Source organism: Streptococcus sp. SO4, assembly GCF_030440055.1.
GTDB lineage: Bacteria > Bacillota > Bacilli > Lactobacillales > Streptococcaceae > Streptococcus > Streptococcus nidrosiense.
In genome coordinates, this window is record NZ_JAQFJI010000001.1 from 115,344 (window position 1) to 173,014 (window position 57,671).

The 57,671-nt window shown below is 40.0% G+C and carries 50 protein-coding genes (2 of these 50 cut by a window edge); 42 read left to right on the plus strand and 8 right to left on the minus strand.

All coding sequences use genetic code 11. From position 1 onward, the window contains the following. The 17 genes from aroA to PCY08_RS00660 form a co-directional block, all read left to right on the plus strand. A protein-coding gene (gene aroA / locus PCY08_RS00580) for a 3-phosphoshikimate 1-carboxyvinyltransferase (protein ID WP_301559090.1) crosses the window boundary here: on the plus strand, positions 1 to 1,225 show its 3' portion. The gene continues 59 nt to the left of window position 1, outside the view; only the last 1,225 of its 1,284 coding nucleotides appear in the window; its start codon lies beyond the left edge, outside the window; its stop codon occupies positions 1,223 to 1,225. Next, the gene (locus PCY08_RS00585) at positions 1,218 to 1,694 is read left to right on the plus strand and encodes a shikimate kinase (RefSeq protein ID WP_301559091.1); all 477 of its coding nucleotides are present in this window, start codon (positions 1,218 to 1,220) and stop codon (positions 1,692 to 1,694) included. The genes aroA and PCY08_RS00585 overlap by 8 nt, the downstream gene beginning before the upstream one ends. After that, positions 1,691 to 2,539 carry a prephenate dehydratase gene (pheA, locus tag PCY08_RS00590; RefSeq protein ID WP_301559092.1) on the plus strand — a complete coding sequence of 283 codons (849 nt, stop codon included), beginning with the start codon at positions 1,691 to 1,693 and terminating at the stop codon, positions 2,537 to 2,539. The genes PCY08_RS00585 and pheA overlap by 4 nt, the downstream gene beginning before the upstream one ends. After that, positions 2,536 to 3,855, plus strand: a complete 1,320-nt coding sequence (locus PCY08_RS00595) for an LCP family protein (protein WP_301559093.1) — start codon at positions 2,536 to 2,538, stop codon at positions 3,853 to 3,855. The genes pheA and PCY08_RS00595 overlap by 4 nt, the downstream gene beginning before the upstream one ends. A 140-nt stretch (positions 3,856 to 3,995) precedes the next feature. Then, positions 3,996 to 4,832 carry a phosphorylcholine transferase LicD gene (locus tag PCY08_RS00600; protein ID WP_301559094.1) on the plus strand — a complete coding sequence of 279 codons (837 nt, stop codon included), beginning with the start codon at positions 3,996 to 3,998 and terminating at the stop codon, positions 4,830 to 4,832. Beyond that, positions 4,822 to 5,925: a glycosyltransferase gene (locus PCY08_RS00605; protein ID WP_301559095.1), complete on the plus strand. Its 1,104-nt coding sequence runs from the start codon at positions 4,822 to 4,824 to the stop codon at positions 5,923 to 5,925. The genes PCY08_RS00600 and PCY08_RS00605 overlap by 11 nt, the downstream gene beginning before the upstream one ends. 1 nt (position 5,926) lies before the next feature. After that, on the plus strand, positions 5,927 to 6,913 hold the full coding sequence (locus tag PCY08_RS00610) for a glycosyltransferase family 2 protein (protein WP_301559096.1): 987 nt from the start codon (positions 5,927 to 5,929) through the stop codon (positions 6,911 to 6,913). A gap of 15 nt (positions 6,914 to 6,928) precedes the next feature. After that, positions 6,929 to 8,395, plus strand: a complete 1,467-nt coding sequence (locus PCY08_RS00615) for an O-antigen polysaccharide polymerase Wzy family protein (RefSeq protein ID WP_049504778.1) — start codon at positions 6,929 to 6,931, stop codon at positions 8,393 to 8,395. Continuing rightward, positions 8,388 to 9,425, plus strand: a complete 1,038-nt coding sequence (locus PCY08_RS00620; protein ID WP_301559097.1) for a prephenate dehydratase — start codon at positions 8,388 to 8,390, stop codon at positions 9,423 to 9,425. The genes PCY08_RS00615 and PCY08_RS00620 overlap by 8 nt, the downstream gene beginning before the upstream one ends. A 226-nt stretch (positions 9,426 to 9,651) precedes the next feature. Then, positions 9,652 to 11,139 carry a lipopolysaccharide biosynthesis protein gene (locus PCY08_RS00625; RefSeq protein ID WP_301559098.1) on the plus strand — a complete coding sequence of 496 codons (1,488 nt, stop codon included), beginning with the start codon at positions 9,652 to 9,654 and terminating at the stop codon, positions 11,137 to 11,139. Positions 11,140 to 11,148: 9 nt separating this feature from the next. After that, positions 11,149 to 11,952: a phosphorylcholine transferase LicD gene (locus PCY08_RS00630; RefSeq protein ID WP_301559099.1), complete on the plus strand. Its 804-nt coding sequence runs from the start codon at positions 11,149 to 11,151 to the stop codon at positions 11,950 to 11,952. Beyond that, positions 11,953 to 12,759 (plus strand): phosphorylcholine transferase LicD, encoded by an 807-nt coding sequence (locus tag PCY08_RS00635; RefSeq protein ID WP_301559100.1) that lies wholly within the window; start codon positions 11,953 to 11,955, stop codon positions 12,757 to 12,759. 49 nt (positions 12,760 to 12,808) lie between these two features. Then, positions 12,809 to 13,018 carry a hypothetical protein gene (locus PCY08_RS00640; RefSeq protein ID WP_301559101.1) on the plus strand — a complete coding sequence of 70 codons (210 nt, stop codon included), beginning with the start codon at positions 12,809 to 12,811 and terminating at the stop codon, positions 13,016 to 13,018. 284 nt (positions 13,019 to 13,302) lie between these two features. Beyond that, a protein-coding gene (prfB, locus tag PCY08_RS00645; RefSeq protein WP_152904395.1) for a peptide chain release factor 2 occupies positions 13,303 to 14,398 on the plus strand; the annotation gives its coding sequence in 2 pieces (ribosomal slippage) (positions 13,303 to 13,374 and positions 13,376 to 14,398; 1,095 coding nt in all). Between the two features lie 15 nt (positions 14,399 to 14,413). Then, entirely contained in the window at positions 14,414 to 15,106 is a 693-nt protein-coding gene (gene ftsE / locus PCY08_RS00650; RefSeq protein ID WP_000022259.1) for a cell division ATP-binding protein FtsE, read from the plus strand. Further along, complete coding sequence (ftsX, locus tag PCY08_RS00655) at positions 15,099 to 16,025, plus strand: permease-like cell division protein FtsX (RefSeq protein WP_301559102.1); 927 nt, start codon at positions 15,099 to 15,101, stop codon at positions 16,023 to 16,025. The genes ftsE and ftsX overlap by 8 nt, the downstream gene beginning before the upstream one ends. 390 nt (positions 16,026 to 16,415) lie before the next feature. Continuing rightward, the gene (locus PCY08_RS00660; protein ID WP_301559103.1) at positions 16,416 to 17,570 is read left to right on the plus strand and encodes an MFS transporter; all 1,155 of its coding nucleotides are present in this window, start codon (positions 16,416 to 16,418) and stop codon (positions 17,568 to 17,570) included. A gap of 285 nt (positions 17,571 to 17,855) precedes the next feature. On the opposite strand, the gene PCY08_RS00665 is transcribed toward PCY08_RS00660, so the two are convergent. After that, the gene (locus PCY08_RS00665; RefSeq protein ID WP_049503131.1) at positions 17,856 to 18,476 is read right to left on the minus strand and encodes a TVP38/TMEM64 family protein; all 621 of its coding nucleotides are present in this window, start codon (positions 18,474 to 18,476) and stop codon (positions 17,856 to 17,858) included. 136 nt (positions 18,477 to 18,612) lie between these two features. Here PCY08_RS00665 and PCY08_RS00670 point away from each other — a divergent pair, with 136 nt between their 5' ends. The 21 genes from PCY08_RS00670 to dtd all read left to right on the plus strand — a co-directional run bounded on the left by PCY08_RS00670 (position 18,613) and on the right by dtd (position 47,313). Next, positions 18,613 to 21,267 (plus strand): DEAD/DEAH box helicase family protein, encoded by a 2,655-nt coding sequence (locus PCY08_RS00670; protein ID WP_301559104.1) that lies wholly within the window; start codon positions 18,613 to 18,615, stop codon positions 21,265 to 21,267. Between the two features lie 77 nt (positions 21,268 to 21,344). Next, positions 21,345 to 24,335 carry a type I restriction endonuclease subunit R gene (locus PCY08_RS00675; protein ID WP_301559105.1) on the plus strand — a complete coding sequence of 997 codons (2,991 nt, stop codon included), beginning with the start codon at positions 21,345 to 21,347 and terminating at the stop codon, positions 24,333 to 24,335. 408 nt (positions 24,336 to 24,743) lie between these two features. Beyond that, positions 24,744 to 24,959 (plus strand): hypothetical protein, encoded by a 216-nt coding sequence (locus PCY08_RS00680; RefSeq protein ID WP_301559106.1) that lies wholly within the window; start codon positions 24,744 to 24,746, stop codon positions 24,957 to 24,959. Positions 24,960 to 24,981: 22 nt separating this feature from the next. Beyond that, entirely contained in the window at positions 24,982 to 25,743 is a 762-nt protein-coding gene (locus tag PCY08_RS00685) for a DUF6261 family protein (protein WP_301559107.1), read from the plus strand. Between the two features lie 156 nt (positions 25,744 to 25,899). Further along, positions 25,900 to 28,632: an ATP-dependent RecD-like DNA helicase gene (locus PCY08_RS00690; RefSeq protein WP_301559108.1), complete on the plus strand. Its 2,733-nt coding sequence runs from the start codon at positions 25,900 to 25,902 to the stop codon at positions 28,630 to 28,632. 24 nt (positions 28,633 to 28,656) lie between these two features. After that, a complete protein-coding gene (locus PCY08_RS00695) occupies positions 28,657 to 29,865 on the plus strand; it encodes a restriction endonuclease subunit S (protein WP_301559109.1) in 1,209 nt (402 codons plus the stop codon). A 10-nt stretch (positions 29,866 to 29,875) separates the two neighbouring features. Next, positions 29,876 to 30,454 (plus strand): hypothetical protein, encoded by a 579-nt coding sequence (locus PCY08_RS00700; RefSeq protein WP_301559110.1) that lies wholly within the window; start codon positions 29,876 to 29,878, stop codon positions 30,452 to 30,454. Positions 30,455 to 30,501: 47 nt separating this feature from the next. Further along, positions 30,502 to 32,103 carry a type I restriction-modification system subunit M gene (locus PCY08_RS00705; RefSeq protein WP_301559111.1) on the plus strand — a complete coding sequence of 534 codons (1,602 nt, stop codon included), beginning with the start codon at positions 30,502 to 30,504 and terminating at the stop codon, positions 32,101 to 32,103. 81 nt (positions 32,104 to 32,184) lie between these two features. Next, positions 32,185 to 32,589, plus strand: coding sequence for a YbgA family protein (locus PCY08_RS00710; RefSeq protein ID WP_301559112.1), 405 nt, complete (start codon positions 32,185 to 32,187; stop codon positions 32,587 to 32,589). Beyond that, positions 32,573 to 32,935, plus strand: coding sequence for a TIGR02328 family protein (locus tag PCY08_RS00715; protein WP_301559113.1), 363 nt, complete (start codon positions 32,573 to 32,575; stop codon positions 32,933 to 32,935). The genes PCY08_RS00710 and PCY08_RS00715 overlap by 17 nt, the downstream gene beginning before the upstream one ends. Before the next feature lie 243 nt (positions 32,936 to 33,178). Next, positions 33,179 to 35,428 (plus strand): 5-methyltetrahydropteroyltriglutamate--homocysteine S-methyltransferase, encoded by a 2,250-nt coding sequence (metE, locus tag PCY08_RS00720; protein WP_301559114.1) that lies wholly within the window; start codon positions 33,179 to 33,181, stop codon positions 35,426 to 35,428. Between the two features lie 62 nt (positions 35,429 to 35,490). Beyond that, complete coding sequence (metF, locus tag PCY08_RS00725; protein ID WP_075227487.1) at positions 35,491 to 36,357, plus strand: methylenetetrahydrofolate reductase [NAD(P)H]; 867 nt, start codon at positions 35,491 to 35,493, stop codon at positions 36,355 to 36,357. A 357-nt stretch (positions 36,358 to 36,714) separates the two neighbouring features. Next, positions 36,715 to 38,937 carry a polyribonucleotide nucleotidyltransferase gene (gene pnp, locus PCY08_RS00730; RefSeq protein ID WP_301559115.1) on the plus strand — a complete coding sequence of 741 codons (2,223 nt, stop codon included), beginning with the start codon at positions 36,715 to 36,717 and terminating at the stop codon, positions 38,935 to 38,937. Between the two features lie 15 nt (positions 38,938 to 38,952). After that, positions 38,953 to 39,570: a serine O-acetyltransferase gene (gene cysE / locus PCY08_RS00735; RefSeq protein ID WP_045763485.1), complete on the plus strand. Its 618-nt coding sequence runs from the start codon at positions 38,953 to 38,955 to the stop codon at positions 39,568 to 39,570. Positions 39,571 to 39,649: 79 nt separating this feature from the next. Further along, positions 39,650 to 40,411, plus strand: a complete 762-nt coding sequence (locus PCY08_RS00740) for a nucleoside phosphorylase (protein ID WP_045763484.1) — start codon at positions 39,650 to 39,652, stop codon at positions 40,409 to 40,411. A gap of 228 nt (positions 40,412 to 40,639) precedes the next feature. Further along, the gene (gene cysS / locus PCY08_RS00745; protein WP_045763623.1) at positions 40,640 to 41,983 is read left to right on the plus strand and encodes a cysteine--tRNA ligase; all 1,344 of its coding nucleotides are present in this window, start codon (positions 40,640 to 40,642) and stop codon (positions 41,981 to 41,983) included. Next, complete coding sequence (locus tag PCY08_RS00750; protein WP_045763483.1) at positions 41,976 to 42,362, plus strand: Mini-ribonuclease 3; 387 nt, start codon at positions 41,976 to 41,978, stop codon at positions 42,360 to 42,362. Before cysS ends, PCY08_RS00750 begins: the two co-directional genes overlap by 8 nt. A 2-nt stretch (positions 42,363 to 42,364) precedes the next feature. Then, entirely contained in the window at positions 42,365 to 43,234 is an 870-nt protein-coding gene (locus PCY08_RS00755; protein WP_301559116.1) for a PucR family transcriptional regulator, read from the plus strand. A 113-nt stretch (positions 43,235 to 43,347) separates the two neighbouring features. Beyond that, positions 43,348 to 44,478 (plus strand): ABC transporter ATP-binding protein, encoded by a 1,131-nt coding sequence (locus PCY08_RS00760; RefSeq protein ID WP_049504000.1) that lies wholly within the window; start codon positions 43,348 to 43,350, stop codon positions 44,476 to 44,478. 144 nt (positions 44,479 to 44,622) lie between these two features. After that, positions 44,623 to 46,839 (plus strand): bifunctional (p)ppGpp synthetase/guanosine-3',5'-bis(diphosphate) 3'-pyrophosphohydrolase, encoded by a 2,217-nt coding sequence (locus tag PCY08_RS00765; RefSeq protein WP_001123766.1) that lies wholly within the window; start codon positions 44,623 to 44,625, stop codon positions 46,837 to 46,839. A gap of 30 nt (positions 46,840 to 46,869) precedes the next feature. Next, the gene (dtd, locus tag PCY08_RS00770) at positions 46,870 to 47,313 is read left to right on the plus strand and encodes a D-aminoacyl-tRNA deacylase (RefSeq protein WP_049503997.1); all 444 of its coding nucleotides are present in this window, start codon (positions 46,870 to 46,872) and stop codon (positions 47,311 to 47,313) included. Positions 47,314 to 47,356: 43 nt separating this feature from the next. Here the strand turns inward: dtd and PCY08_RS00775 are convergent, their stop codons facing one another. The 5 genes from PCY08_RS00775 to PCY08_RS00795 all read right to left on the minus strand — a co-directional run bounded on the left by PCY08_RS00775 (position 47,357) and on the right by PCY08_RS00795 (position 51,238). Then, positions 47,357 to 48,007: a metal-dependent transcriptional regulator gene (locus PCY08_RS00775; protein WP_301559117.1), complete on the minus strand. Its 651-nt coding sequence runs from the start codon at positions 48,005 to 48,007 to the stop codon at positions 47,357 to 47,359. An 89-nt stretch (positions 48,008 to 48,096) separates the two neighbouring features. Beyond that, positions 48,097 to 48,591 (minus strand): thiol peroxidase, encoded by a 495-nt coding sequence (gene tpx / locus PCY08_RS00780; RefSeq protein ID WP_301559118.1) that lies wholly within the window; start codon positions 48,589 to 48,591, stop codon positions 48,097 to 48,099. 118 nt (positions 48,592 to 48,709) lie between these two features. After that, positions 48,710 to 49,639 (minus strand): metal ABC transporter substrate-binding protein, encoded by a 930-nt coding sequence (locus PCY08_RS00785; protein WP_301559119.1) that lies wholly within the window; start codon positions 49,637 to 49,639, stop codon positions 48,710 to 48,712. A 31-nt stretch (positions 49,640 to 49,670) separates the two neighbouring features. Continuing rightward, positions 49,671 to 50,519 (minus strand): metal ABC transporter permease, encoded by an 849-nt coding sequence (locus PCY08_RS00790; RefSeq protein ID WP_075227476.1) that lies wholly within the window; start codon positions 50,517 to 50,519, stop codon positions 49,671 to 49,673. Further along, the gene (locus PCY08_RS00795) at positions 50,516 to 51,238 is read right to left on the minus strand and encodes a metal ABC transporter ATP-binding protein (RefSeq protein WP_000619164.1); all 723 of its coding nucleotides are present in this window, start codon (positions 51,236 to 51,238) and stop codon (positions 50,516 to 50,518) included. Before PCY08_RS00795 ends, PCY08_RS00790 begins: the two co-directional genes overlap by 4 nt. A 179-nt stretch (positions 51,239 to 51,417) precedes the next feature. On the opposite strand from PCY08_RS00795, the gene PCY08_RS00800 reads away from it, so the two are divergent. Next, positions 51,418 to 53,310 carry a M13 family metallopeptidase gene (locus tag PCY08_RS00800; RefSeq protein ID WP_301559120.1) on the plus strand — a complete coding sequence of 631 codons (1,893 nt, stop codon included), beginning with the start codon at positions 51,418 to 51,420 and terminating at the stop codon, positions 53,308 to 53,310. Between the two features lie 40 nt (positions 53,311 to 53,350). Here PCY08_RS00800 and PCY08_RS00805 read toward each other — a convergent pair whose 3' ends face one another. Both PCY08_RS00805 and PCY08_RS00810 read right to left on the minus strand, forming a co-directional pair. Further along, positions 53,351 to 53,980, minus strand: coding sequence for an MBL fold metallo-hydrolase (locus tag PCY08_RS00805; protein WP_301559121.1), 630 nt, complete (start codon positions 53,978 to 53,980; stop codon positions 53,351 to 53,353). A 105-nt stretch (positions 53,981 to 54,085) separates the two neighbouring features. Next, positions 54,086 to 55,162 carry a DUF2974 domain-containing protein gene (locus PCY08_RS00810; protein WP_301559122.1) on the minus strand — a complete coding sequence of 359 codons (1,077 nt, stop codon included), beginning with the start codon at positions 55,160 to 55,162 and terminating at the stop codon, positions 54,086 to 54,088. 95 nt (positions 55,163 to 55,257) lie between these two features. Between PCY08_RS00810 and PCY08_RS00815 the strand changes: the two genes are divergently transcribed. The 3 genes from PCY08_RS00815 to PCY08_RS00825 form a co-directional block, all read left to right on the plus strand. Further along, complete coding sequence (locus PCY08_RS00815; RefSeq protein ID WP_000548968.1) at positions 55,258 to 55,935, plus strand: response regulator transcription factor; 678 nt, start codon at positions 55,258 to 55,260, stop codon at positions 55,933 to 55,935. Beyond that, positions 55,928 to 56,902 carry an ATP-binding protein gene (locus tag PCY08_RS00820; RefSeq protein WP_301559123.1) on the plus strand — a complete coding sequence of 325 codons (975 nt, stop codon included), beginning with the start codon at positions 55,928 to 55,930 and terminating at the stop codon, positions 56,900 to 56,902. The genes PCY08_RS00815 and PCY08_RS00820 overlap by 8 nt, the downstream gene beginning before the upstream one ends. A gap of 325 nt (positions 56,903 to 57,227) precedes the next feature. Next, positions 57,228 to 57,671, plus strand: partial view of an ABC transporter ATP-binding protein gene (locus PCY08_RS00825; RefSeq protein WP_000173364.1) — the 5' portion only. It continues 315 nt past the right edge of the window; 444 of the gene's 759 nt are visible here — the first part of the coding sequence; its start codon is at positions 57,228 to 57,230; the stop codon falls past the right edge of the window.

Consider the following 57,671-nt stretch of genomic DNA (forward strand, 5'->3'; position numbering starts at 1 on the left):
GTCCATCAGTCATCGCTCTATCATTTTTGGGAGCTTAGCTGAGGGTGAGACTAAGGTTTATGATATCTTACGTGGTGAAGATGTTCTATCAACTATGCAAGTTTTTCGTGACCTCGGTGTTGAGATAGAGGATAAAGACGGTGTCGTTACCATTCAAGGTGTTGGGATGGATGGATTGAAAGCCCCTAAGAACGCTCTCGATATGGGGAATTCTGGGACCTCTATTCGTTTGATTTCAGGTGTACTTGCTGGTGCAGACTTTGAAGTAGAGATGTTTGGAGATGACAGTCTTTCTAAACGTCCTATGGACCGTGTGACCCTTCCTTTGAAAAAAATGGGAGTTAGCATTTCTGGTCAGACAGAGCGAGACTTGCCACCATTGCACTTAAAAGGTACAAAAAATTTAACACCTATTCATTATGAATTGCCAATCGCCTCCGCTCAGGTCAAGTCTGCCTTGATTTTTGCGGCTTTGCAGGCTCAGGGTCAGTCAGTCATCATTGAGAAGGAGTGCACTCGTAACCACACAGAAGATATGCTGCGTCAATTTGGTGGAGACTTAAGTGTCGATGGTAAGAAAATCACTGTCCAGGGACCACAGAAACTAAATGGACAAACGGTTGTCGTACCTGGAGATATTTCGAGTGCAGCCTTTTGGTTGGTGGCAGGTTTGATTGTTCCTAATTCTCGTGTGGTACTTAAGAATGTAGGTATTAATGAAACTCGTACAGGGATTATTGATGTTATCCGTGCTATGGGTGGCAAATTAGAGATTACTGATATTGATCCAGTGGCTAAGTCTGCAATCTTGACTGTTGAAACTTCAGATTTGAAGGGAACAGAAATTGGTGGAGCCTTGATTCCACGTTTGATTGATGAACTACCTATTATCGCTCTCCTTGCAACCCAAGCTCAGGGGAAAACGGTTATCAAAGATGCTGAAGAACTTAAAGTCAAAGAGACAGACCGTATTCAGGTTGTTGCAGATGCTTTAAATAGCATGGGGGCAGCTATTACTCCTACAACAGACGGAATGATAATCAAAGGGAAATCTGCCCTCCATGGAGCCAAAGTCAACACCTTTGGAGACCATCGAATCGGCATGATGACAGCCATTGCAGCGCTTTTAGTGGCAGATGGAGAGGTTGAATTGGATCGTGCAGAAGCCATTAATACTAGCTACCCAAGCTTCTTTGATGATTTGGAGACTTTGATTCATGGCTAAGGTTTTACTAGGTTTTATGGGTGCAGGAAAATCAACTATTGCTAGAGGATTAGATCCTGACTTTGTAGACATGGATGCCTTGCTTGAAGACCGACTGGGGATGCCAATTGCTCGTTTCTTTGAAGAAAAAGGAGAAGCAGCCTTCCGTCAGATAGAAGAAGAAGTTTTGGCTGACCTACTAAAAACGGACCAAGTCGTGTCTACTGGTGGTGGAGTGGTCATTTCTCAGAAAAATCGTGACTTACTCAAGCAAAATCCAGAGAATATCTACCTAAAAGCAGATTTTGAGACCCTTTACCAGCGAATTTCAGCTGATAAGGACAATCAACGCCCGCTATTTCTAAAAAATAGTAAGGAAGATTTGGCAGGGATTTTTAATGAAAGACAGGCTTGGTATGAGGAAGTGGCTAGTAAAGTTATCGATGTGTCTAAGCTAAGCCCAGAGGAAATTATAGAGGAATTGATATGAAAATTGCCTATCTAGGTCCCAAAGGATCTTTTTCGCACCATGTGGTGCAAACGGCTTTTCCTCATGAGGAACTGGAGCCATTTTCAAATATTACAGACGTTATCAAGGCCTATGAACAGGGATTGGTAGACTATTCAGTAGTGCCGGTTGAAAATTCCATTGAAGGTAGTGTCCATGAGACTCTGGACTATCTTTTCCATCAGGCTCGCATTCAAGCTGTGGCAGAGATTGTTCAGCCAATCCACCAACAATTGATGGCAGTACCAGGACAGTCTAAAATAGTGAAAATCTTTTCTCACCCACAAGCATTGGCACAAGGGAAGAAATTTATTGACGAGCATTATCCAGATGCGCAACTAGAAGTCACTGCCAGTACAGCCTACGCTGCGCGCTATGTTTCTGAGCATCCTGATCAACCATTTGCAGCCATTGCCCCAAGAAGTTCTGCTGAGGAATATGGATTAGAACTCATCGCTCAAGATATTCAAGAAATGGAAGCCAATTTTACTCGTTTTTGGGTTTTGGGGCCTAACTTACCACAAATCCCCTTGAGTCCAGGTTCTGAAAAGATGAGTCTAGCTTTGACCTTGCCAGATAATCTTCCAGGTGCATTATACAAAGCACTTTCTACCTTTGCATGGCGTGGAATTGACTTGACTAAAATTGAGAGCCGTCCCCTAAAAACAGCCTTGGGCGAATACTTTTTTATCATTGATGTCGCTTATACTGATAAAGAACTGATCCATTTTGCTCAAAAAGAACTAGAAACGATTGGAATCCAGTATAAAGTACTAGGTGCTTATCCTATCTATACCATACAGGATAAAGGGAAGGAGAAGGAATGACTAGAGAGAATCCTTTGACACATCATGAAAAACTGAGATATGACTATCTTTTGAAAAACATTCATTATTTGAATGAGAAAGAAAAGAGAGAATTTGCCTTTTTACAAGCCAAGTTAGAAGGTCAAAAAGATTCAGCAGAAGTTTTCAATCCAGAAGTCAAAGAACAACTTCTTTCAGACTCTGGTATCGACCTGCCAACCTATGCTAATCGTAGTCGTTCTAGTCGCCGTAGTAGTGGAGAACAACTGGAAACGAAGATTCCAAAAGCTAAGAAGCAAAAGAAAAAAAGAGGTTTTCGTTTTAAACGCTTATTTGCTTGGTTAGGGATGATATTGCTTTGTGTAGCAGTAGGAATGATCGTCATGTTCTTAAAAGGCTTCCAATCGGCGAACCCTAATAGTTCAAATGGGCCCAAAGATGCCAAAGCTGCTCAGGTTGAAGTCTTCAATGGACAAGATACGCGTGATGGGGTTAATATTCTGATTTTGGGTACGGATGGCCGTATTGGACAGAATAGTGCAGAAACACGGACAGATTCCATTATGGTTTTGAATGTAAGTGGCAAAAATAAAAAATTGAAGCTCGTTAGCTTTATGCGTGATAATTTGGTCTATATTGATGGGTATAGCCAAGTCATCAATGGTCAAAAACAGACCGACCATAAATTAAACTTGGCCTATGAATTAGGGGAACAAGAAGGTAAACAAGGAGCTGAAATGGTCCGCAAGGTGCTCAAGGATAATTTTGATCTAGACATCAAATATTATGCACTTGTCGATTTCCAAGCCTTTGCGACAGCCATTGATACGCTTTTCCCTGACGGGGTGACTATTGATGCCCAGTTTTCAACTCTAAATGGGGTTCCAGTTACAGAAGCGACTGTAGGCGATGACTTGCATGCAACGGAAACTGAGTCACCGACTCAAACCATTCGAGTTGGAAAACAACAGATGAATGGTTCGACTCTTCTGAACTATGCACGTTTCCGTGATGATGATGAAGGGGATTATGGCCGTACTCGTAGACAACAGCAGGTCATGACAGCTGTCTTGCAGCAGATTAAGGATCCTACAAAACTTTTCACCGGCTCAGAAGCACTCGGGAAAGTTTTCGCCATGACCTCTACAAACCTTCCATATACCTTCTTATTGACCAACGGTTTATCAGTCCTTGAAGGAGCGCAGAATGGTATTGAAAGATTGACAGTCCCAGAACTTGGAGACTGGGTAGACGACTTTGACGTATACGGCGGTCAATCCCTTCGAGTGGACCAAAAAGCTTACCAAAATAAATTGGCCCAAATGGGATTTAGATAAAATGTAAAATGAATCAGAGCTTGAGGTACCTATGAAAATGGGGATCTTGGGCTTTGATTTTTCACATGGTAAGATGGATTTATAAACTATTTTTATGGTATAATAGAATGATGTATTCTATAGAAGAGGGAGAGAATAAGATGAGTGATTTAAAGGCAATTCAAGCTCGTAGCCTAGAGATGGCTGAATATTTTGTCGCCTTTTGTAAAGAACACGATTTACTCTGTTATTTGTGTGGTGGAGGAGCTATTGGAGCTCTACGAAATAAAGGTTTTATCCCTTGGGATGATGATTTAGACTTCTTTATGCCTCGCAAGGATTATGAAAAACTAGCAGAGCTATGGTCTCGTTATGCGGACGAGCGTTACTTCCTGTCAAAAAGTGATAGAGACTTTGTTGACCGCAACCTCTTTATCACTATTCGAGACAAGGAGACGACTTGTATCAAGCCTTATCAACAGGATTTGGATCTACCACACGGCTTGGCCTTGGATGTTCTTCCCTTGGATTACTACCCTAAAAACCCAGCTGAACGTAAGAAACAGGTACGTTGGGCTTTGATTTATTCTCTCTTTTGTGCACAAACCATTCCAGAAAAGCACGGAGCTCTCATGAAGTGGGGTAGTACCATTTTACTAGGATTGACTCCTAAAGCCCTTCGCTATCGTATCTGGAAAAAGGCTGAGAAAGAAATGACCAAGTATGGACCAGCCGAAAGTGATGGCATTACAGAATTATGTTCAGGGCCAGGATACATGAAGAAAAAGTATCCAATTCAGGCTTTTGAAGACAACATCTTCCTACCTTTCGAAGGAACAGAAATGCCTATTCCAGTTGGCTATGATGCCTATCTCAGCACAGCTTTTGGTGACTACATGACACCACCACCAGCTGACAAGCAAGTGCCTCACCACGATGCCCTTATAGCGGATATGGATAAGAGTTATAGAGAATATATGGGGGAGTATGGTGGATAAGAAGAAAATTCTATTTTTTATGTGGTCTTTCTCCCTAGGAGGCGGTGCCGAAAAAATCCTTTCTACGATTGTTTCAAACTTGGATCCGGAAAAGTATGATATTGATATCCTTGAAATGGAACATTTTGATAAAGGATACGAACCTGTGCCTGAAAATGTGAGAATTTTAAAAGCTTTTCAAGATTATCGTCAACCAAGATGGTTAAGAGCGCTTTTATGGAGATTGAGAATTTATTTCCCAAGATTAACAAGACGCTTACTTATAAAAGATCACTATGATGTAGAGGTTTCCTTTACTATTATGAATCCTCCTCTTTTATTTTCTAAACGACAAGAAGTGAAGAAGATTTCTTGGATTCATGGAAGTATTGAAGAATTTTTAACTGATAGTTCGAAGCGTGATTCTCATAGACGACAATTGGATGCTGCTGATAGGATAGTAGGAATTTCAAAGAAAACCAGCAATTCTATCAAAGAAGTTTATCCAGATTACTCACAGAAATTAGTAACAGTCTATAATGGTTACGATTTTGAAAGTATTTTGGAAAAATCAAAAGAAAAGATTGCTATTGAGATAGCTCCTCAGAGTATCTGCACTATTGGCCGCATTGAAGAAAATAAGGGCTCTAACCGAGTAGTAGAAGTTATACGACTGTTGCACCAGCAAGGCAAGAAATACCATCACTACTTTATAGGGGCTGGGGACATGGAAGAGGAGTTGAAAAAACGAGTCAAAGAGTATCAACTTGAGGATTACGTTCATTTTCTTGGGTATCAAAAAAATCCATATCAGTATCTTTCTAAGATGCAAGTTCTTTTATCCATGTCCAAACAGGAAGGTTTTCCTGGAGTCTATGTTGAAGCCTTGAGTCTGGGTGTCCCCTTTGTGTCTACCGAGGTTGGTGGAGCAGAAGAATTATCTCAGGAAGGACGATTTGGTAAAATCATTGAAAGCAATCAAGAAGCAGCTCAAGCAATTGATAACTACATGACAGCTGCATCAAGCTTTAATGTCAATGAAGCCAGTCAATTTATTCAGCAATTTACGATTGCTAAACAAATTGAACAAGTAGAAAAACTAATAGAGGAGTAGCATGGAAACTGCATTAATTAGTGTCATCGTTCCAGTCTATAATGTGGCGCAATATCTTGAAAAATCAATAGCATCCATTCAGCAACAAACCTATCAAAAACTCGAAATCATTCTAGTTGATGATGGGGCGACAGATGAAAGTGGTCGTTTGTGTGAACAAATTGCTGAACAAGATGAACGAGTTTTGGTTTATCACAAGGAAAACGAAGGCTTGTCTCAAGCTCGAAATGATGGATTGAAGCAAGCTCACGGAAACTATGTTATTTTTATAGATTCGGATGATTATATACATCCTGAAATGATTGCTAGCTTATACCAACAATTAGTCAAAGAAGATGCGGATGTTTCCAGCTGTGGTGTTATGAATGTCTATGCCAATAGTGAGAGTCCGCAAACTGAAAACCAGGATGATTATTTTATATGTGATACCGAAACATTCCTTAGAGAATATTTAATCGGTGAGAAAATACCTGGTACTATTTGTAACAAACTCATCAAAAAGGAAATTGCAGCACAGTTAACTTTTCCAAAAGGTTTGATTTATGAAGATGCCTATTATCATTTTGATCTCATTAAAGTAGCTAAAAAGTATGTTGTGAATACCAAACCGTACTATTATTATTTCCACCGAGGAGATAGCATTACTACCAAACCATATGCGGAAAAAGACTTAGCTTACATTGATATTTATCAAAAATTTTATACTGAAGTCGTTAAGGAATATCCAAACTTAGTAGAAGTAGCTTTCTTTAGACTGGCATATGCACATTTCTTTATCTTGGATAAAATGCTTCTAGATGAGAATTTCAAAGAGTTTAAAGACTATCCAAGGATTTATGGCTACTTAAAAAAACATGCCTTTGCTATTTTTAAAAATACCATTTTTAGGAAAGGAAGACGTATTAGTGCTTTAGCCTTATTTGTAAATGTAAGATTGTATAGAATATTATTGTTTAAAAATATTGAGCAATCGAAAAAAATTAATTAGAAAAGGAGGGCTGAGATGGTTGATGGCAAACGAATGTTGCTAACGGTTACGATTCTAAGCTATATCGTAACCATAATAAGCGGAATCACTTATTTGTTTACCAGTAACAACGTAGGACTTCTGACAACTTTGCTTTTGCTCTTAATTAGCAGTCTGCTACTTTGCTGGAATAATATCAAATACTATTTGATTCACTTTATATTCTTTATCACAATTTTTATATTTTTGGTATCCAGACCCACCATTGATTATTTTAGAGATGGAGCGCTAGACACCTACCAACCAATTGCTTATCGATTTGCTTTCCTAGTTGTCATTGTTTCTATTTTAGGACTGACAATAGGTGGTTTTATAGCCAATTATTATCTTGTTCGAAAAAGCAAAGCTCCTGTAAAAGTAGAAAAAACGGTGAATGTCAATTATATAAAAAAATTACGTTTTGTGTCATTGAGTGTATTTCTACTCACCTATCCATTTTATTTCCTTAGACTATTTGAGCGCTTGCTATACCGTTTGCAAACTTCTTATTACAATTATTATGCAAATTTTGAAAGTCAATTACCCTACTTTACCTATATCTTATCGACTTTCACGGTTTATGCCATGTGTGTTTACTTAGCAACCAAACCTAAAAAGTCACATGCGACAATGGTTTTAGTTGCCTATATCGCGGCTAACTTGATTCACTTAGTAATTGGTACCAGAAATCCCTTTATTCTGAGTTTGATTTTCGCCTTTGTTTACTACTTTATGCGTGAACAAACGGAGAAAGGGAAATGGATTGGTTTCAAAGAAAAATTGGCTATTTATCTTGGAACACCTGTTCTCATGCTTGCGATGGGAGCACTAAACTATGTTCGTGATAACGCTCAAGTATCCCATAGTGGAGTTTTTGATTTATTACTCGATTTCATTTATAAACAAGGAACTAGTTTTGGAGTTTTAGCGAGAGGATTCTTGTACAATAGTAGTCTTCCGTATAGAGACTTCCGAAATTTCACTTTTGGTCCGGTTGTTGACTATTTTGCGAGAGGTAGTATCGGAATCATATTTGGCGCCAAACCATTTGAACATACGACAAATAGTATCGAACTAGCGATCGATAGTAATAGTTATGCCCACAATTTATCTTATCTTGTTCTAAATAAAGAATATTTAAGAGGCCATGGTATTGGAAGTAGTTATATCATGGAATTGTATACTGATTATGGTATGTTGGGACTATTTCTACTAAGTATCTTACTTGGTATGCTCTTTATAGCCATGCTGCAAGTAGCTTATCGCTCAAGAACAATCTTATTTGCATTATCTTTGCTAATCTTGAATAATTTATTCTTTATGCCTAGAAGTAGCTTCTCAGAAAGTTTCTTTAATCTTTTTACAATGCAATTCTGGGGAATTGTTCTTATTATCATTTTCGTGGCAAAAATGCTTACAAAAGAAAATCATCACTTAATCAAAAAAGGGGAAATACATGTTTGAACATTATTCTGTAGCTGATTTGTTCGCAAATCTTTATAAAAAACGTAAAGTAAATTTGCTAGCTTTACTAGCCTTATTTGCTCTCATAGCTGTACCATTTACTTTAAAAGCTGTTAAAAATAAAAATACAGTCAAAGATTCTACTAGTTATTCTACTTATATCACCTATAAGATAACTGCTCCAGAAACATCATCAAAAACAATTTTGAATCATCAAGTTGGTGGTTATAGTGACTTCTATGCAAAATTGATTGATGGTAATCTAAACGGTGCCTTTCTTTTCAATGATGTTGATTCTGATAAGATGAAGGAAATCGCAAAAGATTTAGATACCACAGAAACAGCATTGAAGAATTCTGCAAGTGACTATTGGACAAAAAAATTAACGATTAACCCATTGATTGATGATGCAGGTGTAACTGTTAAAATTTTAACTCCAAGTAAGGAAGTAAATGATTTCCTTGAAAGCAAATTTGATTCATTGATTGACAAGTTCAAGTCTACCTATACAGACGTTAAGATTGAAAAACTTGAAACAGTTAACTCTAAAGAATTGACTCCGAATGGAGAAGTTGCTCTTGGCTTTAACTTGAAAAATTTGATTTTGCGCTTAGTGATTATTGGTATTCTCTGTGTCATCCTAGTGATCATGGCGAATGTTCTAGTTTATCTCTTCAACCCAACTATTAATCGTGCAGGCGATTTCTCTGCTTATCAAGTAGACTTCGTTTCAACTATTACAACTCTTGAAAATCTTTCTGAACTATTGAGTTACAAGTGTCAAGGTCAACCACTAGCAATTGTAAGTTCAGATAATCGTATTTTGAATAAATTACAAGCAGAATACAAATTGAATCTTGAGGGTGTTCAGTTTGTTAACTTGCAAAATATCAAAGATCTTTTAGCATTTGAGAATGTACTTTTCGTAGAAGAATATGGTGTTACTCGCTATAAGAAATTTGAAGAAAGTATGCAAGAAGTGAGAAATCTAAACCGTTCAGTTTTAGGTGTGATTACTTTTGCACTATAATTCATATAAATAAGGGATAATTATCCAAGACAAAGGAGGACTCGAATGGTCCTCCTTTGTCTTTGGGAAAAATTCAGATTTGACAGAATACTGTAGAAAAGATTTCCTAGAGAATTTGGATAAGGTTTCGTCAGGGAGGACAAACATGGCTTGAGGAACAGATTTCCCAGTCAAATAGGTTTTTTTAACTAACTTTATGATATAATAAATCAACGAGGTAAATTGAATGAAAAGTATAAAATTAAATGCCCTGGCTTATATGGGGATTCGTGTTTTAAATATTATTTTCCCAATTTTGACGGGTACCTATGTTGCGCGTGTTTTAGATCGAACAGACTATGGTTATTTCAACTCTGTTGATACCATTCTGTCTTTTTTCTTGCCCTTTGCAACCTATGGAGTCTATAATTACGGGCTTCGAGCTATTAGTAATGTAAAAGATAATAAGAAGGAATTAAATAAAGTCTTTTCAAGTCTTTTTTATTTGTGTGTAGCTTGTACGATTATTACAAGTGCCGTCTATCTTTTATCGTATCCTTTGTTCTTTAATAGTAATCCTGTTATTAAGAAAATCTTCTTGGTAATGGGGGTTCAACTCATAGCTCAGATTTTCTCAATCGAATGGGTGAATGAAGCGCTTGAGAATTATAGCTTTTTATTTTATAAAACAGCATTTATTCGCATTCTCATGCTGGTATCCATCTTTTTATTTGTGAAAAATGAGCATGATATTGTTATCTATACACTGATTATGAGTCTTTCAACTCTCATCAATTATCTCATTAGTTATTTTTGGATTAAAAGAGATATTCAGTTTGTTAAGGTTACATTAGAAGAATTTAAACCTCTTTTTCTTCCTTTGACAGCCATGCTGATCTTTGCCAATGCCAATATGCTATTTACCTTCCTGGATCGTCTCTTTTTGGTAAAAACTGGAGTTGATGTGAATGTCAGTTACTATACGATGGCACAACGGATTGTAACAGTTATCGCTGGTGTTGTTACGGGTGCGATTGGAGTCAGTGTTCCTCGCTTGAGCTACTATCTAGGTATTGGAAAAAAAGAAGAGTATGTAAATTTGGTAAATCGAGGAAGTCGCATTTTCAACTTCTTCATCATTCCACTTAGTTTTGGATTGATGATTTTAGGGCCAAATGCAATCCTTTTATACGGTAGTGAGAAGTATATTGGTGGTGGCATCTTGACATCTCTCTTTGCATTTCGCACGATTATTCTTGCCTTAGATACTATTCTAGGCTCTCAAATTCTCTTTACAAATGGATTTGAAAAAAGAATTACAGTTTATACCTTATTTGCTGGTGGACTGAACCTAGTTCTTGATAGTCTCCTCTACTTTAATAATATTATTACACCGGAGTATTATTTGATTACGACGATGTTATCGGAAAGTTTTCTCCTGATGCTCTACGTTATCTTTATTCATAAGACCAAGCTCATTAATCTAGGACATATCTTCAAATATACGGTGCGTTATTCTCTTTTCGCATTGACATTTGTTCCGATCTACTTTTTAGTTAATCTTGTTTATCCGGTCAAAATGGTTATCAACCTACCTTTCTTAATCAATATGTTGATTATCATGGTCTTATCAGCTCTTAGCTATATTGGTTTACTCGTTTGGACCAAAGATAGTATCTTTTATGAATTTTTAGGTCATGTCATCTCGCTCAAAAAACGTATTAAAAAATCTTAGGAGGAATAGATGAGAAGATTAAGTATCGAAGAGGCTAAACAAATTGAACTTGATATTTTAGCTTTTATTGACTCGTTTTGTAAAAAGCATGATATTGATTATTTTATCAATTATGGCACCTTGATTGGAGCTATTCGTCACAAGGGTTTTATCCCCTGGGATGATGATATAGACCTCTCTATGACACGTGAAAACTACGAACGTTTTATCCAGTTATTTCATCAAGAACAATCCAAATATAAGATTTTAGCCTTAGAAATTGATGATCACTACTATAATAATTTTATTAAGGTTGTAGATTCGACAACGAGAATAGTGGATACAAGAAATACAAAAACTTATGATTCTGGAATTTTCATTGATATTTTTCCAATGGATTCTTTCAACGATACTAAGGTTATCGATGTTTGCTATAAGTTGGAAAGCTTTAAGTTATTGTCCTTCAGTAAGCATAAGAATATTGTTTATGGAGATAGTAAGTTAAAAGACTTAATTCGTTCCTTCTTCTGGTTTATCTTTCGTCCGATTTCTCCCCGTTATTTTGCGAGTCGAATTGAACAGCAAATTCAAAAGTATAGGGTAAAAGATGGTAAATATATTGCTTTTATTCCTTCCAAGTTTAAGGAAAAAGAAGTCTTTGCCAAAGAAGTTTTTGAAGAGTTAATTGAAGTTCCTTTTGAACATCTGATGCTTTCAGCACCGAAACAATATGATGCTATTTTGAAGCAGTATTATGGTGATTATATGACTCTGCCACCAAAAGAAAAACAGTTTTATAGTCACGAATTTGAAGCCTATAAATTGGAGGATTAAATGCAGTACTTAGAAAAAAATGAGATTAAAGAAATTCAACTAGGTATTTTGGACTATGTTGATGAAATTTGTAAGAAAAATGATATTCCTTATTTCCTCAGCTATGGAACCATGCTGGGAGCTGTTCGTCATAAGGGAATGATTCCCTGGGATGATGATATCGATATTTCACTGTATAGAAAAGACTATGAGCGTCTATTAAAAGCAATTGAGGAGGACAAACATCCTGTTTATCGTGTTCTTTCTTACGATACCTCTTCATGGTATTTCCATAATTTTGCAGCTATTTTAGATACATCAACTGTAATTGAAGATAACGTAAAATATAAGCGCCATGACACTAGTTTGTTCATTGATGTCTTTCCAATCGATCAATTTTCAGATTTAAGTATTGTTGATAAGAGCTATAAATATGTTGCTTTGCGTCAGCTTGCCTATATCAAAAAAGAACGTGCGGTTCACGGAGATAGCAAATTAAAAGATTTCCTTCGCTTGTGTACCTGGTATCCTCTCAGACTAGTTAATCCGAGATATTTCTATAAGAAAATAGATGAGTTAGTTAAAAATAGTGTGACAGACAATCCTGCTTATGAAGGAGCCATTGGAGTTGGAAAAGAAAAAATGAAAGAAGTCTTTCCAGCAGGAACATTAAAAGAACTGATTTTAACAGAGTTTGAAGGTCGCATGGTGCCTATTCCAAAGAACTACGATGCCTTTTTAACCCAGATGTATGGAGATTATATGACTCCGCCATCAAAAGAAATGCAGGAGTGGTATAGCCATAGTATAAAGGCTTATCGAAAGTAAGTGTGAATGTATTGAAATAAATTGCGATTAGTGGAGCTATGGTTCCTTATTGAGAAATGGAACAACACCTGATGGTTACAAGGTCAATCAAGATGGCATTTGGAGCTTGAATCCTGATAAAGTAGAAGTTCAGGGAAGTCAAGAAAAGCCTAAGAAGGATTCTGATAAGCCAGTAGAGAAGGAAGAAAAATCGGCAGAAGTCAATGAAAAAGATGAAGCTGCTGAAACAAAACCGATTTTGAAGGCAGATAAAGAATGATCTTAGTTGCTTTGCTAGAAAGCTGATTAGGTGCTACGTTCAGCTCTGTCAGATACTTCTCTTTTAAAATAGTATTTATATACATCTCAGAGAATCAATCAATGTTTTTTGGATAAGAAACTTGATCAGCTCTGAGATGTTTTTCGATTTCTCACACACTAAATGATTGAGAATAGCCTTCTCGTCTTCAAATAGAAATATTTTGATAAGAAATTTTAAAAAACACCGATTAGATAAATAAGAAAAATTATGGTATAATAAAACGATACAAAAAAGGAGTATATATGGACATTTCAGAAATTCGTCAAAAAATTGACGCCAATCGTGAAAAATTAGCTTCTTTTAGGGGGTCTCTTTGACCTCGAAGGGTTAGAAGAAGAAATTGCCATTTTGGAAAACAAAATGACAGAACCTGATTTTTGGAACGATAATATTGCGGCCCAAAAAACGTCGCAAGAATTAAATGAACTAAAAAATACCTACAATACTTTCCACAAGATGGAGGAGTTGCAGGATGAAGCTGAAATCTTACTAGACTTTTTAGCAGAGGATGAGTCTGTTAAAGATGAGTTGGTGGAGAAGTTAGCTGAGCTAGATCAGATGATGACTAGCTATGAAATGACTCTGCTCTTGTCAGAGCCCTATGATCATAATAATGCTATTTTAGAGATTCACCCAGGTTCTGGTGGAACAGAAGCCCAAGACTGGGGCGATATGCTTCTTCGTATGTACACTCGTTATGGTAACGCTAAAGGCTTTAAGGTTGAAATCTTGGATTATCAAGCAGGTGATGAAGCAGGTATTAAGTCAGTGACCTTGTCTTTTGAAGGGCCAAATGCTTATGGACTTCTCAAGTCAGAGATGGGAGTTCACCGTCTGGTACGTATCTCGCCATTTGACTCAGCTAAGCGTCGTCACACCTCGTTTACTTCTGTAGAAGTTATGCCAGAGTTGGATGATACTATTGAAGTTGACATCCGAGAAGATGATATCAAGATGGATACTTTCCGCTCAGGTGGAGCAGGTGGACAAAACGTCAACAAGGTTTCAACAGGTGTCCGTTTGACCCACATTCCGACTGGGATTGTCGTTGCATCAACTGTTGACCGTACTCAGTACGGAAACCGTGACCGTGCGATGAAGATGCTCCAGGCAAAACTCTATCAAATGGAGCAGGAAAAGAAAGCTGCTGAGGTAGATGCCCTTAAGGGGGATAAGAAAGAAATCACATGGGGAAGCCAGATTCGCTCCTATGTATTCACCCCTTATACCATGGTGAAAGATCACCGTACTAGTTTTGAAGTTGCGCAGGTAGATAAGGTTATGGATGGAGACTTAGATGGTTTCATCGATGCCTATCTAAAATGGCGTATTAGTTAAAAGAAAGGAAGTCACATGTCGATCATTGAAATGAGAGATGTTGTCAAAAAGTATGACAACGGGACAACAGCCCTACGTGGCGTCTCTGTGAACATTGAACCAGGAGAGTTTGCCTATATCGTAGGTCCTTCAGGTGCAGGTAAGTCAACTTTTATCCGTGCCTTGTACCGTGAAGTTAAAGTTGAAAAAGGAAGTTTGCAGGTTGCAGGTTTTAATCTTGTTAAGATTAAAAAGAGAGATATCCCGCTTTTGCGTAGAAACGTAGGCGTCGTCTTTCAGGATTACAAACTCTTGCCAAAGAAAACTGTTTATGAGAACATTGCTTACGCAATGGAGGTTGTCGGTGAAAGCCGTCGCAATATCAAAAAACGTGTTATGGAAGTTTTGGATCTTGTCGGCTTGAAGCATAAGGTTCGTTCATTCCCTAATGAATTATCAGGTGGTGAGCAACAACGTATCGCCATTGCTCGCGCTATCGTAAACAATCCTAAGGTATTGATTGCCGACGAACCGACAGGTAACTTGGACCCGGATAACTCATGGGAAATCATGAACCTCTTGGAGCGCATCAATCTCCAAGGTACGACTGTTTTGATGGCGACCCACAACAGCCAAATCGTAAATACCTTGCGCCACCGTGTCATTGCCATCGAGAATGGTCGTGTGGTTCGTGACGAAGCGAAAGGAGAGTACGGATACGATGATTAGTAGATTTTTCCGCCATCTATTCGAAGCTTTAAAGAGTTTAAAGCGTAATGGGTGGATGACCATTGCTGCTGTCAGTTCAGTAATGATTACCTTGACCTTGGTTGCAATTTTTGCCTCAGTTATCTTTAATACTGCAAAATTGGCAACGGATATCGAAAACAACGTCCGCGTCATGGTTTATGTCCGTAAAGACGTTGAAGACAATAGTGAAACCATCGTCAAAGAAGGTCAAACAGTTACTAACAATGACTACCACAAGGTTTATGATGCCCTCAAGGCTATGTCAGCTGTTAAAAGTGTAACTTTCTCAAGTAAAGAAGAGCAGTACCAAAAGCTGACTGAAACCATGGGTGACGAGTGGAAGGTTTTTGAAGGAGATGCCAATCCTCTTCATGATGCCTACATAGTAGATACCAATTCACCAAGTGATGTGAAACCAGTAGCTGAAGAAGCTAAGAAAATCGAAGGAGTTTCTGAGGTTCAAGACGGTGGTGCCAATACGGAGCGTCTCTTCAAGTTGGCTTCCTTCATCCGTGTTTGGGGATTGTTCATTGCAGGACTCTTGATTTTCATCGCGGTCTTCTTGATCTCAAATACCATTCGTATTACTATCATTTCACGTAGTCGTGAAATCCAAATCATGCGTTTGGTTGGTGCTAAAAACAGCTACATCCGTGGCCCATTCTTGCTAGAAGGTGCCTTTATTGGTTTGTTGGGAGCAGCTCTTCCCTCAGTTCTGGTTTACTTTATCTATAACCGAGTATTCCAATCTGTCAACCCATCCTTGGTTGGACAAAACCTATCCTTGATTACCCCAGATACCTTTATTCCACTGATGATCGGTCTTTTGTTCCTCATTGGAATCTGTATCGGTTCACTTGGTTCAGGAATCTCAATGCGCCGATTCTTGAAAATCTAAGTAAGATAGTTTACTAAAATCTATAAAAGTAGGATACCATCAAGGCTTCTCCGAGTCTGATGGTCCTACTTTTTATGTTGAACTTATAAATCATACTCTTCAAAAATCTCTTCAAACCACGTCAGCTTCGTCTTGGCGTATATTTGTTACTGACTTCGTCAGTTCTATCCACAACCTCAAAACAGTGTTTTGAGCAACCTGCGGCTTGCTTCCTAGTTTGCTCTTTGATTTTCATTGAGTATCAGTTGCTTGCCAATTTTTGGGAAACAGTGTATGATAGGAAAGGACCTTTTTGCTAAAAGAGTGATAGGGACTAGATGAAAGAAATCTTTGATCTCTAGAGTAATATCTAGCTCTTTTGACTTAACATAAATAATGAATGAGGATAAAATGAAACAATTTTTGGAAAAAGTGAGTATACTTTCCCTGTCGTTAGTATTGATCACATCATTTTCAATATCGAGTGCCCTACCAGCCATGTTTGACTATTATCAGGGCTACTCGACAGGTCAGGTCGAGCTCTTGGTCAGCCTTCCATCCTTTGGGATTATGGCCATGCTCCTTTTAAATGGAGTTTTAGAACGGATTTTTCCTGAACGACTTCAGTTGACCTTGGGACTTTTGATTTTATCAATCAGTGGAACAGCTCCCTTCTGGTATCAGGGATACTACTTTGTTTTTGCCACTCGTCTTCTCTTTGGGATTGGAGTGGGGATGCTTAACGCCAAGGCTATCTCTATCATCAGTGAACGGTACCATGGCAAGACTCGTATCCAGATGCTTGGTTTTCGTGGTTCAGCTGAGGTGGTGGGAGCCTCTATCTTGACCTTGACAGTTGGTCAGCTTTTGGCCTTTGGGTGGACTGCAACCTTCCTAGCCTATGCTGCAGGTTTAGTGGTTCTTGTACTCTTCCTTCTCTTTGTCCCTTATAACAAAGAAGAAGTTCATGAGTCCAAGCAAAAGACAGAAGAAGCAGCGAAACTAACTCGCTCCATGCTACAGCTGATTTTCTTCCTAGCTGTCGGAGCAGCAGTCATTGTATGTACCAATACAGCCATTACCTTCCGTATTCCTAGTCTCATGATTGAGGCAGGCTTTGGAGATGCTCAGTTGTCTAGTCTGGTACTCAGTGCCATGCAGTTGATTGGGATTCTGGCGGGAATTAGCTTTTCTTTTCTCATCTCTGCCTTTAAGGAAAAACTTTTATTGATTGCGGGTGTAACCTTTGGAATTGGGCAAATCATCATCGCTCTTTCCCCTTCACTCTGGGTGGTAGTTGCAGGTTCGGTCTTAGGAGGATTTGCCTATAGCATCGCTCTGACGACTGTCTTTCAATTGATATCTGAAAGAATTCCAGCAAAACTCCTCAACAAAGCAACTTCCTATGCTGTTTTGGGATGTAGTTTTGGTGCCTCCTTAACACCTTTTGTTCTTTCAGGAATTGGCTTAGTAACAACGAATGGTCGAATGACCTTTATCATTCTAGGAGCATGGATGATTGCGACATCAGTCCTTGTTTCTCTCCTATTGAAAAAAGAAGCTTAACAAAAAGAGGTTGAGAAAAAAACTTTACAATCAGAAAAACGCATACTATCAGGTGTTGAAAACCTTGATACTATGCGTTTTATTTTTTTCATTTTCTGATAATACTCTTCGAAAATCAAATTCAAACTGCGTCAACGTCGCCTTGCCGTATATATGTTACTGACTTCGTCAGTTCTATCCACAACCTCAAAGCAGTGCTTTGAGCAACCTGCGGCTAGTTTCCTAGTTTGCTCTTTGATTTTCATTGAGTATAAAATTGAGTTTTTGATCAACTTTTTTTAGTGATCAGGCGAACATTTGCCAAAAGTAATCAATGATATAGGTCAAGCCGTATGTGTAAACGACCAGGGTAAAGGGCTTGGTCAGGATGATAATGGTCATGTAACGCTTGAAGCTCATCTTGGTTAGAGCTGCCAGCATACAGAGAAAGTCCGCTGGACTAACCGGCCAAATCATCATAAAGATAAAGAATCGATCAAAGCGATTGCCCTTGTCTAACCAACCTATGTACTTATCATAGGTACGCTTGCTGACGACAGACTGAACAAAGGGTGCTCCGTAGAGGCGAACTAGGTAAAAGATAATGGCGCAACCAATAACGATTCCAATATAGTTATAAATAGTTCCAATAATGTGACCGTAGATAAAGACACCTGCCACAGAGGTTAGAGCACCAGGAATGATAGGAACAACCGTCTGCAAAATCTGCAAAAAGATAAAGAGTGGTGGTCCCCAGATACCGGCCTGTTGGATAAAGGCAGATAGGGTTTCCTTGGAATGCAAAACGCCAGCCTGATAGGCCCAGATACAGAAAATCAAAGTACCAACTCCACCGATGATGGAAGAAATATTAATTGCTTGCTGTAGAAGGGGAGAAACAGCTTTCATTTCTTTATCGTGTGACATGTAAACTCCTCTTGAGTAGTATGATTCTACTATACCATATTTTAAGGAGAAAGACTATATGGGGTACTTCATGTGACTTTTCCTCAAGTATGGTAAAATGGGAATAAGAAAATGGCAGCTTAGAATGAGGAAAATCATGTTAGGATTGAAGTTTAATGGCACTTGGCGCAACTACCAAAGACAGGTCTTGGATAACTTTCAGGAATATCAAGCAGATGGACATGTCCACTTGGTGGCAGCACCAGGTTCTGGGAAAACAACCATTGGTATCGAGTTGATTGCCCGCTTTGATAAGCCAGCTCTGGTTTTGGTGCCGACGGTTACCATTCGGGAACAATGGGTGGATAGGATTCGCCAGGCCTTTTTAGAGGATGAGGACCAGATCACAAGTCTCGTGTCTCAAAATCTTAAGGACATGAAGCAAATCACTATCGCTACCTACCAAGCTTTTCACAGTGCTATGCAACAGGCCCAATCTCAAGAAGATAACGGTGAGGTTGAAGACTTTGTCGGATTTGACCTAATTGCCAGCCTCAAGGAAAGGGGCGTTGAAACCCTCTGTCTGGACGAATGTCATCATTTGAGAAATGAATGGTGGAGAAGTCTAGAAGAATTCCGTAAGAAATATCCGCAACTGCAGGTCATTTCTCTAACCGCAACCCCTCCCTATGATAGTGAGCCAGAACTCTGGGATCGCTATCTCCAGATGTGTGGCGAGATTGACCAAGAAATCACGGTGCCAGAACTAGTCAAGGAAGACACCCTCTGCCCTCATCAGGACTTTGTCTATATCTGTTTTCCAACCAAGGAAGAAGACAAACGCCTGGAAGAATTTGAGGACACCAAGTGGCAATATGTCAGCCAACTAGTCGTTGATCGTGATTTTCAAGAGTTGATTAAGAGTTCCAAGGTTCTCAAAGGGGAAATCTCTGCGGATATGCTCCTGGAAGATCCCAAGTATCTATCAGCCCTCCTCATTTATCTACAGGCTCAAAAGCTAGAAATTCCTAAGCACTTACGAGATTTACTGGGGGCGGAAGGCTTGCCTGCTCTTAATTACTACTGGCTGGAAGTCCTCTTGCAAGGCCTTCTCTATCAGACACCTGATTGGTATGAGGATCCACAGGGGACAAAGAAAAAGATAGAAGCCGAATTGAAATCAAGAGGATTGATTGAAAAACGTCAGGTCTTCTTGGTAAAATCCAAGGCCAATGACCAAACCCTCAATCAATCTCTAGGAAAACTGGCTGGCATCGCATCTATCTTTGAAACCGAGTATGCTAGTCTAGGTCAGGACTTGAGACAGTTAGTCTTGGCGGACTATATCCGCAAGGATTTTGCTAGTTATCTGGGAGATGACCAAGCACCGATCACGCAATTAGGTGTACTCCCCTACTTTGAAACTATTCGCCGAAGTGCTCAGAAACAGGGGATTTTTGTTCCCCTAGCAGTGCTTTCGGGAAGTGTGGTTATCGTGCCAACTAGTGTTAGGGAGGAACTCCAAGCACTCTTGCCAACAGTCGCTTTGACCTTCTCAGCTATTGGTCAACTAGATCCAGATGCCTATCTTCAGGTAGGTTTCCCCTCAACCTGTAAAGGTATGGTAGGGGCTGTAACTGAACTCTTTCAGAGGGGTGCCATCCAGGTCTTGGTCGGCACTAAGTCTCTCTTGGGAGAAGGATGGGATGCGCCTTGCGTCAACTCTCTCATCTTAGGAAGTTTTGTCGGAAGCTTTATGCTCAGCAATCAAATGCGGGGCCGTGCTATCCGTATCTGGCCAGGGCATCCAGATAAGACCAGCAATATCTGGCACCTGGTCGCTATCAAACCCTATACAAAAAATTTTTTCTTGCGGGAAAAGGAAAATGAAGAGGAAGTAGAGAAGGATAATCCCTATCAAGATTTACTGAGTCTAATTCGTCGTATGGAGCATTTTCTAGGTTTATCCTATAAGGAGGATACCATCGAGACAGGTCTGGATCGCTTGGACTTCCCTAAACCCCCCTTTAAGAAAAATAAGATTCAAGCCTATAATCAGAAAATCAAGGAATTGTCCAAGGACCGTACCACCCTTCGCAAAAAATGGCAGGAGGCGTTGGTAGTTGCGGATAAGCTAGAGATTGTCAATGAGGTAGCAACAGATCGCAAGCAGATCCCTCTGCTCACTCTTGTTGATGCTGAAAAATGGCTCCGTTATTCCTTTATGCTAACGGCCCTCAATCTCCTCTTTTATATCTTTAGGGTCCGTGGAACTAGTATTCGCTGGTTGTTTGGACTGAGCATCCTCTTTCTAGCCTACACCGTGATTCGCTATTTCTTTTACAAGAGTCCTTATGTACGCCTACGGCAGGCGGGTGAAGGTATTCGTAATGCCATGCTAAAGATGGGGCATTTGTCCGATGACCAGTCGCGCGTGCAGGTAGAGGAAGATAAGGAAAGTTATAGCATTTTTGCCTATCTTAAGGGGGGCAGTATGAGAGATAAGGAACTCTTTTCTCAGACCTTGGGTGAATTCTTTGCACCCGTGGACAATCAACGCTACCTGTTAGTAGCTCAAAAAGCCCCAGCCGGACAGTCCAAATATTTCGTAGTCCCTAGCCTCTTTGAAAAACGCAAGGAAGATGCCCAGCTCTTTCTGGACTCCGTCGCACCACACATAGGCAACTACCAACTCGTCTACACCCGAAACGAAGCAGGCAGAAAAATCCTGCTCGAAGCCCGACTCAAATCCCTAGCTAACAAAAACGACCGCCTCCTCACCAAGAAGAAGGTCAAAAGTGCTTTGAAGTAGGGAGGGAGAGGAAGTTTTTCTGATAGGACTATGATATAATAATAACTAGAATGTAAACCTCTGAAGGAGAAATATAGATGCAGGTAAAACCAGAACTGGAAATAGAAAAACAACTGATTAACCAGCTGGTAACTGGTGAAAGCCAATGGACTTATAGAGAAGACCTAAAAACAGAAGAACAACTATGGGACAATTTCTTTGAGAAACTAGCCCAAAACAACGTTGCTCTGCTGGCAGACCATCCCTTGACTGAACAGGAAAAACGCCAGATTCAAAACCAACTCAACTTTGTCAGCTACTATGATGCGGCTAAGTGGTTGGTCGGTGAAAACGGCATTGCTAAAGTCGAGGTTCAAAGAGAAGATGCGAGCCTAGGGACCATCCGTTTGTCAGTCATTTGGCGAGATAATATCGCAGCAGGAAAGTCTAGCTACGAAGTTGTCAATCAAGTCCAACGAGAAAAAGTAAATCCTTTGGATCAAGACCGTAGACTGGATGTTACCCTGCTAATCAATGGCTTACCCATGATTCAAATCGAGCTCAAGAGTTCCCAAGCAGCATTTATCGATGCCTTTCACCAGATTAAAAAATATGACCGTGAAGGTAAATTCCGTGGCATCTACTCTAGCTTGCAGATGTTTGTTGTGACCAATAAAGTTGACACACGCTATATAGCTGCAGCTCGTGAAAATAAACTCAACAAGCAATTTCTAACCAAATGGGTGGATAAGGACAATCATCCTGTGACAAATATGACCAACTTTGCGCATGAGGTCCTTTCTATTCCTCGTGCCCATCAGATGGTTATGCAGTATTCTGTTATTGACGATAGCAAGAAATCTCTCATCCTTTTACGTCCCTATCAGATCCATGCTATCGAAGCGGTGCAGGAAGCCTCTCGCCAACAAGCATCAGGCTATGTTTGGCATACGACAGGTTCAGGGAAGACCTTGACCTCTTATAAGGTGGCTCGCAATCTCCTCCAAATACCGTCCATCCAAAAGACTATTTTTGTCGTTGACCGCAGAGACTTGGACCAACAAACCACTTCATCCTTTCTCTCTTATGCGACCAATGACGTCATTGATATCGATGAGACGGATAATACACATGATTTGGTCAAGCGACTAGGAAGTAATGATAAACGTGTCGTAGTGACGACTATCCAGAAAATCACTACTATGATGCGCAAATTTGACCAAGGTCTTTACCAACGAGATGAGGACAAAATCAAGGGACTTCGAGTAGCCTTTGTCGTGGATGAATGCCACCGTGCCGTGACACCACAAACACAAAAAGACATTAAAGCATTTTTCCCACAGTCCCTATGGTATGGTTTTACAGGAACACCAATCTTTAAGGAAAATAAACGCCAGCAGGTCGGCGACCTCGCCCAAACTACCCAGCAACAGTATGGAGACCGTCTCCATGAGTATACAGTCAAGGAAGCCATCCATGACGGAGCTGTCTTAGGCTTTAAGGTAGACTATCGCAATACCCTCATCACAGAGCAGGCTGAAAATGAAATACCAGATACTGTCTATGAAAATGAGGAGCACATGCTGGAAGTCTTGGACGCCATTATCAATAAATCCCGCCAACAACTGGGTTTACAAAAAGGAGTCGGCAATACCTACAATGCCATCCTCACTGTAAAGTCTATCCCTCAAGCCCAAGCCTACTATGACCTTCTCAAAAAAGTCAAAGCGGGACAAACACGAGTCAAGGTGTCTGAGAGAGTCAAGATGGTCCTTCCAGACTTTCCAAAGGCGACCATCACCTACTCCGTTACAGAGAATGAAGAAGACTCAAGAGCCAACCAAGATCACATGAAGCAGGTCTTAGAGGACTATAACCAAGAGTTTGATACTCACTTTACCATGGCGGATCTTCGTGGCTTCAATACCGATGTCAATAACCGCCTAGCCCGAAAACAGGACAAGTATCTCTATCGCAATGAACAGTTGGACTTGGTCATCGTGGTCAATCGTCTCCTAACGGGTTTTGATGCCCCTTGTCTATCGACTCTCTTTATCGACAGAAAGCCCATGAAACCGCAGGATCTGATTCAGGCCTTTAGTCGAACCAATCGTATCTTTGATTCTAGTAAGAACTATGGCCATATCATCACCTTCCAAAAGCCTCTAGCCTTTAAGGAAGCAGTTGATAATGCCCTCAAGCTTTACTCAAATGGTGGTGAAAATGATGTCCTAGCGCCTAGCTGGGAAGAGGAAAAGAGAAACTTTTTGAGAAGTTGTAGCGACTTCCAAAATCTCATCACTGATGATCCAGTAGAAGGACTTCAACTGGAACAAATCTCTACACCACAGTTGAGAAAAATCGCCAAGGCCTATCAAGGATTTGATAAGTACCTAGCTTCTATCCGAGTTTATAAAGAGTATGATGAGGACGAAATCTACGCTCAGACTGGACTCAGTGCAGAAGAGTTGGAAGTTTATCTTGGCTTTTATCAGAATATCCTAGCAGAGTTGAAAAGCCGAATCGAAGATGATAACGACGATGGCGAACCACTTGATATCCACTATGAACTAGAGTCCATCCAAGTAGATGAGATTAACTACGCCTATATCCTGACCTTGATCCAAAGCCTGATTGAGCAAGAGCAGAGTCCGGAAAAGAGTCTCAGTGCGCAAGATAGAGAAGCAGTGGATACCTATATCCAAAGTCTGGAAAAGACTAATCCAAATCTGGCACAGATCATCTCAGAGCTTTGGCAAGAAGTACAGGCAAATCCTGACCGCTACAGAGGTCAATCCATCGCCAATATCCTTGATCAGATGATTGAGGCAGTCATCCAGCAGCAGATCCAAGACTTTAGTAAGACCTGGTATGTCGGTGAAGATGAACTCCGCTACTATGTCAATCACTACCGCAAGGGCGCTAAAAAGCAACTAGGAGAAAGCCAACTGACCAAGAGTCAGCGCTACAAGGACTATAAAGTTGAGGTGGCAGATGCCCTCAACCCACTCCTCTATAAAAAACACATCAAAGAAGCCTATACCCAACTGATAGAAGAGGTGATTGAACCGTTGAGAGTGGGGAGATAGTCCTTCGAAGTCTCGTAAATATGAATCGTCCAAAATTTATATGTATTCTAAACTTAGAAAGATAAGAAATGCATAAAATTATTGGTATTCTAAGCTTCGAATGCTCAAGCTGAAAAAGTTTTGAGGTCTTTGAAATTTCGAATATTCGTGTTTCCTAAAGTTTATATGTATTCTAAGGCTAGAAAGGTTAAAATCTAAAAATAGTAAAAGTCTCTATCTGACAGACAAGGTATTTGTCCAGTCAGATAGTTTTTTTTTCTTTCTGAAATGTCAGATTTGTCCTGTGAACGTCACAAAAATCCTAAAAGTGTGCTGTTGAGCTGAAAAAAGAGTTAGTTGAGCCAACGGAGCTTAAAATTTCATTTTTATCTGTTACTATTTATTTATAAATTTAAAAAGGAAATTCTGATGAAGAAAAACAAAACAGTTGATGATGATTGGTACTCTAGTTTTATGATGCTATGTCTAATCGGACTAATGGCTATTTTAATACAGGCCTATAAAACAGAGGGAAGTTCTTTGGTTCCAAAGGATAGACAAAGAAGTATCGTAAAGACAAATCAAAAACATTTTTATCTGTCAGAGTTAATCCACGATTTGTTTGAACAAATAGAAGCTAAATAATTAAAAATAGAAAGGTCACAAAATGACAAAAACTTATAACATCCGCCCCCTTAGTTACACTAACTTTACTAATCGAGAGTTCGAAAGTCTCATGATTGATACAAGTCAAGTCTTAGAAGATTTCACAAAATCTCACAAGGATGAGACTATGTACGGCAAGCATCTTGATTCCTTCAAAAGTAAGTTATCAGATTATCAAGCTCAACTTGCTAGTGTGGAGAAGAAGGAGTCTACTAGTTTGACAACAGTGGATAAGGAAAGAGATAGTGCTTTAGTAGGTCTCTTTACCCTTCATAGAGGATTTGCTAAAATCAAGGAAAGCAGTCTTAAGGAAGCCTATGAGACACTTAAAGCAGTCTTTACTAAGTATAAGGATATCACCAAGCACAGTAACGATGTAGAAACGGCAGAAATCAAGAGCATGCTCAAAACGCTTAGTGAAACACCCTATCATGAGGCGGTGACCAGTCTAGGACTGACTCCTATGCTGACGGCGGTGGTCAATGCTCAAGAGGAATATGACCAAGTGGAGAGTAAGGCGCGTGCTTCTAAGTCTGTCAAGGAAGTAGGCAAGACCAAACAAGTCCGTACCGAACTAACTAGTATTTACAACCTCTTTATGCGCTATACCGCAGCCAGCGCAGAAGCCTATCCTGAAAAGGAACACCTGACTCAACTCCTCAAGGAACTCAATAGCATCCGAGATAGCAAGCGCCGTCTCATCACTAGTAGCAAGAAAGATAAAAAGACCAAACCAGCAGAACTAGCCCAAGCAGCAGGATAAAGACAACCCCTTAGAAGCGGATTTCTAAGGGGATTTTTGTGGTTTCGTGGTATAATGATAGATGAAAGGAAAGCGCTATTTTTATATAAACTTGAAATTATTAAAATTTATATTCGGTAGATTAAAGAATATATCGTTAAGCAGGAGTAACAAGTTATGAAGATTGATAAACACATTGTAGATATAAATGAAAATATTTGTAAAAATATAGAACAGATGAATATGAGTGGAGAACGTGGCTTTTCTTCTCAAAATATTATGAATGCTTTAAGAAATTTTGTAGAACATATTGCTGTTAAAATATATAATCATGATAAAAATGTTGATTTGGAATGGAATTATTCTAATATAGACTTGAGCGTAAAATACATCAATGAAAAATCAAACTATGTATTTTTAAGAAAAATTCATAGATTTCTTCAAAAATCGGCTTCACATTATACCCTGGATGAGAATAATTCAGAGAGATTATTGCTTAAATATTATGAATATATGCTGAAAATAAAAAAGTTTTTACTAACTAATTATGAATTTGAGGTTTTAGAGAATCTAGAAAAATTTCCACTTTACACTGATACAATGTCTGAAGAATATTATGCGAAAATTGCTGATGTAATTGATAATCCTAAATATCCAATAACCGAGAGTGAGAGATATTATATCCAAAAAATCAAGCCTTTTTTTGTGAATCAAAATATTTATTATGAAGTAACATATACTAGTACATATGGTAACTGTAAAAAATCTGAGAGAATAACAGCGTACACAAATAAAGAAATTATGTCAAATTATGCAACGAAGCTATATATAAGAAATGAAAAAATAAATATATATGGTTCCGCCTTAACTATATCAGTAATTTCTGATTGGGATGTTGCTATTCGTCCATGCGAATTTCATTCTTTAAGCCGTATCCTAAAAATTGGGAGAGATGAGGTGAAGTCTTCACACTCGGAATATAGAATTTTAATGGCATTTCTAAAGAAAAATCAAATAAATTTAATTGATATTATAGAACTAAATCAGGAGTTATATCAAAAAACCAAAGCTTATGTCAATCAAAAATCAAAGGTATCTTACATCTTTGATATCTTAGATAATGCTAGAATGATAATTCAGGCAAATAAGCCGGGATCTAATATCCTAAAATACTTATTATTTCATATGAATAATGAGATTTTAAAAGAACAGTATTTTTATGATAATCACCCGTACAATAAATGTGAAGGAGGAAATATAAAATTATCTGGTCTTCGATTAAAATGGGGTTGTATTCCATTTGATGAGATGCCGTTTTGCTCTTCTTTAATTAATCATAATCCTAAAATATATGATCTATTAACTTGTATTGATGATGATGGGAAAGATAGTGAATTTCTAGCGAGACTAATAAAAAATAATACTGAAATTCATGGGAAAATATATACATCAATAACTGAATTGCCAGAAGAATACTCTGAGAGAGTTGAGGATTTAGTTGGGCAATATAATAGAAAAATAATAAGTAAACATGCAGGAAGAAAATTAAAAATTGAAAATGGACAAGTTTTTATTTCACAATATGAAACTGATTCACTTGAAGTTTTGAATAAATTAATAGATTTCTCAAGAGGCAGTAACAAAAATCATGCTCAATCAGTTGAGAGATGGTTAGAAAAAAACGAACATAATATTAATGATGCTTTTAAAAAAGAAAAACTAACCTCACTATTTTCTGATTCTGCAGTTGCTTTGATATATGGTTCAGCTGGAACGGGTAAGACATACTTTATAAATCATATTGCACAATTTTTTAATTCAGCAGATAAATTATTTTTATCTGTGACTCATACAGCAGTTGAAAATTTAAGGAGAAGAATTAGTTCATCGAATTGTGAATTTTCAACGATTCAGAAAATTAAATATAAAACAGAAATAAAATGCGACATACTATTCGTTGATGAGTGTAGTATGGTGAGTAACTCTGATATGGCAAAATTACTAAAAAAAATCTCGTGTAAATTCTTAGTTTTAGTGGGAGATATTTTCCAAATTGAGGCTATTCAGTTTGGGAATTGGTTCGAACTTGCTAAAAAAACTATAAAAAATGAGGCTATAATAGAATTAGCTAAACCATATAGAACGCGAGATGATGGTTTGATTGAGGTTTGGAATAAAGTAAGAAATATTGAACCAGATATCATGGAGTGTTTATCTAGACAAGATTTGAATTTTCCATTGGATGACAGTATATTTGAAAAAATTCATGAAGATGAAATTATTTTAAGCTTAAATTATGATGGACTTTATGGCATTAATAACATAAATAGATTGTTACAAGCATCTAATCCTAATCAAAGTATCAAATGGAATTCCAAATTTTATAAAATTAATGATCCTATAGTTTTTAGTGAGTCAAGTAGATTTAATGGAGTTTTGTATAATAATTTAAAGGGAATTATTAGAGATATTCAAGTTATCGAAAATAGTGATAAAATAATTTTTACTATAGAATTATTAGGAGTAGTTTTAAATGGATTAGATGTTTCTGATAGTGAGCTAGAACTTTTGGAAAGTAGCGACATTAACAATTCTGTTATTAGGTTTAGTGTAGATAGATATAGTAGTGCAGATGAGGATATAGAAGATAATTCAGCGACTGTTCCTTTTCAAGTATCGTACGCAATTTCAATCCATAAGGCTCAAGGTTTGGAATATGAATCTGTAAAGATTGTTATCACTAATGAAGTAGATGAACAAATTAATCATAACATTCTATATACTGCTATGACACGAACAAAAAAATATCTTAAGTTATATTGGAGTCCTGAAACAGAGAATTTTGTTATTTCAAATTTAAAGAAAAAAGATATAAATAAAGATTTTAATTTATTAAAAATGAAGTTATAGTATATAGTGAGGTATATTAAGATTATGGGGAATAAATCCATTCCTAGAATTAGATTAGATGAATTTAATAATATTTGGACAAAATCTAAATTAGGAAAACTATACGAAGTCTATTCCGGAAACACTCCGTCACGTTCTGATAATAGAAATTATCAAAATGGAGAGATTCCATGGGTAAAAACAACAGATTTAAATAATTCTATAATACGTTCTAATGAGGAAAATATATCAGTATGTGGAGCATCAAAATTAAGAGTTTTACCTAAAAATTCAGTATTGATAGCAATGTACGGAGGATTTAATCAAATTGGAAGAACGGGGTTACTATCTTATCCTGCTACGATTAATCAAGCTCTAGCAGCTTTGGTGCCAGTCAATGAAATTGATCCCAATTTTCTGCTAAATTTTTTAAATTTTAAAAAAGAAAGTTGGAGAAATGTTGCAGCGAGTAGTAGAAAAGATCCTAACATTACAAAAAATGATGTAGAAAAATTTACAATATCTTTTCCATCTCTTCCCGAACAATCTGCCATCGGATCTCTTTTCCGTACCCTCGACGACCTTCTGGCTAGCTACAAGGACAATCTCGCTAACTACCAAGCTCTCAAGGCGACCATGCTCTCCAAAATGTCTCCCAAAGCTGGACAGACAGTCCCTGAGATTCGTTTGTGCGGATTTGAAGGTGATTGGGAGATAAAACGTGCAGATGAAATTTTTAAGTCAGTATCTAAGAAAAATAGGGCTTCATTACCTGTGCTGTCGGCTTCTCAAATTGATGGTATGGTTTTGAGAGATGAAATTGGTATTGATATTAAATATGATGAAGCTACTCTCAATAATTACAAGGTAGTCAAACCAGGTCAATTTGTGATTCATTTACGTTCTTTTCAGGGAGGTTTTGCTTTATCTAAATTAGAAGGAATAACCTCTCCTGCATATACAATTATTGATTTTATTGATAAAGCAAATAACTTACCAGATTTTTGGAATTCAATTTTAACTTCAAGGGATTTTATAAAACGATTAGAGACAGTCACTTATGGAATCAGAGATGGGAAAAGTATCAGTTTTAAAGACTTTTCTAGCTTGAAATTTATATTTCCAGAGTTCGAAGAACAACAAGCCATCGGTGCTTATTTCTCTAGCCTCGATAACCTCATCGTTGCTCACCAAGAAAAAATTTCTCAGCTAGAAACATTGAAAAAGAAACTCTTGCAGGATATGTTTATATAGGAGATTAATTTTGGGTAATGAAGACTTATTAAATACAATAAATTCACTAACTAATACATATTATGCTGCCTTAGGTTTTGTTGCGACTGTCATATTAGGTGTTTTGGCATTTGTGTTTTGGGACAGAGTAAATTTTAAAAAATCTCTTGAAAAAGAATTTAAAACTATTTTAAAAGAAGAACTTAAGAATCAAAAGTTTGAAATAGATTATTACTATTTGAAATATTTGCCATTCATTAAAAGATTAGAAACACACTATAAGGGTATGGGGATTAAAAAAGGTGGAATGATACGACCTTTTCTGAAATATTGTGATGAACCATTGAATGAGATGATAGCCTTGTATAATCGTTGTGTAAATACGTCTTTTCAACCATTTTTCAAAAGTTATTCAAGAGATTATTACGATATCTGTTACAATATAATAGAAGACACAAGAGAATTTGCAACTTATAGATTAGATACGTTAACAGAAATGGAGCTAAACGCTATAGTAAAAGTGAATAAGTATATACCACAATTGAATTATATATTTACAAAATATGATTATTTAGAGTTTAAAGCAATTGTATTGGATAAAGCTAATTAAACTATTTTTATGTATTGTTGAAACGATTAAGGATAGAAAGAAACATTATGGAAACAACACAAACTTCCCAGTCGCTCTATCAAGCCCTGTGGAACTCAGCGGATGTTCTCCGCTCTAAGATGGATGCTAATGACTATAAGTCCTATCTTTTGGGTATGGTCTTTTATAAGTATCTGTCAGACAAGATGCTCTTTTTCGTGGCGGAGACTATGGAGGAGGGGAGTGAGAGCCTAGAGGCTGCCCTTGAGGTCTATCGTAACTACTATGAGGATGCGGATACCCACGAGGATCTTCTTGCAGTCATGAAGGACGAACTCAACTACAGTATCAAGCCTGAGTTGACCTTTACTGCTCTGGTAGCACGTGTCAATGAGGGGACTTTCCAGTTGGAAGATTTGGCTCAGGGCTTTCGAGATATTGAGCAGAGTGACGAACTCTATGAAAATCTCTTTGAAGATATTGACCTCTATTCTAAAAAGCTAGGGGCAACTCCGCAAAAGCAAAACCAAACGGTGGCGGCGGTCATGAAGGAGTTGGCTGTGCTAGATGTGGCTGGTCATGCTGGTGATATGCTGGGGGATGCCTATGAGTATCTGATTGGTCAGTTTGCGACGGACTCGGGGAAGAAAGCTGGTGAGTTCTATACACCTCAGCCTGTTGCCAAACTCATGACTCAGATTGCCTTTTTGGGTCGTGAGGACCAGCTAGGTTTTACCATCTATGATGCGACTATGGGCTCAGGCTCTCTCTTGCTCAATGCCAAGAAATACTCTCATAAACCGCAGACAGTGGTCTACTTTGGTCAGGAGCTCAATACTTCGACCTATAACTTGGCTCGGATGAACATGATTCTACACGGTGTTCCTGTTGAAAATCAATTTCTCCACAATGCCGATACACTGGATGAAGACTGGCCGACCCAAGAGCCGACCAACTTTGACGGTGTTCTCATGAACCCTCCCTACTCTGCCAAGTGGTCTGCAAGCTCTGGATTCCTGAATGACCCTCGTTTCTCTCCATTTGGGAAACTGGCGCCCCAGTCCAAGGCTGATTTTGCCTTTCTCTTGCATGGGTATTACCATCTCAAGCAAGATAATGGAGTTATGGCTATCGTCCTTCCTCACGGGGTTCTTTTCCGTGGAAATGCAGAAGGGACCATTCGCAAGGCCTTGTTAGAAGAAGGGGCTATTGATACGGTTATCGGTCTACCTGCTAATATCTTCTTTAATACCAGCATTCCGACCACGGTTATCATTCTCAAAAAGAATCGTACCAACCGTGATGTCTACTTTATTGACGCTTCTAAGGAGTTTGATAAAGGGAAAAACCAGAATATCATGACGGATGTCCATATCGAGAAGATTCTGGAAGCCTACAAGTCACGTGAGGAGATTGACAAGTTTGCCCATCTGGCAAGCTATGAAGAAATCGTCGAAAATGACTACAACCTCAATATCCCTCGTTATGTAGATACCTTTGAGGAAGAAGAAGTCGAGCCACTAACAGATATCGTCAGCAAGATTAACACGACAAATGAAGCAATCCAAAACCAAGCCGCTTCCCTACTTGAAATGCTCAACCAACTCCACGGAACCACACCAGAAGCCGATGCTGAACTCAAAGAGTTTTTGAAAAACTTTAAAGGGTGATAGGCTTAATTGATTCGCTCATTATTAATTTACAACTTTGTTTCCGTATTTCCTGGGAACTAGTAGAAAGTTAGGAGAAATATGGAAAATAACAACCAACGTGCCCTTTGTCAGCAACTCTGGGCGGAAAATAAATACCTTGTTTTGAGCCATTCCAGCAATATTTACAAGGAGATTCGCCAATACTTGAAGAATGAACAGGTGGAGGTGAGTCAGGTTCAAGAGATGATTGATCGTGCCTGCCAGATTCCAGAGCACAGGGGTCAGGTTTGCAATGCCTTTCAGCATATTTGGGGCTATTTCAAAAAGAAAGCGACAGATGCTGAGCGTAAGGACTATATGATCTTGCTGGATCGCTATCGCTTTGGTCAAGCTTCCAAGGAAGATTTGATTGCTAGGACTCGAGACTTGCTTGAACGCTATCCAAATACCTATTTGCAACATTCAACGTTACTGAAAGGAGACTCCCATGAGACTTTGGCATGAGGCCTTAATTTCACAACTTCCCCGTCCTCAACTTTTGGGGCAACATCGAGAGTGTTGCGCCCTGCGTGGCAATGGCTGGGGCAGAAAGCATGCGACGGTTGACTATGTCTTTACCCACTCGCCCTATCGTCTCTATGCCTATCATCGCTTGATCATGGAGGAGATGACTGACCGTGGCTACAATGTAAGTCCAGAGTGGCTGGATAAGAACTACCGTGGCAAGACCTGCCCTCCTTATGAAGATTTGGTAGAAGAGAAGTTGAAAAGTCCGATCTATAGCGAACATGACGATACCTACTATGAGGAGTGTCTGTCTAATCTCCGTGAAAAAGGGATCAAGCTATAGTCTTTTCTAATAACAAGCCATAGTCAGCTCTCGGTTCACTAATATTTTGTTCTAAACGTAGATATTTAAAAACTCTATTAATCATTGTCTACCAAAGGATTTGGGGAATCTTCTCCAAATCTTTTTTTGTGCTTCAAGTAACGATATAGTTTCAAACTATATCAAAGCCTAATTTTTTACAATTATACAGACGCTTTCTTTTCTGTTAAGATAGTTTCAACAACAATTTTTGGAGGACAAAACATGTCAACTACAATTATCGGTTTCCCACGTTTGGGTGAATTCCGTGAATTAAAATTTACAACTGAAAAATACTTTAGAAAAGAAATCTCAGAAGAAGAACTCTTGGCTGCGGCTAAAGAATTGCGTGCAAAACACTGGAACATCGTCAAAGAAAAAGGCATTTCTGAAATCCCATCAAATGACTTTTCTCACTATGACAACTTCCTTGATGCTGCCTTCCTTTTCAACGTAGTTCCTGCTTCAGTACAAAACTTGGACTTGTCAGATCTTGAACGCTACTTTGCTTTGGGACGTGGTTACCAAGGAGAAAAAGGGGATGTTCGTGCCCTTCCAATGAAGAAATGGTTCAACACCAACTACCACTACATCGTTCCTAAATTTGAAAAAGACACTCAAGTAAAATTGGCTGGTCACAAGATTTTCGATGAGTTCCAAGAAGCAAAAGAGCTTGGACTTAACACTCGTCCTGTCCTTGTAGGTCCATTCACGTTCCTTCAATTGTCAGACTTTGAAGAAGGTGTGAAAGCAGAAGACTTCGTAGATAGCTTAGTAGCTGCTTACCAAGAGGTTTTTGCAAAATTGGCTGAACTTGGTGCAACTCGTATCCAACTCGACGAAGCTGCTCTTGTCAAAGACTTGACAGAAGAAGAAAAAGCCCTCTTCTTGAACATCTACAACAAACTCTTGGCTGACAAAAAAGGTCTTGAAGTCTTGCTTCAAACATACTTCGGTGACGTTCGTGACGTTTACGCTGACCTTGTGAAATTGCCAGTAGATGCGATTGGTCTTGACTTTGTTGAAGGTAAGAAAACTCTTGAACTAGTTAAAGGTGGATTCCCAGCTGACAAGACTCTTTATGCAGGTATTGTCAATGGTAAGAACATCTGGCGTAACAACTACGAAAAGAGCTTGGCTGTTCTTGAGCAAATCCCAACTGAAAACATCGTTTTGACAAGCTCATGCTCACTTCTTCATGTGCCATTTACAACTGCTAATGAAGAATTTGAACCAGCTATCTTGAACCACTTTGCTTTTGCAGTTGAAAAATTGGATGAGATCCGTGACTTGGATGCTATCCGCAACGGTCAAGGTGCAGAAGCTCTTGCAGCAAACAAAGAACTCTTTGAGACTGAACGTGTTGGTGAAAATGCGGAACTTCGTGCGCGTATCGCTGGATTGACAGAAGCAGACTACACTCGTTTGCCAGCCTTTGCAGAACGTGAAGCAATCCAAGAAGAAGCTTTCAAACTTCCAGCTCTTCCAACAACTACCATCGGTTCATTCCCTCAAACTAAGGAAGTTCGTGCGAAACGTTTGGCCTTCCGTAAGGGTGAATTGTCACAAGAAGAATACGATGCCTTCCTTGCTGAAACGATCGACGAATGGATCAAATGGCAAGAAGAAGTTGGATTTGACGTGCTTGTACACGGTGAATTCGAGCGTAACGACATGGTTGAGTACTTCGGTCAAAACTTGTCAGGTTACCTCTTCTCTAAAAACGGTTGGGTACAATCATACGGTATGCGTGGGGTTAAACCACCAATCATCTGGGGTGATGTGACTCGTCTCAACCCTATCACTGTGAAATGGTCTAGCTATGCACAAAGCCGTACGGACAAACCTGTTAAAGGTATGTTGACTGGACCTGTTACAATTCTTAACTGGTCATTCCCACGTGAAGACATCTCTATCAAGGATTCTACTCTTCAAATCGCTCTTGCTATCAAGGATGAAGTTCTTGACCTTGAAGCTGCAGGCGTGAAAATCATCCAAATCGACGAGGCTGCTCTTCGTGAAAAATTGCCACTCCGTCGTAGCGACTGGTACGAAGACTACCTTGACTGGGCTATTCCAGCCTTCCGTTTGGTACACTCAACAGTAGCACCAGACACACAAATCCACACTCACATGTGTTACTCAGAATTTACAGATATCATCCCAGCTATCGACAACTTGGATGCAGACGTTATCTCATTTGAAGCTAGCCGTTCAAACCTTGAAATCTTGGACGAACTCAAAGCGAAAAACTTCCAAACAGAAGTTGGACCTGGGGTTTACGATATCCACTCACCTCGTGTGCCTAACGAAGGCGAAATCGACCACACAATCGAAGCAATCCTTGCGAAAGTACCAAGCAGAAAAGTTTGGATCAACCCTGACTGTGGTTTGAAAACACGTGGTATTCCAGAAACGAAAGAAAGCTTGATCCGCCTTGTAGAAGCTGCCAAAGCTGCGCGTGAGAAATTGTAAGAAAAGATATTTCTCCATACATGGTTGATCAGTAAGAAATCAACTAGAAAAGGTTCATAAATATGTCACGTCAAACACCGTCCCTCTCATTTGAAGTTTTCCCTCCAAACCCAGCAGTAGGCAATGACAAAATTATTGCAGCCCTGAAAGATATGCAGGACTTGGCCCCACACTTTATCAGTGTGACTGCCAGCAATAATAAATTTAATATCAAAGAGACGACGGTTCGTTTGGCAGACTATATCCAAAATGACTTGGAGATTCCAACTATTGCTCACTTGCCAGCTATCTATCTAACTAAGGATAAGGTGGCTGAGACCATTGCAGATTTGGATAAGGTTGGGGTTCAGAAAATCTTGGCTCTTCGTGGAGATCTCATCCCTGATGTGGAACCACAAAAGGACTTCCGTTATGCGACGGACCTGATTGAATTCATCAAGGAGCAGGCCCCACATTTTGAAATTATTGGCGCTTGTTACCCAGAAGGGCACCCTGATTCACCAAACCAAATCTCAGATATTCAAAATCTGAAAAGAAAAGTGGATGCAGGCTGCTCAAGCCTTGTTACTCAACTTTTCTTTGATAATGAGCGTTTCTACGATTTTCAGGATAAGTGCACCTTGGCTGGTATTGATGTACCGATTCATGCGGGTATCATGCCAATCCTGAATCGTAACCAAGCTCTTCGTCTCTTGAAGACTTGTGAGAATATCCATCTTCCACGTAAGTTTAAAGCTATCTTAGACAAGTATGAGAATGACCCTGAGTCACTCAGAGCAGCAGGACTTGCCTATGCAGTGGACCAAATCGTGGACTTGGTAACTCAGGACGTGGCAGGTGTGCATCTCTACACCATGAATAATGCAGATACTGCTCAGTACATTCACCAAGCAACTCATGCCTTGTTTAATCACCAATCTTTAGGATAATAAAAAGCAAACCATTCTTCTTTTCATGGAGGAATGGTTCCTTTTTAATAGAAAAGACAGCACTTTTTAAGAAAAATATGATAAAATAGACTCTGTACGTACTTGATACAAAGATGAGGGTATAAACGATATTTAAGCAGTCTTAATCTTATGTCGAAGAGATGTAAGTTAAAGAATCAGAACTAAAGTAATTTCGGAGTTGAACACGGGCTAAATCCCTAGTGAAAAAGATAGATTTCCTGGTGTGCATCGCACACAGCGTCAATCTCCTATTTTCATACGGGATTCTTAACGCCCTTTGTATCCTGATTTTTGTAGGCAAGGCGTATAATATTATCAATCCAAAAGGGGATTAAAATGACAAAACAAGTGTTTCAAACGACTTTTGCGGGTCGTGAGTTGATCGTAGAGACTGGTCAGGTTGCTAAGCAAGCAAATGGCTCTGTTGTGGTGCGTTACGGTGAGTCAACTGTCTTGACTGCTGCCGTTATGTCTAAGAAGATGGCAACTGGGGATTTCTTCCCACTTCAAGTCAACTACGAAGAAAAAATGTATGCGGCTGGGAAATTTCCTGGTGGCTTTATGAAACGTGAAGGACGTCCTTCAACAGATGCGACCTTGACAGCGCGTTTGATTGACCGTCCGATTCGTCCTATGTTTGCGGAAGGTTTCCGTAATGAAGTGCAAGTGATCAACACAGTCCTTTCTTACGATGAAAATGCATCTGCACCAATGGCAGCGATGTTCGGTTCATCATTGGCTTTGTCTATCTCAGACATTCCATTTGACGGACCAATCGCTGGGGTACAAGTAGGTTATGTTGATGGCCAAATCATCATCAACCCAACGCAAGAACAAGCTGAGCAATCGCTTCTTGAATTGACAGTAGCTGGTACTAAGCATGCTATCAACATGGTAGAGTCTGGTGCAAAAGAATTGTCAGAAGAAATCATGTTGGAAGCCCTTCTTAAAGGGCATGAAGCTGTCAAAGAATTGATTGCCTTCCAAGAAGAAATCGTTGCGGCAGTCGGTAAAGAAAAAGCAGAAGTAGAATTGCTTCATGTGGATGCTGAATTGCAGGCTGAAATCATTGCAGCCTACAACAGCGATCTTCAAAAAGCGGTTCAAGTAGAAGAAAAATTGGCGCGTGAAGCTGCAACTCAAGCAGTTAAAGACCAAGTCACAGCAATTTACGAAGAAAAATATGCAGACCACGAAGAATTTGACCGCATCATGCGGGATGTGGCTGAAATCTTGGAACAAATGGAACACGCAGAAGTGCGCCGTTTGATCACAGAAGACAAGGTTCGTCCTGACGGCCGTAAGGTCGATGAAATCCGTCCTTTGGATGCACAAGTGGACTACCTTCCTCGCGTACACGGTTCAGGACTCTTTACGCGTGGACAAACTCAGGCTCTTTCTATCTTGACCTTGGCGCCAATGGGTGAAACGCAAATCATCGATGGTTTGGATCCAGAGTATAAGAAACGCTTCATGCACCATTATAACTTTCCACAATACTCTGTTGGGGAAACTGGTCGTTACGGTGCACCAGGTCGTCGTGAAATTGGTCACGGTGCTCTCGGTGAGCGTGCTCTTGCTCAAGTTTTGCCAAGCTTGGAAGAATTCCCATATGCGATCCGCTTGGTCGCTGAGGTCTTGGAATCAAATGGCTCTTCTTCACAAGCGTCTATCTGTGCGGGAACTCTTGCCCTTATGGCTGGTGGTGTGCCAATCAAGGCCCCAGTAGCAGGGATTGCCATGGGTCTTATCTCAGATGGAAACAACTACACCGTATTAACAGATATCCAAGGTTTGGAAGACCACTTTGGAGACATGGACTTCAAGGTTGCAGGTACGCGTGACGGGATTACAGCCCTTCAGATGGATATCAAGATCCAAGGGATTACTGCGGAAATCTTGACTGAAGCTCTTGCTCAAGCTAAGAAAGCGCGTTTTGAAATCCTTGATGTGATTGAAGCAACCATTCCAGAAGTTCGTCCAGAATTGGCTCCAACTGCTCCGAAAATTGATACCATCAAGATCGATGTGGACAAAATCAAGATTGTCATCGGTAAAGGTGGAGAAACCATTGATAAGATTATCGCTGAAACAGGCGTTAAGATTGACATCGACGAAGAAGGAAACGTGTCTATCTACTCTAGCGACCAAGCTGCCATTAACCGCGCTAAAGAAATCATTGCTGGTTTGGTTCGTGAAGCGAAAGTGGACGAAGTCTACCATGCTAAAGTTGTGCGTATCGAGAAATTCGGTGCCTTTGTCAACCTCTTTGACAAGACGGATGCCCTCGTTCACATCTCTGAAATGGCTTGGACTCGTACCAACCGTGTCGAAGACTTGGTAGCCATCGGTGATGAAGTGGATGTCAAGATTATCAAGATTGACGAAAAAGGTCGTGTCGATGCTTCTATGAAGGCACTTCTTCCTCGTCCTCCAAAACCGGAACATTCAGAAGAAAAAGGTGAAAAGGGTCATCGTCATGGCGATCGTCCTCGTCACCATCACAAGGACAACAAACCTAAGAAAGAAACTACAGAAACACCAAAAGACTCAGAATAAGAAAAGGAGAATTGTATGGGATGGTGGCGTGAAACCATTGATATCGTAAAAGAAAATGATCCAGCGGCTCGCACCACTTTGGAGGTTCTTTTGACCTATCCTGGTGTAAAAGCCTTGGCTGCCCACCGTCTCTCTCATTTTCTCTGGAAGAATGGCTTTAAGCTCTTAGCTCGTATGCACAGCCAGTTTTGGCGTTTTTGGACGCAGATTGAGATTCACCCAGGAGCTCAGATCGAATCAGGTGTCTTTATCGACCATGGTTCTGGCCTTGTGATTGGGGAGACGGCTATCGTTGAAAAAGGGGTTCTTCTCTACCACGGGGTAACTCTTGGTGGGACAGGGAAGGATGTTGGCAAACGCCATCCGACCGTGCGTAAGGGAGCTCTCATATCTGCACATGCCCAAGTTATCGGGCCTGTAGAAATCGGTGAAAATGCCAAGGTCGGTGCTGCAGCAGTTGTTGTGGCAGATGTTCCTAGCGATGTAACGGTTGTCGGTATTCCAGCCAAGATTGTCCGAGTGCATGGGCAAAAGGATGAACCAACCATTCATGAAGTTGAAGGAAAACGGGAATACTACGTCAATAAACTCGAGCAAGCGAGAGATGCCAGTCACAGATCGTCTGGGCTTTAACATTTGATTTCGTCCGTTTGAAAAGATTGGCTTTGTCAAACAAACCCAAGTGGTTTATCTGAATGCGAAAGAGTAATAAATGCTATTAGAAGAATTTGAAAATGTACCTGCTGTTATCGAGCCAACTGATCGAAGCCTCCGTAGTGGTGGAGAAATCTGTGATACCATAATCTTGTCTTTTAATGGAGAAATCCTTGAACGAGTAAAGCAGATAGATGGTGTCTACGAAGGTGGCTATCTTACCAATCTAAATGGCAAACTGCCATGGTATATCTATGAAAAAGATGGGAGTAAGGTAGCAGTTGCTATGGCTACGATTGGTGCTCCAATGGTTGTTGGACTCTTAGAAGAACTCAAAGCAAGAGGATTTAAGAACTTTATTGTTTTGGGATCTTGCGGAGTTCTAGACCAGTCTATTCAAGCAGATAAGATTATCCTACCAAGCTCGGCTTTACGTGATGAAGGTACTAGTTATCACTATGCTCCAGCAAGTGATGAAATAGCCTATGAGCGATCTCTACTCTTAACTATGGAAAAAGCCTTGGATAAAGCTGGTATTGAGCATATTCGAACAAAGTCTTGGACCACAGATGCCTTCTATCGTGAGACAGCTGCTAAAGTCAAACGAAGACTAGCAGCAGGAGCTAGAGTTGTAGATATGGAAGCTTCAGCTATCATGGCCTGGGCTCAATATCGACAAGCCAAGGTTTATCAATTTTTCTACACAGCTGACTATGTCGACCATCACAATCACGAATGGGATGCTAGACGCGAGGATAGAAAAGCGGATGCTATGACTTTCTTTGAGATTGCCCTAGTCATTGCTCAAGAGTTAGTTTAGACTAGTCTTTACGATAAATTTGAAACAAGAAAGGAAGGGAGCCTAACGGAAAACATAGAAATAAAACTTCCGTAGTGACTCCCTTCATCTTTTTACTTCATTCTTCTTTTATGTTTAGAAAGGAGCAAGGAAATCCGATTTGTGACAGGCAATCGGACTAAAATTTAGTTGAACAGTTAGTTATGAAAATATCTGTTTATGAATTTTAGCTTTCCTGACTATTATTTTATGATTAAAATCTATGACACAATGTCTCGTGATTTGCGAGAATTTGTCCCAATCGAGGACGGCAAGGTTAAGATGTATGTCTGTGGGCCGACAGTTTATAACTATATCCACGTGGGGAATGCCCGTTCAACAGTAGCCTTCGATACCATTCGTCGCTACTTTGAGTATCGTGGTTATGAGGTTGCCTACATTTCCAACTTTACCGATGTAGATGACAAGATTATCAACCGTGCCAAGGAAGAAGGCATCACACCTCAGGAAGTAGCGGACAAGTACATTGCTGCCTTTCGTGAGGACGTGACGGCTTTGGGGGTGAAGCCTGCGACTCGTCATCCTCGTGTAGTCGAGTTTATGGATGATATTATTCGTTTTGTTGCTGATTTGATTGAAAAAGGTTATGCTTATGAGAGTCAAGGGGATGTCTATTTCCGTGTAGAAAAATCCCACAACTATGCTAAGTTGGCCAATAAAACCTTGGAAGACTTGGAACTAGGTGCTTCAGGTCGAACGGATGAAGAAACAGCTCGTAAGGAAAATCCTGTGGACTTTGCCCTCTGGAAATCTGCCAAACCAGGTGAGATTTCTTGGGACAGTCCTTGGGGACCTGGTCGTCCAGGCTGGCATATCGAGTGTTCGGTCATGTCAACGGAAATTTTGGGTGATACCATCGATATTCACGGTGGTGGAGCTGACCTTGAGTTTCCTCACCATACTAACGAGATTGCCCAGTCTGAAGCTAAAACAGGCAAGACCTTTGCCAACTACTGGATGCACAATGGTTTTGTCAATATCGACAATGTCAAGATGTCTAAGTCTTTGGGTAACTTCATTACGGTACATGATGCCCTCAAGACCATTGATGGTCAAGTATTGCGTTTCTTCTTTGCGACTCAGCACTACCGTAAGCCTATCAATTTTACGGAAAAAGCAGTGCGTGATGCGGAGACAAATCTCAAGTATTTGAAGAACACCTATGAACAACCATTTACTGGGACAGTAGATGCTCAGGAGTTACAGGCATTTAAAGATAAGTTTGTAGCTGCTATGGATGAGGATTTCAATACAGCTAACGGAATCACAGTTGTCTTTGAAATGGCTAAATGGATCAACTCAGGAAACTATGATACGGTTGTTAAGGAAGCTCTTGCAGCTATGTTAGAGGTCTTTGGTATTGTCTTTGTCGAGGAAGTTTTGGATGAAGAGATTGAAGCCTTGATCCAAAAACGCCAAGAAGCGCGTGCCAATCGTGACTTTGCGACTGCTGACCAAATCCGTGACCAACTAGCTGAGCAAGGGATTAAGCTACTTGACACCAAGGATGGAGTGAGGTGGACACGTGATTGATGTCAATCTCATTAATGGGATTGCGCTAGCTTTTGAAGGGGATGCGGTGTATTCTATGTATATTCGCCGCCATCTCATTCTCAAAGGCATGACCAAACCCAATAAACTCCACCAAGAAGCCACTAAGTATGTGTCGGCCAAGGCTCAGGCACACTTGATTTCCCTCATGCTGGAAGAAGAAGTCCTAACGGAAAAAGAAGAAGAAATCTATAAACGGGGTCGCAATACCAACAGTCATACCAAGGCTAAGAATGCGGATGTGGTGACCTATCGTATGTCTACTGGTTTTGAAGCGGTCATGGGCTATCTTCATATGACTGAAAATGTGGAGCGCCTCGAAACCTTGATTTCTTGGTGCATCCAAAAAGTGGAGGGCTAGAAATGATTGCAAAAGAACTACTGGATTGGTTTCCTGATGGTAAAATCTTAGATCAGCCAGTTGATAGAGAGGGCTATCTAAGTCTACCTCTGTCAAATTATCAGTGGCTTTTGCTTGAGAAAGCTAGTCTTAGCGAGCGTGAAAAACAACTGGTGGCTCTCTTAACCAAACAGGAGCAAACCATTTCCCTCAATCCTTGGTATAGTTATCTCATTGAAGGCAAAGGACAGGCACCGCAAAACTTTAAAAAATTGCAGCTTGTCTATTGTCACCTATCTTATTTTCAACAGGAAAATTTAACGTCTTGGTTAGAAATGATGGGAACTCTCTTTCCAAATTGTCAAACAGTGCTTCAGGTGGGAGCGCAAGATTACATTTTTGTTCTCCAACAGGATAAGTACACATCCGTTCGCTCTATCTTGATGGATACCTTGGAAGCTGTAGAGTACGACTTTGGAGTTCGTCTGTCTATTATGCTTGGTCAGGTCTGGTCTCAAACAGGAAATCAGAGTTTGACAGATCTCATCAAAGCAGAACGTGACTTGTTTAAAAACTGGTGGCGTCAAGGTCATCAAGGATTCCATACTTTTTCTCAACTCTATCTTTGGAGTATGGGTGAAAGAATTGTGGATCTCCGAGTTATCAAGGAATATCTGCATCAGATGATTGTGGACCAGGATCAGATTCAGGAAATCATCCTTTCACTGTGGGAAAATAGTGCAGTCCTGACAAAAACAGCTCAACAGCTCTATCTGCACCGCAATTCTCTCCAATACAAGATTGATAAATGGGAAGAATTGACAGGACTGCAGTTGAAAGAATTGACAGATTTAACCTTGTGTTATCAGTTGATTTTACCAGATATTATTTAAAGTTTTGTGCAAGTTGCACAGAACTTTTTTATTTTTTTGGTCACCTTGCCATAGAAATGTAAAGCGTTTTCATCTATAATAAAACTATCAAATGACAAAAGGAGTTCACCGAAATGGTAGAATTAAATCTTAAAAATATTTACAAAAAATATCCAAATAGCGAACACTACTCAGTTGAAGATTTCAACTTGAACATTAAAGACAAAGAGTTCATCGTTTTCGTAGGACCTTCAGGATGTGGTAAATCAACTACTCTTCGTATGATTGCAGGTCTTGAAGACATCACAGAAGGTACTGCATCTATCGATGGCGTGGTTGTCAACGACGTGGCTCCAAAAGACCGTGACATTGCCATGGTATTCCAAAACTACGCTCTTTACCCACACATGACTGTATACGATAACATGGCCTTCGGTTTGAAATTGCGTAAATACAGCAAAGAAGACATTGACAAACGTGTACAAGAAGCAGCAGAAATTCTTGGTTTGAAAGAATTCTTGGATCGTAAACCAGCTGACCTTTCAGGTGGTCAACGTCAACGTGTTGCCATGGGTCGTGCAATCGTCCGTGATGCCAAAGTATTCTTGATGGACGAACCTTTGTCAAACTTGGATGCAAAACTTCGTGTATCAATGCGTGCTGAAATCGCTAAAATCCACCGTCGTATCGGAGCTACAACTATCTACGTAACTCACGACCAAACAGAAGCGATGACACTTGCAGACCGTATCGTTATCATGTCAGCAACTAAAAACCCTGCTGGTACAGGTACTATCGGACGTGTTGAACAAATCGGTACTCCTCAAGAAGTTTACAAAAACCCAGTGAACAAATTCGTAGCAGGATTCATCGGAAGCCCAGCTATGAACTTCATCAACGTTAAATTGAACGGTGACCGCATTGTTGCTGACGGATTTACTTTGAAAGTTCCAGAAGGTGCTTTGAAAGTTCTTCGTGAAAAAGGTTACGAAGGTAAAGAATTGATCTTCGGTATCCGTCCAGAAGACGTAAATGCTGAACCTGCTTTCCTTGAAACATTCCCAGAATCAGTTGTGAAAGCAACAATCTCTGTATCAGAATTGCTCGGTTCAGAATCTCACCTATACTGCCAAGTTGGTAAAGATGAGTTCGTTGCAAAAGTTGACGCTCGTGACTACTTGCAAGCAGGTGCAACAGTTGAGCTTGGATTTGACTTGAACAAAGCACACTTCTTCGACGTAGAAACTGAAAGAACAGTTTACTAAGATAGATTTTAATCAATGAGCACTACTAGAGTTTTTCTAGTAGTGTTTTTTTATCAAGTTTAGCAAACTCTTACAGAATGGGCTTTACTAGTTTTCATATCCTCAAAAAAGTGTTAAAATGGTAGGAAGAATTGGAGAGTATGCATGCCGAAAGAAGTAATTTATTCAGGCGATGAAGTTGTCGCTTTAACGCAAAAATATTTATCGAAAGAAGATGTGGCTTTTGTACACAAGGCCTTGGTTTACGCTGTAGAATGCCATAGTGGCCAATATCGTAAATCAGGTGAGCCTTACATTATCCACCCTATTCAGGTAGCAGGTATCTTGGCTAAACTCAAGCTAGATGCTGTCACTGTTGCTTGTGGTTTTTTGCATGACGTGGTAGAAGACACAGATGCTACTTTAGATGACTTAGAACGCGAATTTGGTCACGATGTTCGAGTGATTGTAGATGGTGTTACCAAGCTTGGTAAGGTTGAGTATAAGTCTATCGAGGAGCAGCTGGCTGAGAATCATCGCAAGATGCTCATGGCTATGTCAGAGGATATCCGTGTTATCTTGGTCAAACTCTCTGACCGCCTACACAATATGCGCACCCTCAAGCATCTTCGTAAGGACAAGCAGGAGCGTATTTCCAGAGAAACCATGGAAATCTATGCGCCACTTGCTCACCGTTTGGGGATTTCAAGTGTGAAGTGGGAACTGGAAGATCTCTCTTTCCGCTATCTCAATCCAACTGAATTTTACAAGATTAGTCACATGATGAAGGAAAAACGTCAAGAGCGTGAAGCCTTGGTCGATGAAGTTGTGACGAAACTCGAGGAATACTCATCTGAGCGCCATCTTACAGGAAAAATCTACGGCCGTCCAAAGCATATCTACTCTATCTATCGCAAGATGCAGGATAAGAAAAAACGCTTTGAAGAGATCTATGACCTGATTGCCATTCGTTGTATTCTAGACACTCAGAGTGATGTCTATGCGATGTTAGGTTACGTTCATGAGCTATGGAAACCAATGCCGGGACGTTTTAAAGACTATATTGCCAATCGTAAGGCCAATGGTTACCAGTCTATCCATACGACCGTTTATGGTCCAAAAGGGCCGATTGAGTTCCAGATTCGTACTAAGGAGATGCACGAGGTTGCTGAGTACGGGGTTGCGGCTCACTGGGCTTATAAAAAAGGAATCAAGGGGCAAGTTAATAGCAAGGAATCTGCTATTGGAATGAACTGGATCAAGGAGATGATGGAACTCCAAGATCAAGCAGATGATGCCAAGGAGTTTGTAGATACTGTCAAAGAAAACTATCTGGCTGAGGAGATTTATGTCTTTACTCCAGATGGGGCGGTTCGTTCACTTCCAAAGGATTCTGGACCGATTGACTTTGCCTATGAAATTCATACAAAGATTGGGGAAAAAGCGACTGGTGCCAAGGTTAATGGCCGTATGGTTCCTTTGACGACCAAGTTAAAAACAGGTGATCAGGTAGAAATCATCACCAATCCAAATTCATTTGGACCAAGCCGTGACTGGCTCAATATGGTCAAGACCAGCAAGGCTCGTAACAAAATTCGTCAGTTTTTTAAAAACCAAGATAAAGAATTGTCCATCAATAAAGGCCGTGAATTGCTGATTAGTCAGCTCCAAGAAAACGGCTATGTGGCCAATAAATTTATGGACAAACGTCACATGGATGAAGTCCTTCAAAAAACCAGCTACAAGACAGAAGAAGCGCTATTTGCGGCGATTGGTTTTGGAGAAATCGGAGCTATTACTGTCTTTAACCGTTTGACGGAGAAGGAACGTCGTGAAGAAGAGCGGGCCAAAGCTAAGGCAGAAGCTGAAGAATTGGTCAAGGGTGGCGAAGTCAAGGTGGAGAACAAGGACACGCTTAAGGTTAAGCATGAGGGTGGAGTAGTCATCCAAGGTGCTTCTGGGCTCTTGATCCGGATTGCCAAATGTTGTAACCCTGTTCCAGGTGATGATATCGTCGGCTATATTACCAAAGGACGCGGAGTTGCCATCCACCGTGTAGACTGTATGAATCTTCGATCACAGGAAAATTACGAACAACGTCTACTCGATGTTGAATGGGAAGACCAATTCTCAAGTAAGGAGTATATGGCTCACATCGATATCTACGGTCTCAACCGTTCTGGTCTATTGAATGATATCTTGCAAGTCTTATCAAATACAACTAAGAATATCTCAACAGTTAATGCCCAACCAACCAAGGATATGAAATTTGCTAATATCCATGTTTCCTTTGGGATTTCAAACCTTTCAATGCTGACCACCGTGGTTGATAAGATTAAGAGTGTACCAGAAGTCTACTCGGTTAAACGTACCAATGGTTAAGTTGGCTTGATATAATCAGAAAGGATTGCTATGAGAATTATCGTTCAGCGTGTCAAGAAAGCTCAAGTTTCTATTGAAGGTCAAGTATATGGGAAAATCCAGCAGGGGCTCTTACTCTTAGTAGGTGTTGGACCTGAGGATCAAAAAGAAGATTTGGATTATGCAGTCAGAAAGCTTGTCAATATGCGAATTTTCTCAGATGCTGAAGGCAAGATGAACTTATCGGTTAAGGATATCCAAGGCCAAATCCTCTCCATCTCTCAGTTTACTTTGTTTGCAGATACCAAAAAAGGCAATCGCCCAGCCTTTACAGGCGCTGCTAAACCGGATATGGCGGAAGCTTTCTATCAAGAATTTAACCAAGAACTAGCCAAGGAAGTTCCTGTTGAGACAGGAGTCTTTGGAGCAGATATGCAGGTGGAACTGGTCAATGATGGCCCAGTAACCATCATCCTTGACACCAAAAATAGATAAGAAAAACCAAGCTCGCGGGCTTGGTTTTTTGCTGATAAAGACTTTAGTTCATTTTTTCAACATAGAGCTGTTTGGCGATTTCTAGGCTGACTTGGAGTTCTTCATTCTTGTGAATGAGAGTGAAGGTATTAGAGAAGCCATCAAACTGCTTGACTTGGAGTTTGTCTCCAATATGGATACTGTGTTTTTCCAAATATTGGAGAAGTTCAAAGCTATCATGGACCCGAGTCAGTAGATAGGTCCCTGCTTCTTTGATATCAGAGAGTGGAAGGTTATTGATCTCAACTAAAAGCTCTCCCTTGGCAGGAATGGTTCCTCCATGGGGACAGGTTTTTGGAAAGCCTAACATTTTGTCTAATCTCTCGACAAAAAAGTCTGAAACCGTATGTTCTAATACCTCAGCTTCATCATGAATCTGATTACTGGTATAGTCCAGATGGTGAACCAGAAAAACTTCAATGAGTCGGTGCTTTCGGTAAAGGTCAGATACAAGTTTTAAACCAATATCCGTTAGTAAGTAGCCCTTTTTCTGATCTTTTAGGATAAGATTTTCGGATTGCATTCGCTTGATCATTTCAGTTACAGCTGGAGGTGATACCTGCATTCGAGCAGCGATTTCCTTATTGGTAATCTTAGGAAGTTCCATGCCAATCTCATAAATACATTTTAAGTAGTCTTCTTTATTAGGTGTCATTCGCATTTCCTTGTTTATTATCTCCATCTAGTATACCAAAAAAAGCTAGATTTCTCTAGCTTTCTGCCTTGTTATAAGTGGGCTTTCTTTTATTCAAGCGACTTTGCTGCTTCAATGGCTGCTTCAAAGTTTGGCTCGGAATTGATATTGTCCACATACTCAACATAACGGATAATATTGTCAGCATCAAGGACAAAGACCGCGCGAGCAAGTAAGTGCCACTCATTGATTAAGAGCGCGTAATCACGTCCAAAAGAGTGGTCGAAGTAGTCTGAGAGCATGATGGCATTTTCAATTCCCTCTGCGCCACACCAACGTTTTTGAGCAAATGGAAGGTCCATAGAAACAGTAAGGACAACAGTGTTGTTCAAGCTAGCCAATTCTTGGTTAAAGCGACGAGTCTGAAGTGAGCAGATCCCAGTGTCGATAGAAGGAATGACACTCAAAATCTTTTTCTTACCATCAAAGTCAGCCAGTGATTTTTTAGAAAGGTCAGTTGTTGTTAGAGAAAAGTCAAGAGCCTTGTCTCCTACTTGTAGTTGTTTACCTGCAAAGCTCACAGGATTTCCAAGGAATGTAGTCATAAGCTACTCCAATCTTTTTTCTTTCATTTTACATTGAATCGTCAGATTTTCCCAATAATTTGACCGGAATTTTAATCAAAAAAAACGCCAATTCAAGGAGACTGACGTTTTTAGAAATTTATTTAGACAAACCTTCAGCAATCTTTTCAAGATTGTATTTCATCATGTTGTAGTAGCTATCGCCTTCTTTGCCTTCTTCAGCGATAGAATCTGTAAAGATTTGAGCATAGATTGGGATGTTTGTGTCTTGTGAAACAGTCTTCATTGGACGGTCATCGACACTGGATTCGACAAAGAGTGATGGAACTTTTGTTTGACGAAGTTTTTCAACCAAGGTCTTGATTTGGTCTGGTGTTCCCTCTTCTTCGGTATTGATTTCCCAGATGTAGGCACTTGGTACGCCGTAAGCTTTAGAGAAGTATTTGAAGCATCCTTCGCTGGTTACGATGAGTTTCTTATCAGCAGGGATAGTGTTAAATTTCTCTTTGGCTTCCTTGTCTAGAGCATCAAGTTTTTCAGTGTATTCTTTGAGATTTTTTTCGTAGAATTCTTTGTTGTCAGGGTCTTTTGCGATGAGCTGTTTGGCAATATTTTGCGCATAAATCATCCCGTTTTCAAGGTTGAGCCAAGCATGTGGGTCTTCTTTGCCTTTTTCGTTTTGGCCTTCAAGGTAGATAACATCAACGCCTTCGCTGACTGCAAAGTAGTCTTTGTTTTCAGTTTTCTTAGCATTTTCTACCAATTTTGTAAACCAGGCATTTCCACCTGTTTCAAGGTTGATGCCGTTGTAGAAGATTAAGTCGGCTTGAGAAGTTTTCTTGACGTCTTCAGGAAGTGGTTCGTATTCGTGAGGGTCTTGACCAACAGGAACGATACTGTGAAGATCAATCTTGTCACCAGCAATATTTTTAGTAATATCAGCGATGATTGAGTTTGTCGCAACAACTTTTAGTTTTTGACCAGAAGCTGCATCTTTTTTTCCGCTAGCACATGCTACAAGAGCAATAACGGAAAGAAAAAGAACGAACAATGTACCTAATTTTTTCATTAGATCCTCCAATTTATTGGGGCTTTACCCCTTATTCTAACAAATGTTTATTTTTCAGTTTCAAATATCGTTGTTTTGGAGCGATAAAGAAGCTAATGAGAAAGAAACTAGCGGCTGTAAGCACAATACTAGAACCTGCCGCAACGTTAAAGCTATAACCGATAAAGAGTCCCAAAACTGAAGCAGTAGCTCCAAAGGTTGAGGAAAGGAAAATCATGCTTTTCAGGCTATTAGCATAAAGATAAGCAGTTGCAGCTGGGGTAATCAGCATGGCTACAATCAGGATAGTTCCGACACTTTGCATGGCTGTCACAGACACGAGAGTCAAGAGTACCATGAGAAGGTAGTGATAGAAATTGACAGGCATTCCCATGGCTTTAGCCAATAGTTCATCAAAGGAAGTTATCAAGAGTTGCTTGAAGAAAATCCAGATTAACAAGAGAATGACTGCTCCAACACCCATAGTAATAAACATATCCGTATCTTGTACGGCCAGGATATTACCAAAAAGGATATGGAAAAGGTCAGTTGAACTTTTAGCGACACTAATCAAGATGATACCGAGGGCTAAGAAAGAAGAAAAGGTAATGCCGATGGCGGTATCGCTTTTGATAATCGAGTTCCCCTTGATGTAGGTAATGATGATGGCAGCTAGCAATCCAAAGACAATGGCTCCGATAAAGAAGTCAACGCCCAAGATAAAGGAGAGGGCAACACCTGGCAAGACAGCATGTGAAATGGCATCTCCCATGAGTGACATCCCGCGTAGGATGATGAAACATCCCACAGCTCCAGCAACGACCCCAACGACAATAGCTGTTATCAAGGCATTTTGTAAGAAATGGAATTTTTGCAATCCATCGATAAATTCTGCAATCATAGGTCACCTCCATTGAAAAAGAGTCGATTACCGTAAGCTTCTTTGAGATTGGCTTCGGTAAAGGTTTCTTTGGTTGGACCAAAGGCAATCACTTCTCGATTGACAAGCAAGACTTGATCGAAGTAGTGGGGAACCTTGCTGAGGTCGTGGTGGACGATGAGAACCGTCTTCCCAGCTTTTTTTAAATCTCTCAGCGTATTCATGATGATTTCCTCACTGACAGAGTCAATCCCAACAAAAGGTTCATCCAAGAGGATATAGTCGGCTTCCTGAACCAAACATCTGGCAATCAAGACCCGCTGGAATTGACCTCCAGACAGTTGACTGATTTGACGTTCAGCGTAGTCAGCTAGGCCGACGATTTCAAGGGCTTCTTGCACTTTCTTCCAATGTTTAGCATTTAAACTACGAAAGAGAGGGATAGAAGGAAAGAGTCCTAGCGAGACACATTCCTTGACCTTGATAGGAAAGTTGTAGTCGATATTGATTTTTTGTTCGACATAGGCAATTCGGTGTAAGGATTTTTTCACTTCCTTGTCATCGAGAAATGCCTGACCTTGATGTGGGATAATTCCCAGCATCCCTTTTAATAGTGTTGATTTCCCAGCACCGTTTGGACCAATAATTCCGGTAATCGTTGGTCCTTGGAGCACTAGTGAAATATCCTTTAGTGCCAACGTTTCTTTGTAGGAGACACTGAGGTTTTCGATACGTATCATACAGTTGTATTCCTCCTATCTTTTAATATACCTTAAAATAAAAATTAAGTCAAGTTAATTTTTTTGAAATATTTAAAATATTAACTAGAAAACAATCAGGAAAAGACGGCATTTTTAATTGCATTCCCAAGGGATTTTTGCTAAGCTAAGAATAAGTGAAAAATGAAAGCGAGAACAAGATGACACGTTATCAAGATGATTTTTATGATGCTATAAATGGTGAGTGGGAAAAGACTGCAGTTATTCCAGCCGATAAATCGAGAACAGGTGGTTTTATTGACCTTGACGAAGAAATCGAAGAGTTGATGCTAACGACGACTGACAAGTGGTTGGCAGGAGAAGATGTGCCTGAAGATCCTATCCTAGCAAACTTTGTCAAGTACCATGCCATGGTGAGAGATTTCGATAAGCGAGAAGCTGATGGAATCGACCCAGTCCTTCCAATGCTTAAGGAATACCAGGATTTGGAAAGTTTTGAGGATTTCGCAAGTAAACTAGCAGAATTTGAATTAGCTGGTAAACCAAACTTCCTTCCATTTGGAGTATCACCTGACTTTATGGATGCTAGAACCAATGTTCTCTGGGCCAGTGCGCCAGGAACTATCTTGCCTGATACGACCTACTATGCGGAAGACCATCCACAGCGTGAGGAATTATTGAACCTTTGGAAAGAAAGTACTGCTCATCTCCTCAAAGCCTATAACTTCTCAGATGAAGAAATCGCAGATTTGCTAGAGAAACGATTGGAATTGGACCGTCGCATTGCGGCTGTGGTGCTCTCTAACGAAGAAAGTTCAGAATACGCCAAACTCTATCATCCATACTCTTATGAAGATTTCAAAAAGTTTGCACCAGCTTTACCTCTCGACGACTTCTTCCAAGCAGTGATTGGGCAAGTACCTGATAAGGTTATCGTAGATGAGGAACGTTTCTGGCAAGTGGCAGAGCAATTCTATAGTGAAGAAGCTTGGCCTTTGCTCAAGGCAAGCTTGATCTTGAGTGTGGTCAACCTTTCAACTAACTATTTGACAGATGAGATTCGTATCTTGTCAGGTGCTTATGGCCGTGCTCTTTCAGGTGTTCCAGAAGCCCAAGATAAACGCAAGGCTGCTTACCACTTAGCGCAAGGACCATTCAAACAAGCCCTTGGCCTTTGGTATGCCCACGAAAAATTCTCTCCAGAAGCCAAGGCGGATGTAGAGAAAAAAGTAGCAACTATGATTGGCGTTTATAAGGAACGCTTGGCTAAGAACGACTGGCTGACTCCTGAAACACGAGAAAAAGCTATCGTTAAACTCAATGTCATCAAGCCCTATATCGGTTATCCAGAAGAATTGCCAGCTCGCTACAAGGATAAGGTAGTGGATGAATCTGCTAGCCTCTTTGAGAATGCCCTAGCCTTTGCGCGTGTGGAAATCAAGCATAGCTGGAGCAAGTGGAACCAGCCAGTTGACTACAAGGAGTGGGGCATGCCTGCTCACATGGTCAATGCCTACTACAATCCTCAAAAGAACTTGATTGTCTTCCCAGCTGCTATCCTACAGGCTCCATTCTATGACTTGTATCAGTCATCTTCTGCCAACTATGGTGGTATCGGAGCAGTTATTGCCCATGAAATCTCTCACGCCTTTGATACTAACGGAGCTTCCTTTGATGAAAATGGTAGCCTCAAGGATTGGTGGACTGAGAGCGACTATGCAGCCTTTAAAGAGAAAACTCAGAAGGTTATCGACCAGTTTGATGGTCAAGAATCTTACGGCGCAACCATTAACGGGAAATTGACCGTATCTGAAAACGTTGCTGATCTTGGAGGAATTGCCGCAGCGCTAGAAGCTGCTAAGAGAGAACCAGACTTCTCAGCCGAAGAATTCTTCCACAACTTTGCGCGTATCTGGCGTATGAAAGGCCGCCCAGAGTTGATGAAACTCATGGCCAGTGTCGATGTGCACGCGCCAGCTAAACTCCGTGTCAATGTCCAAGTGCCAAACTTTGATGATTTCTTTACAACTTATGATGTCAAAGAAGGCGACGGGATGTGGCGCTCACCAGAAGACCGTGTGATTATTTGGTAATCAAAAAACCAAGGATGATTGATCCTTGGTTTTTAGCTTGCTAGAAAAATGGATTAAAGGTTTTTTCGTGGGCAATAGTCGTAGCTGGACCATGTCCTGGATAGACATCGTAGTTCGGAAGGGTGAAGAGCTGGGTTTGGATACTATGAAGGAGTTGTTCCATGCTACCAGTAGGTAGGTCTGTTCGTCCAATAGTTTCTCGGAAGAGAGCATCACCCGTTAAGACTAGCTGGGCATCTGGAAAAACAAATGAAACTCCTCCGATAGAGTGGCCTGGAGTTGGTAATACAGTAAAGCGGAACTCATCAATCTGGTATTCTTCATGAAAGACAAAGGTATGTTCAGCTGGTTTACATACGACATCTGCCATATCGTCGTGTCGAGGAAGACCAGAAAGGTTGTCGACTGGAGTGTAGAGCCAAGAAGCTTCGCTTTCCGCTACATACACTGGAGGATTTCCAAAAGTATCTCTGACCAAGTCCAGACTCATAATATGATCGTAGTGGGTGTGGGTTAGGAGAATTGCACAGATGGGTTTGTTAATGTTCTCGATAGTCTTGCGAATAGCCTCCCAATGGCTACCAGGATCAACAACAATCAGGTGTTGGTCTCCTTCAAGATAATAAGTGTTTTCATAAGCAACAGGGTTCACAGTTTTATGGATTTTCATAGGATTTCCTCTTTCAAAGCATTTACTCCTACTAGTATAACACAGAAGAATAAAATAAGGAATCAACAAGAAAGTCCCTTCCTTTATGGAGGGACTTTCTTGTTATTAAAAATGATTTTTCCAGGCTTGGAAACGAGCATCCAGTAGGAGTTGTGTCAGATTTTTTAAGATTTCAACTTGCTCGGGCTCCAGTGTCTGGGCTTGAGAAACAAGTTGTCGAACATGGTCAATAGCATTTTTAGAAGACAGTTCATTAATGGAACTGATTCCAGATTCTAGAATGGTACCAAAGAAGAGATCGAAGTAGAGCTCCAGTTCCTCATCGGGAACACTATCCACCCATTCTTTGAGAGTGTCTTTAATTTGGAGACTCTCGCTACTAATTGCCTCAAGTTGGACAAAGTGGTGTCCTTCAGTTTGCCAGCTAAAGGTGCTATGTTGAGCAATACCCCCGAGAGCCGTAGATTTGACGACGATAGGAGTATCAGGAACTTCCAGCATCATGCCAATGACAGAACCTTGTGGGACGAAACGGTGAATTTTTGGAATAACATCTTGATAACCAGTGGTCTCAGTCAGATGAGCCTGCAAACCAGGTGCGTCATAGGTATAAACTGCGGAGATTTTTTCTTGCAATTCAGACTGGATTTGACTGGCAGCATAGACAGCCAGATTCCCACCTTTAGAATGTCCAGCAACAATCACTTTCTGTTTTGGATGTTGGGTAAAGAAATCCTCCAAGTATTCAAGAGCGTGCTTTTGGGCAGGGATTTCCTTCATGTAGGTCATGTGGAAATCTTCCTTCCAACCAATAATACTATCGTCTGTACCTCGAAAGACAATCAGATAAGTATCTAAATCAAGGCGATAGGTCATAGCAGCAAACTGTTTCTGTTGCTCAGTGTCAATCTCGTTAATAAAGTTTGATAGCTTGCAATTTCTAAAACGTTTGTGTTGGGCAAGCTGGTCTAAAAGTTGCAGACGTTCTTTATTGGTCAACATGGTGCTTTCTCGAGGGACGCGAGTTGCGACATCACTTAAACGATTGACAGGCTGTTCCAATAAGTTATCAAAAGGAAGATAAGTCAGCTCTGTAAAAGCAAGTATATCCAGTTCATTCAAGGGAACATCATAAAAAGAATCGTATTGAACGTCAGTTAGGTAGTCGAAAATATTGGACATGGGAACTCCTTTCTTTACTTTTATCTTATCAGATTTGCATCAATTTCGCTAGTAGTCAGGAGAATTTTGCTATAATATAGAAAAAGGAGGAGCAGATGCATAAGATTTTACTAGTAGAAGATGATCCAGTTATCCGTCAACAAGTTGGGAAAATGCTCTCCGAATGGGGATTTGAGGTAGTCATGGTAGAAGATTTCATGGAGGTTCTAACACTATTTGTTCAGTCTGAACCTCACCTGGTTCTCATGGATATCGGCTTGCCTCTCTTTAATGGTTATCACTGGTGCCAGGAAATTCGCAAGATTTCCAAAGTTCCTATTATGTTTCTATCTTCGAGAGACCAGGCCATGGACATCGTTATGGCTATTAATATGGGTGCGGATGATTTTGTAACCAAGCCTTTTGACCAGCAGGTTCTTTTAGCCAAGGTACAGGGCTTATTGCGTCGTTCCTATGAGTTTGGACGGGATGAAAGTCTCCTTGAGTATGCTGGAGTTATTCTCAATACCAAGTCTATGGATGTGCATGTCAATGGCAAAGCTATCAGCCTAACCAAGAATGAATTTCAGATTTTACGAGTTTTATTTGAGCATGCAGGTAATATTGTGGCACGTGACGACCTGATGCGGGAGCTCTGGAATAGTGACTTTTTTATCGATGATAATACCTTGTCCGTAAACGTCGCCCGCTTGCGCAAGAAGTTGGAAGAAGAAGGTTTGATTGGTTTTATTGAAACCAAGAAAGGAATAGGGTACGGATTGAAACATGCTTGATTTCAAAAGTTATTTTCTAGCTTATATCCGTTCGCGTAGCCGTTTTTTCGTGTTTATTCTCTTACTTACAGGTTTACTTTTTCTCTTTGAGGTCTTATTTGATAACCAAGTGCCTTACTTTAACTATTTCTTCTTTCTATCTACCTTTTTGACACTTTTGTTTTTGGTCTATGATTTCTTGATAGAATTGCAACGCTATCGTAAGGAATTATTTTACGGAAAAAGAGAAGCCAAGTCACCAATGGAGGCTCTATTGACTGAAAAATTAGAGAAAAGTGAAGAGGAACTCTACCAAAAGAAATCAGATGCTGAAAACCGCTATAATGACTTGGTGGACTACTATACTCTCTGGGTGCATCAGATAAAAACACCCATTTCAGCCAGTAAACTTCTCGTGAGTGAGGTGGAAGATCGCCAACTAAAACAACAGTTGGAACAGGAAATTTTTAAGATTGATTCCTATACAAACCTCGTTCTCCAATACCTACGCTTAGAGAGCTTCCATGACGATCTGGTGTTGAAGAAAGAAAATGTGGAGGATTTGGTCAAGGAAGTCATTCGCAAATATGCCATTTTCTTTATCCAGAAAGGATTAAGTGTTAATCTGCATGACTTGGATAGAAGCATTGTGACGGATAAAAAATGGCTGTTAGTAGTTATTGAACAAATCCTTTCAAATAGCCTCAAATACACAAATGAAGGTGGAATTGAGATCTATATGGAAGATCAAAAACTTTGCATCAAAGATACTGGGATTGGCATTAAAAACAGTGATCAATTGCGAGTTTTTGAACGCGGATTTTCAGGCTATAATGGGCGTATGACCCAGCAGTCATCTGGACTTGGGCTCTATCTAACCCAGAAAATCAGCCAAGAATTAGGACATCAGATTCAAATAGAATCCGAACTTGGGCAAGGAACAACTGTGAGGATTAAGTTCTCTGAAGTGAATTTACTGATTGAATGAAAAGAATTGTGAAGAGCTTGGAAGAAACCTTTCAAGCTCTTCTTTAGACCTTGATATGGTGAGAAAAACGGCTTCAATTAGATAAAAAATGTAATCTTACAAAAATGTAAGATTAAAGGCCTCTTTTGTAAGGTTATGTTATGGCAAGCCATCTTTTTTTGGAGTAAACTTAGAGCATAAAGAAAAAGGAGAGAAACCATGAAAACAATTTTACAAAAGAAACAAACAAGTAAGCCGAGTCCAAAGGATATCGAGCGAGTTCAGCTTGGCATCGAAATGATGCAAGCTCAGTTTCAATTAATGGGATATTAAAAAGGAGATTATCATGACACTATTAGATGTAAAACACGTTCAAAAGATTTATAAAACACGTTTCCAAGGCAACCAAGTAGAAGCCCTGAAAGATATTCACTTCACTGTAGAAAAAGGCGACTACGTTGCCATTATGGGTGAGTCTGGTTCTGGGAAATCAACCCTACTCAATATTCTCGCCATGCTTGACAAACCAACTCGTGGTCAGGTCTTCCTAAACGGAACAGACACAGCTACCATTAAAAATACTGAAGCATCAAGCTTCCGTCGTGAAAAGTTAGGCTTTGTCTTCCAAGACTTCAATTTGTTAGATACGCTTTCTGTTAAAGACAATATCTTACTCCCTTTGGTATTGTCTAGAAAGCCTATTACTGAAATGATGAAAAAATTGGTAGTGACGGCTGAAAATCTTGGCATCAACCAATTGCAGGAGAAGTACCCTTATGAAATCTCTGGT

Excerpts from the sequence above, each read along its gene's own strand:
- PCY08_RS00805 (WP_301559121.1), bottom strand. The coding sequence starts at position 53,980 with ATGAAAATCCATAAAACTGTGAACCCTGTTGCTTATGAAAACACTTAT.
- PCY08_RS00680 (WP_301559106.1), top strand. The coding sequence starts at position 24,744 with ATGAAGAAAAACAAAACAGTTGATGATGATTGGTACTCTAGTTTTATG.
- PCY08_RS00615 (WP_049504778.1), top strand. The coding sequence starts at position 6,929 with ATGGTTGATGGCAAACGAATGTTGCTAACGGTTACGATTCTAAGCTAT.
- PCY08_RS00605 (WP_301559095.1), top strand. The coding sequence starts at position 4,822 with ATGGTGGATAAGAAGAAAATTCTATTTTTTATGTGGTCTTTCTCCCTA.
- pnp (WP_301559115.1), top strand. The coding sequence starts at position 36,715 with ATGACAAAACAAGTGTTTCAAACGACTTTTGCGGGTCGTGAGTTGATC.
- PCY08_RS00690 (WP_301559108.1), top strand. The coding sequence starts at position 25,900 with ATGAAGATTGATAAACACATTGTAGATATAAATGAAAATATTTGTAAA.
- PCY08_RS00710 (WP_301559112.1), top strand. The coding sequence starts at position 32,185 with ATGGAAAATAACAACCAACGTGCCCTTTGTCAGCAACTCTGGGCGGAA.
- ftsE (WP_000022259.1), top strand. The coding sequence starts at position 14,414 with ATGTCGATCATTGAAATGAGAGATGTTGTCAAAAAGTATGACAACGGG.
- PCY08_RS00815 (WP_000548968.1), top strand. The coding sequence starts at position 55,258 with ATGCATAAGATTTTACTAGTAGAAGATGATCCAGTTATCCGTCAACAA.
- PCY08_RS00620 (WP_301559097.1), top strand. The coding sequence starts at position 8,388 with ATGTTTGAACATTATTCTGTAGCTGATTTGTTCGCAAATCTTTATAAA.
- dtd (WP_049503997.1), top strand. The coding sequence starts at position 46,870 with ATGAGAATTATCGTTCAGCGTGTCAAGAAAGCTCAAGTTTCTATTGAA.
- tpx (WP_301559118.1), bottom strand. The coding sequence starts at position 48,591 with ATGACTACATTCCTTGGAAATCCTGTGAGCTTTGCAGGTAAACAACTA.
- PCY08_RS00795 (WP_000619164.1), bottom strand. The coding sequence starts at position 51,238 with ATGATACGTATCGAAAACCTCAGTGTCTCCTACAAAGAAACGTTGGCA.
- PCY08_RS00635 (WP_301559100.1), top strand. The coding sequence starts at position 11,953 with ATGCAGTACTTAGAAAAAAATGAGATTAAAGAAATTCAACTAGGTATT.
- PCY08_RS00695 (WP_301559109.1), top strand. The coding sequence starts at position 28,657 with ATGGGGAATAAATCCATTCCTAGAATTAGATTAGATGAATTTAATAAT.
- PCY08_RS00715 (WP_301559113.1), top strand. The coding sequence starts at position 32,573 with ATGAGACTTTGGCATGAGGCCTTAATTTCACAACTTCCCCGTCCTCAA.
- PCY08_RS00785 (WP_301559119.1), bottom strand. The coding sequence starts at position 49,639 with ATGAAAAAATTAGGTACATTGTTCGTTCTTTTTCTTTCCGTTATTGCT.
- PCY08_RS00790 (WP_075227476.1), bottom strand. The coding sequence starts at position 50,519 with ATGATTGCAGAATTTATCGATGGATTGCAAAAATTCCATTTCTTACAA.
- PCY08_RS00740 (WP_045763484.1), top strand. The coding sequence starts at position 39,650 with ATGCTATTAGAAGAATTTGAAAATGTACCTGCTGTTATCGAGCCAACT.
- PCY08_RS00660 (WP_301559103.1), top strand. The coding sequence starts at position 16,416 with ATGAAACAATTTTTGGAAAAAGTGAGTATACTTTCCCTGTCGTTAGTA.
- PCY08_RS00800 (WP_301559120.1), top strand. The coding sequence starts at position 51,418 with ATGACACGTTATCAAGATGATTTTTATGATGCTATAAATGGTGAGTGG.
- PCY08_RS00685 (WP_301559107.1), top strand. The coding sequence starts at position 24,982 with ATGACAAAAACTTATAACATCCGCCCCCTTAGTTACACTAACTTTACT.
- PCY08_RS00820 (WP_301559123.1), top strand. The coding sequence starts at position 55,928 with ATGCTTGATTTCAAAAGTTATTTTCTAGCTTATATCCGTTCGCGTAGC.
- PCY08_RS00810 (WP_301559122.1), bottom strand. The coding sequence starts at position 55,162 with ATGTCCAATATTTTCGACTACCTAACTGACGTTCAATACGATTCTTTT.
- pheA (WP_301559092.1), top strand. The coding sequence starts at position 1,691 with ATGAAAATTGCCTATCTAGGTCCCAAAGGATCTTTTTCGCACCATGTG.
- PCY08_RS00765 (WP_001123766.1), top strand. The coding sequence starts at position 44,623 with ATGCCGAAAGAAGTAATTTATTCAGGCGATGAAGTTGTCGCTTTAACG.
- PCY08_RS00705 (WP_301559111.1), top strand. The coding sequence starts at position 30,502 with ATGGAAACAACACAAACTTCCCAGTCGCTCTATCAAGCCCTGTGGAAC.
- PCY08_RS00755 (WP_301559116.1), top strand. The coding sequence starts at position 42,365 with ATGATTGCAAAAGAACTACTGGATTGGTTTCCTGATGGTAAAATCTTA.
- metE (WP_301559114.1), top strand. The coding sequence starts at position 33,179 with ATGTCAACTACAATTATCGGTTTCCCACGTTTGGGTGAATTCCGTGAA.
- PCY08_RS00625 (WP_301559098.1), top strand. The coding sequence starts at position 9,652 with ATGAAAAGTATAAAATTAAATGCCCTGGCTTATATGGGGATTCGTGTT.
- PCY08_RS00675 (WP_301559105.1), top strand. The coding sequence starts at position 21,345 with ATGCAGGTAAAACCAGAACTGGAAATAGAAAAACAACTGATTAACCAG.
- PCY08_RS00665 (WP_049503131.1), bottom strand. The coding sequence starts at position 18,476 with ATGTCACACGATAAAGAAATGAAAGCTGTTTCTCCCCTTCTACAGCAA.
- cysS (WP_045763623.1), top strand. The coding sequence starts at position 40,640 with ATGATTAAAATCTATGACACAATGTCTCGTGATTTGCGAGAATTTGTC.
- cysE (WP_045763485.1), top strand. The coding sequence starts at position 38,953 with ATGGGATGGTGGCGTGAAACCATTGATATCGTAAAAGAAAATGATCCA.
- ftsX (WP_301559102.1), top strand. The coding sequence starts at position 15,099 with ATGATTAGTAGATTTTTCCGCCATCTATTCGAAGCTTTAAAGAGTTTA.
- PCY08_RS00585 (WP_301559091.1), top strand. The coding sequence starts at position 1,218 with ATGGCTAAGGTTTTACTAGGTTTTATGGGTGCAGGAAAATCAACTATT.
- PCY08_RS00600 (WP_301559094.1), top strand. The coding sequence starts at position 3,996 with ATGAGTGATTTAAAGGCAATTCAAGCTCGTAGCCTAGAGATGGCTGAA.
- PCY08_RS00595 (WP_301559093.1), top strand. The coding sequence starts at position 2,536 with ATGACTAGAGAGAATCCTTTGACACATCATGAAAAACTGAGATATGAC.
- PCY08_RS00760 (WP_049504000.1), top strand. The coding sequence starts at position 43,348 with ATGGTAGAATTAAATCTTAAAAATATTTACAAAAAATATCCAAATAGC.
- PCY08_RS00670 (WP_301559104.1), top strand. The coding sequence starts at position 18,613 with ATGTTAGGATTGAAGTTTAATGGCACTTGGCGCAACTACCAAAGACAG.
- metF (WP_075227487.1), top strand. The coding sequence starts at position 35,491 with ATGTCACGTCAAACACCGTCCCTCTCATTTGAAGTTTTCCCTCCAAAC.
- PCY08_RS00610 (WP_301559096.1), top strand. The coding sequence starts at position 5,927 with ATGGAAACTGCATTAATTAGTGTCATCGTTCCAGTCTATAATGTGGCG.
- PCY08_RS00775 (WP_301559117.1), bottom strand. The coding sequence starts at position 48,007 with ATGACACCTAATAAAGAAGACTACTTAAAATGTATTTATGAGATTGGC.
- PCY08_RS00630 (WP_301559099.1), top strand. The coding sequence starts at position 11,149 with ATGAGAAGATTAAGTATCGAAGAGGCTAAACAAATTGAACTTGATATT.